This is a genomic window from Algibacter luteus (assembly GCF_900141715.1).
Taxonomy (GTDB): Bacteria; Bacteroidota; Bacteroidia; order Flavobacteriales; family Flavobacteriaceae; genus Arenitalea; species Arenitalea lutea.
In genome coordinates, this window is record NZ_FQYK01000002.1 from 1 (window position 1) to 52,904 (window position 52,904).

Consider the following 52,904-nt stretch of genomic DNA (forward strand, 5'->3'; position numbering starts at 1 on the left):
ACTATTTCTATTGCTCCTGGATTAATTGCTGCGTCCTCATCGTTACAATCATCATTAGTTAAACCAAACCCAACTCCTGGATCCGAGCAAAATAGAGTGCCAGCATCCGCAACATCACCATAACTATCACCATCTGCATCAGCATAATACGTTGTAAAAGTAATGTCATTATCTATAACCGCATCACAATCATTATCCTTACCATCACAAAGTTCTGGTGCTCCAGGATATACGGTGTTATCCGTGTCATCACAATCGGTACCATTACTAGAGTTATCTCCTCCTGACCAATTATCCATAGCATAACCTTCAACCATTATGCCTGGGTTTCCAGAAGTATTTGCGCCAGAAGGATTATTAATGGAGTGTGCCAAAGTACCATTTATAAAAACCTTGTAAGTCGTTCCAATAACTTCTCCTCGAATTACATCACCTTCTACTACAGGATAAGTAATAAGACCTTTACCAGTTCTTGTACCATTATTCACAACTAACAATTGTATATAACTGCCACTACACTGCCAGACTACACTCGATGTTGCATCACATCTAAGTGCTACACCAGACCAAGATACCCCTCCTCCGGAAAAAGTAGCTTCTGCCCATTGGTCGTCATCAAAAGTTCCATTACGGTAAGCTATAGCAAAGATTCCTTCACCTTTCTTAACTGTATTTGAAACTATTCCAGCAACGCCCCCACCAAATCCTATAGAATGTGTCCAGTCTGAACCTAAATCATTAGAATCTGCTCTATTAAAATTATCCGTAAAAAGATTGCCTGCACCGTTATTAAAACCATCACCGTCTAAATCATCATCCAATGTTAATGGATTACAATCGTCATCGATTCCATTGTATGGTACCTCCGTATTTCCTGGATAAACTAAAGGATTATTATCATCACAATCTGTATCGGAGTTTACTCCATCACCATCGGCATCTTCCGTGTCTAAAGTTAATGGATCACAGTCGTTATCAATACCATCGTATAAGACTTCGGTGTTGCCTGGATATGCTAATGGTTCGTTATCATCACAATCTGTATCGGAGTTCACACCATCACCATCGGCATCTTCTGTGTCTAAAGTTGCTGGGTTACAGTCATTATCAATCCCATCGTAAAGCACTTCGGTGTTTCCTGGGTAAGCTAAAGGCTCGAAATCATCACAATCACCTTGATTCTCTGTCCAGCCATCTCCATCATCATCGCTAGTTGGAGAACTATCTGAAGTCGCTGGATTACAATCATCATCAATATTATTACCTATAATTTCTGTTGCGCCTGGATTAACATTCCCATCCGTATCATCACAATCCGGAGTTGTAGGAGCTGAAGTTGTATATCCGCCAGGATTTTCACAAGCTATAATAGAGTTAACACTTCCGAAGAATGTATCACCATCACTGTCAACACCAATGTACCAAGTTTGACCAGGGAATTCATCAGCATCATTATCGTCACAATCAGTATTATCTGCTACATAGCCCACAGGTTGTGTTACAGCTTCTTGAGTAACAGAAGCATTTCCAAAATTATCACCATCAAAATCTTGATACCAAGTTTGAGAAACACTAGCCTTTTCAATAGTAAAAAAATCCCTAATATTTCCATTATAATCTAAAAATTTATGTGTAAGATTATCCCCATCAACTTCAAGAACACCAGACCCATAATAGGATTCAGAATAATACATGGCATTATGGTCTAAAGGTAAACCACTTATTATTTGTGATGCGGTAGAATTTACCACATATACGGTCCCTTTTCCAGCGTTAGGACCTGATGTTGGTTTACTATAGGCACCATCTGGGTTTGCTCCAGTTGTTTGTCCACTTCCACCACCATTAGCTCCCATTGTATGAGTTGATGAATCAAATGAAGCTGATTCTCCATAATGTCCACTAATAAAATAGGATCTCTCATAGGACTCAGTGTGACCTCCAATCACTAAATCTACTCCAAGAGACTCCATTAATGGGTTAAAGTTCTGTCTCATCTCTATTAATTCGATTTCAGCAGGGTTGCCTTTTTGATCAAAACCTTCGGATGGATGGTATCCCTTTGAGTAGGGCGGGTGATGCCAAATTGCTACAATCCATTTTTGTGTGGTGTTCAAAAGATCATTTTGAGCCCAATTGTACATTGTACTCCCAACCGACCTATCTTCATCAAAAGAATTCAAGACTATAAAATGTATATTTCCGTAATCAAAAGAATAATAGGATTCGGTATTTGATTGAAGTCCACCAGATTCTCCTAGAGTAGGAAAAGTGAAGATATCATAATATGGTCCTGTTTGAGTACCAAAGGGTACAGAATTACCTTCTAGATTACCTAAACAAGACCATCCGATAGTATTTTTAAGCTTCGAATCAAACATATCAAAATAATATTTTTGATAATCAACTTCAGAGTTCTTATACCCAGCGTTGTCTCCAGTTACTATCATGGCATCCGTAACATTGTTTCCAATATAAGAATAATATGCATCTCTAACGTCTACAGCTCTAGCTTTACCAAGGCCGCCATTACCAATATGTCCTAAAATCCAAAATGTGTAAGGGTCTGAGGCTCCAATCAGAGGATGCGTTTTAAAGTAAATATCTGAATTGCCACTTAATAATGACCCTCCAGTTCCAATTCTATAATAATATATTGTGCCAGGAGATAATCCAGTAATTTCTAATTCGTGATCAGTTTTTGGAGTGGATTCACTAAAGGTCGAACCATAACTAGTATTTGTACCATATTCTATTACCGAAGAAGTATTAGTATCCGTTCTCCATTTAACAACTACACTAGAAGTTGTCCCTTTTTGTAGATAAGGACCTCTAATTATTGTTTGGCTGAATACTGATATATTCAACAATATAGAACCACATAAAAGTATTAGCAATTTGTAATTTTCTTTCATTTCCCTTTGAAATTATATTGTTTTAAAATATTTTCTTTGACAACAATTCATGAATAAACATGCTCATAGAATAAAAGATTTCAATTCTAAAAGTTTGTATTCACTATTGTTATCAGCAATTCTTAGGGATAATTATGCTAATAATTTGTATTCTTTAATCTTTTATCTATGTGTTCAAGTTCAGAATAAAATTCCCTCATAAACTTAGAATTTTTAATTCTTAGAGGTAATTTTAAATAATGCTTTTTAGCGTTATTTAAAGATAATTCAGCTTCTAAATAGTTTTTATCAAAAAGATGTATTTCAGAGAGTTTTAAGTAAGCTCTTTCCTTTCTTGGACTAAATTCTATTACTTTTTTTTGATATTCAATAGCAAAAATATATTCCTCTTGATCAATAGCATTTGAAATAAGTGTCTGATAAATAACAATATTATCACCTAAATCCATAATACCTTTAATCAACATTTGTTTCGATTTTTGGATTCCAGTTTCGGTTCTTAAAGCATACCAAGCCTCTGATGCTTCGATATAATTTTCCGGTAAGGTTTTTCTTGAATTTGCGATAACTTTTTCAAAGGCTCTGGCCGATTTTTCGAATTCGCTTTTAGCAAAATATATTTTACCGACTAATTGTAATCCCTTTAAATGATTGGGCTGAATCTTTAAAAATTTTCTAACATGCTTTAAGCTTAAGTTAAACTTATTTAACTTGAAATAATTTCGAGCATATAAAAAGTATTGTTCATTATTATCAAAACCCAATCTATCCGATTTTTTAAGATCATCAATACTTTTTTTAAATTCGTTATGCTGATAATAAAGTTGACTGCGTTTATAATACAATAATGCACTATCTGGAGTTTTCTTAATTTCTTCTGATATAACAGATATCCGCTTATCCAAATCACCATGTGCATGGATACTGAACATTGAAGCAACTAGAAACACTATGAAAAATACTTTTTTGAACAAAACCCCTTTTTTTCTAATATAAATTTAGAAATATTATTGGTTAATACACATTTAATTTACATTAAAAATTTAGATTTTAGACGAATTACATAAATTAACTTTTATCTACATATTGTACTAAAAATGAGCATTGTAAAATCTAAAGTGTAAGTTATTATTTTCATAGTTTAAGATGATTTTTTGCTTAATTCTTTTGGTATCGAATTTTATTTAGGCTTCGATTTATTAAACATTATTCAACATCTTATTTATGTTAACATTGAGATAGAAAATGAACTCAAGTTGACTTATCTCCCCAAATACCCACCGTCAACCGGAATTATCGTTCCGGTAATATAATCACTAGCAGGTGATGCCAAAAATACTGTTAAACCTTTGAGGTCCTCACCTGTTCCCCATCTTTTCATTGGTACTCGAATAAACACTTCTTCAGTTCTTTTCTTATCATTAATTAAGGCTGTATTTAATTGCGTATCCATATATCCTGGTGCAATTCCGTTAACACAAATGCCTTTTGCCGCCCAATCATTAGACAACGCTTTAGTTAATTGGGCAACACCTCCTTTGGAAGCTGCATAAGCTGGAATTGTAATACCTCCTAAAAAACTCATTAACGAAGCTATATTAATAATTTTACCCCCTCCATTTTTCAACATGGTATTACCAGCATATTTACAATAATAAAAAGTGGCGTCTAAATTTATTGAAATAACCTTACTCCACTCCTCTTCTGGAAATTCTTCACTTGGGTAGCGTCTTTGAATTCCTGCAGAATTTATCAAAATATCAACCGTTCCTCCTAAAATATCCAAGGCTGCTTTGTATGATTCTTTAATTTGTTCAATTTGGCTCACATCTGCTTTTAAAGGGCTTACATCAAGTCCTTTTTTATTTAAATCTTTGCACATGTCAAATACGCGATCATCATAATCAATAACAACGGTTTGTGCTCCCGCTTCAGAAATAGCTTCTACCATAGCTATTCCAAGATCGCCAGCGCCTCCAACAACGATGGCTTTCTTACCCGTTAATTTAAACTGTTCTAAAATATTTTGCATTATATAGGTTTTTAATTATCAATCCTTTAACTTGTTTTTTTACAATAAAAGGATTCATTTCATTATTATTAATTTCATTTGTAATTAGAGGATTCTACTCGTAATTAAAAGTATAGTCGTCCGTATTCCAAGGCTTCAACCATTCAATAACCATGTCATTTCCATTAGGGTCAGTTATTTTTAAAATATTCTGAATATATTCAATAGTTTGGTTTATTTCAAAAATTGAATCGCCCGCTGTATATATTCTATATAAAACTTGTCGTTCTGTTCCTAAAAATTCTTCTTTAACCGTATCACCTTGTTTAAAACGCTCAACAACAAAATGCACATTTTTGTGAGCTTTCATTTCCTCTAAGCCTTCAATCGATTCAATTTTTCCACTTTTTAATAGTACCCATATTGAACAAGCAATTTTACCATTCAACATGTAGTCGTTTTTTTCTGAGAAATCTTCTTCTCCAAAAACACCAGTTAAAGCAAAGTTTATAAGCATTTTTCTATGATCAAAACCATTGATATGAGCTAGGTGAATATGTGGTGCTTCTCCCTGCAATCTAAAACCTGGGTCGTAACTATAAAATACATTGTCTTCTACAAAAAACTGTACATTTAGTACCCCAGTTTGAACATCTAAGTCTTTAAACATTGCGCACAATTTTGGATGTACCTCCTTTATAAATAGATCTGTATAAGTTGAGGGATATACCGTTCCAATTGCAATTGGACTTGAATTCCCTTGTAATCTTGTTAAATACCTATCGTAAGTTGCAGATAAATATGGAATACCATCTTTAAAAGTGTAATAAACAGCCATATCATCACAATGGCTATCCATATACTTCTCAACCATAACTACCCCTTTTTTTGAGTATTTAAATACGTTTTTAACAGTTGAAATATAATCATCTTCATCCCTACATATTTTCATACCAACACCTCCACCACTATCTACTGGTTTCACCATCATAGGTAGTTTTATATTTTCAGGTACTTTTACTTCCATATCTTTTGTTAAAAATATTCCTGGAATATCTTGTACCTTATGCTTAGCACAATATTTCTTGTAGCCGTCTTTACTGCAAAACGCTTCAATAGTTTTTTCATTGGCATAACAAGGAAAACTTAATTTTTCACAGATTTCTCGGTATGGTTTTACTAAAATATCTGCAACACCAACTAATACGCCATCTACGTTTCTATCTTTTGCTACTTTTACAATGCCATCAATATCAAAACCATCAATATCATATGTTTCCGATGCTCTTTTCTTCGCAGGTGTATTCGGTACTGGATCTATAACAATAGTATAAATTCCCATAGAATTAGCAATGTCTACTAATACAGCGGTTTCGGGATTTCCGCCTAATATTATAAGTTTTTTATTCATTTTACTTAAGTTAAATAAAGTTATTACTACCTAAATTTTAGTTATTCACTAGTTTCAACATATTTAAAATCTTCATTGAAACCTAAATAACTCAATAGGTTAGTTATATCTTCTTCGTTTGTATTTACTTTTACTATTTTCTTTTTATCTATTCCCATTAACCCTAACTCTGTTTTTATAGACGCATAAGTTGTTGGATTAATTGTTGCGATTATTAAATAATCGAACTCGGTGTTTGATATTGAACTTATAGGTTTAACGGAATTGCTTCCTATATTTAAATCATGATAATCAACATCAATCCATTTTATAACATGGAAAAAACTGGCTTTTACATTTGTTGATAGGATGTGTTGACCAAAAGAACCTGAACTATAGATTACAACTTTCGACCCTTTGTTTACCTTTAAAAATGGATTAAAATATACCGAACCTGCTATATCTTGAATTAATCCTCCAGATCTAACTAATATTTGAGAGTAGAGATAATACTTTATTTGTTTATTTAGATTATCTTCATCAAGTACATGCTCTAATTTTAATTTTAAAAAATTCATTAATAAACCTAATCTATAATACTCAGTTTTTGGGTTTTCGATTGATTTTACTATAGAATCATGCCTTTGCCTGTAATAATATAGCGGTATTCTACTAATAACAAGACTTTTTGACAACCCTAAATAAGCATAGGTTATTGCCGCATCTTCTCCCATGATAATTTCGTTGGGAACATCAAATAAAACTTGATTTAGCAATTCTCTTTTAAAGAGTTTATTCCAAACATAGGTTGATACACCATGTTCACAAAATTCACCGTTGTAAATGGCATTAGGGATTATTGAAGTTCTTAATTCTTCTTCATTATAAATGCCTGTATTTTTTGGTTTAATAGTTTCAATTTTTCCATCAAATTCTCTAAAATGACCAGTAACAACTAAATCAGATTCGTTGGCTTCCGCTAACTTAAACATGGTATCTAGATAAAATTTATCTACCCAGTCATCTCCATCAACGTAGGCAATATATTTTCCTTGGGCTTCTTTTAATCCTGCTTTTCTTGCGCTTAATAATCCGCCATTTTTTTTATGAATAACATGGATTCTAGAATCTTTTTTAGCATAATCATCACAAATTTTCGGGCAATTATCAGGGCTTCCATCATCAACTAAAATCAATTCAAAATTTAAAAAAGATTGATCTAGTAGACTTTCAATGCATTCGGGTAAGTACTTTTCAATTCGAAAAATTGGAACAATGACGCTAATATCTACCGTATTCATAAATTTAAATTTTATTTAATTCTATATAATATAACCCTCCGCCGTATTTATCGTTTGGTTGATCATCTTTAGCCGTTGTGACATATAAATTTGACTTATTATCAAAACAACATGAAGTAACATTTGTGCAAGGTAGATTTATTTTTTCAAGCAATTCTCCGCTATTGGGATTCCATTTTGATACACAACCGCCACCCCATTCAGCAATCCATAGCATGCTATCTTTACCCATACACATACCATCGGGACTTCCTTTTTCTTTAAATTCTATAACATGCGATTGAAACTCTACTTCACCTGTTTTTAAATTATAAGAATATTTAGCAACCTTATTTGTAGGTGTATCGATAAAATATAGTGTTTTGCCATCATGCGAAAATGCCAAACCATTTGAGATTGTTGTATTTTCAATTATAGTTTTACACTCTCCTTTAAAATACGAGTAAACATTACCTATATTATTTTTAACCTCTGGGTACCCCATAGTCCCTATGATAAATCTTCCCACAGGATCTATTATTCCATCATTATATCTTACGGAATCTTTAATATCCAATTGAAAAACGAAATGCTTTTTTAATGTGTTAAAATCTATTTCAAAAAAACCATCTTTAGAAGATACAATTATTTTTTTTCTTTCTTTAAAAAACACACAGCTAACTGGCGAATCTAATTTTACACTCAAAATTTCTTTGGTTGAAGGATTATAACAGTAAACCAAACAATCTAATATTGAAACAAAATATAGTAAGTTATTGTCTAAATCAAAAACAGGTCCTTCTAAGAGTTCTGAATTGGAATGAAAAATTAAATTTGGATTCATAAAATCATTAAATATATTCGCCTCCTGTTATTCGCATTAATGAGCCGGTCGTCATCGCAGAATCATCTGAAATAAAATGCATTACAGCTGGAACTGGGTCAAATCTATTCAACATGCGTCCCATCGGTAAAGCTTCTGCTGCTTCACGTTTTAATTCCTCTTCACTTATTCCTTCTTGTTCTCGTAATTTAAGTTCACCTTCTGTATTAGTCCAACCCATAACTACATAATTTGAGCGAATACCGTGTTGTGCATAATGATGCGCAATATGAGTAGACAACGTATATAAAGTGCTTTTAGTAAGCGCGTAGGCTGCTCTATCCTTCATACCGTAATCCATATGAGCAGATCCGAAAAATATAATAGAACCTGAATTATGCTCCATCATAGATTTTAATACATGTTTCAATAAAAAATATGGTGCCTTAAGATTTACGTTAAAAACACTATCAAAAGTATCCTCGTCTGTATCAACAATAGAAGCTATGGGTGTAATGCCTGAATACAATACTAGTGCATCAATTTTTTTGAATCGCTTAATGGTTTCTTTATAAAAATTCTCTATTTCGTCAATAGTATTTAAATCTATTTTATGAAAATAAAGTTTGTTTTCTGCCTGTAAAGAGTCTATAATTTTATTGCCCTCAGCAAGGTTTCTTCCGCAAAACGAAACATTATAACCTTTTTTTACGCAAGTCTTAAGTATTTCATTTCCTACTCCTTTAGTTCCTCCTAAAATCATTACTGTTTTCATCGCAATTATATTTATAAAGCATTAAACAAGCCATCATTCAAATCTAATTTATTTATACCTAGTATGTATGATTATTCTTTATAATGAAATAAAAATCGTTTAAATGGCAAACAATATAATTTTAAGTTCATACATTAAAGATTATATCGCTTTTCTATATAAATAAACAGTTGAAAAAAACGCTAATTTATTGCTTTAAACATTTAAGCCGAAACTTTGATTATATTTTAATTACTAACTAAAAGGACTATTATCGCTTATTAAAAAATGAATAAATCCTTAATCTGCTCCGATTAATTATTTACAATATAATTCTTGCAAATATATATGAACTAATAGTTTTAGCGGATAGGAAAGTAAACTTTAAAACTATATTTTTTTAGATATAGCCTAAACCCCTTTTAAAATATCAATTAATTACCTTTTAAATGAAAATTTATATTTTTAAACGATAATATTTAGTATTGCAATACTGAAAATGTACATTTGCTTCAATAAAGATTAAAAATTAAAATGTATAAAAATTTCATTAAAAGAATATTTGATATTATTGCATCATTAATTGGATTAATAATTTTATCTCCGCTAATCATACTTTTAATTATAGTTTTAACTATAAGTTTTAATGGCACGCCATTTTTTTTACATCCAAGACCAGGAAAGCATGGTGTAATTTTTAAGGTAATAAAATTTAAATCTATGAATGATAAAAAAGATGAGCATGGAGTTTTATTACCACATAATATGAGGGTTACTAAGACTGGAGATTTTATACGAAAGTTTTCTCTTGATGAATTGCCACAGCTTATTAATGTGTTAAAAGGCGATATGAGTTTGATTGGTCCTAGACCATTAGAAGTGAGATATTTGCCACTTTATAACGAATTTCAAAAACAAAGACATAATGTTAAGCCAGGTATTTCAGGATGGGCACAGGTGAATGGTCGAAATACGGTTTCTTGGGATGAGAAATTTGAAATGGATGTTTGGTATGTTAATAACATTTCATTTATAACCGACTTAAGAATTATACTTTTAACTATCAAAAAAGTACTTTTGAGAAAAGATATTAATGCCAGTGAAACCTTAAATATGGCTCCTTTTTTAGGCAATAATTAGTAATTTAAATGTGATTATTTTTTAAAAATTTAGGTAATTATTAAATAATCAAATGACAATCAATAATTGAATAAAGTATAGATATATTATATAAACTAAATTTTAACAGACAATCTGACTATTTTAAAAAATAATCAGATACATTTATAGCAAATCCCTCAAGAATTAAAATTAAGAGAATATTGATATTTACTCTTAAAACATTAAATTATATAAGATATTCATAGATAATAATAGTTTCTATTAGAATTGTTTTATTTACTAATGAATTAATAATTAATAGCAGATTAGTTTAGTGAAAATTGAAATTATAACCCAAAAACAAGAATGGGATGATTTTTTGAAGAGTGTAAATAATTATGATTTCTATCATACTTATGATTATCACCATATTTCAAAATCGAAATTTGATTCTCCTGTATTGATTAAATACACGAATAAAGATACGTACATTGGACTTCCTTTATTAATTAGGAAAATACCAAACTCTGAATATTTTGATGCCGTCTCTGTTTACGGCTACTCAGGACATATTGGAAGTAAATTACCTGATAATTTTGACACTACACATTACGAGGAAGTTTTACTTGATTTTTTTAAAACAAAAAAAATTGTGAGCGTTTTTATGAGATTGAACCCTTATATAAAATTTCAAAACATACTTTTTTCAAATTTAGGCGAATCTACGGCCTCAGAAACAACAACAGAATTTGGGGAATTGACATATTTGGGGAAAATTGTAAATATAAATTTATCACTACCCTTAGAAGAACAAAGAAAAAAATACAGTAGACGATTAAAAACTCATATTAATAAATCTAATAAGCTTTTAACCATTAAGGTTGCTGAAACTAAAGAAGAAATAGAGGCTTTTAAAGCTTTATATTATAATAACATGAAACGAATTAATGCTAAAAAACACTATTTCTTCAGCGACGAATATTTCAATAAACTCATTTCGACACAAGATTTTAAAACCGAAATCTTACTTGCTATCGAGAATAGCACCAGCAAAATAATCGCTGCAGGTATGTTTATAAAAACTAAAAAAATGGTACAGTATCACCTTGCTGGAGCTAATGAAGACTATTTAGATTTAAATCCTATAAAGTTTATTATTGATAAAATGAGAATCAAAGCAACTGAAGAAGGCTATAAAAATTTTAACTTAGGTGGTGGTTTAGGTGCGAATGAAAATGATTCGCTATTTAGATTTAAGTCACTATTTTCAGATGAATACCATCCATTTTTTGTGTGGAAACTCGTTGCTAACAATAGAGTTTACTATGAACTTTGTAAAAAGAACGAGGTCAATTATATGTCTTCATCTTTTTTTCCATTATATAGATATAAAGAACATCATAGTTAATATGTTGAATTAAATTTTTCTCTCTTGCGCCCAAATTTAAATAAAGATCTATATTCAAGTAAATTATTAAAAACTTGGTCTGAAAACTACGGTTTACTCCCTATCGAAAAATATTTTATAAAAAAGTATCTAGTAAATAAAGCGGCTAAAGTTATTGAAGCTGGTACTGGAGGTGGCAGAATAATTTTTGAAATCGAAAAAATGGGATATAAAGATTTATATGCCTTTGATTATGTTGACAAAATGATAGCCATCTGTAATGAAAAGAAATTTCATTCTAATTCTTCAATTCAATTTAACACAGCAGATGCAACAAACTTGGATGTTTATGAGGATAATCAATTTGATTACTTAGTTTATTTACAGCAAATTCTTTGTTTTTTAGATAAAGACACATTGCATTTAGGATTAAAAGAAGCACATAGAATTGGTAATGCAAATGCAGTTTATCTTTTTTCATTTTTAAATTGGAATTCTAAATGGTATAATCCTATACTAAGTGCTATTGTGAATTTTTCAAGGGTATTCAAAAATAATAAAGTTTCAAAAAACGAATTACCTTGGTTAAAAATAAACAATAAGTTTAATTGGCGATTCTTAAACAAAAACCAACCACTTAACTTATGGTTAAAAGAAAAAGAGATCGTGGAAATTCTTGAAAACAATGGTTTCTCTATAATCGAAATTAAAGCAAAAGTTAATGGTGATAATAAGGTTGGCCACATCCATATAGCGTGTAAGAAAACATAAAATTGAATTAATAAAGGTATTTTTAGCTGATAATGAATACAAAAAATAGCCCCTTCGCGAATAATTCTTTTCAATCAATTTGGAGTAAACATTTTATTCCAAATTCCAATATTCAAGCTTTCAAGTTTATTAAAGGAATCGCATTTTATAAACACAATTGGCTTCCCAATTATTTTAATGTCGGAAAAAATTTAACAAAAGGTAATAATTATTCATTAAACAATACTTCAGATTTCAAAAATAAAACCCTAATTATTTATGATGTTTTACCTCATTTAATGGATGAAATTACAGTTCCTAAAAACTTAGGTGTTTTAAAATCTTTACAGTATTCTGGCTTTTTAATCAATTTAGACCAATTTAAAAACATTGACGATTATCTATTAAAAACTTTTAGTAAAAATACGAGGATGAAACTTCGCAAGTTTAGTAATCGTTTAGAGCGTTGTTTCAATCTTTCATATAAAATGTTTTTAGGCGAAATAGACAAAACTGAATACAACCAATTGTTTGATGATTTCATAAAACTGTTGAAAAAAAGGTATTCAGACAAGCAAATTACTTATAATAATATGCTGCCTAATGAATGGAATTTTTATAAAGAAGTTGCTTATCCATTAATTTTAGAGAAGAAGGCTTCACTATTTGTAATCTACGACAATAACAAACCCATTGCTATTACATACAATTATCACACAGAAGATACTGTAATTGATGCTATTACTGTATTTGACATCGATTATTCAAAATTCAATCTTGGTTATGTTAACAATTTAAAATTGCTAGATTGGTGTTTTGAAAACAACATAAAAACATTAGATTTTTCAAAAGGATATTTTGATTATAAAAAAAGAATGTGTACAAAAGAATACGATTTTGAATATCATATAATTTATGATAAAACATCTTTAATTTCTAGTTTTAATGCACACTTGCATTATAAATTCTTTGAATTTAAGGCTTATTTAAGGAATAAAGGAATCAATTCGAGATTCCATAAACTTACTTATGTTTTTAAAAACGGAAAAAATTCAAAATCGAAAAAAAAGATTCAAATTAGTAAACTTGAAGAACTTCCTAGTCTGGACGAATTAATGTTAATTGAAATTCAAAATGATTTTAATTATAATTTTATAAAGAAAGATATCAATGACTTTCTTTATCTTGTAATTGAACCCCAAAATAAAATTGAAATCTATAAGTTCAAAAATCAAAATAATGTATATATTTTATCATGTAACTCTACATTTCAGCAAATAAAAATAGAATCGACTTAATTAACCTAAAACCAATATAGACGTACTTTTTATGAATAAAAAAATCATTATGCTTGTTGGCGATTGGAACTATCCCAAGATGGTTTATCAAAGTTTGGAGTCTGAATTTAATGTGGATAAAATAATTGTTGACAACGGAATAAGCACTTCAAAATTAATTAAACGAAGAATTAAAAAGTTAGGATTCATTCGGGTATTAGGACAATTATTATTTAGAGTTGTGGCGGTCTCATATATAAATGCTACTTCCAAAAAAAGAATTCAAGAAATACTAATTAAAAACAATATTAAAGAGGTAGATTTTGATCGAGAAAAAACCGTTGAAATCGCATCAATAAACTCCGATGAAGGACGCCAACTTCTAAAAAAATTAAATCCTGATATTGTTGTAATTGTAACAACCAGAATACTATCAAAAAAAACCTTAGAATGTGTTAATGCCAAATTTATTAACATTCATGCTGGTATAACTCCGCTATATAGAGGGCTGCATGGCGCATATTGGGCTTTAATTAATAATGATAAAGATAATTGTGGTGTTACTGTGCATTTAGTAGATGAAGGCATCGATACAGGAAATATATTGTATCAAGAAAACATAACAGATAGTATTACTCATAAGGATAATTTTATGACTTATACATTTCTACAATTAGCAAAAGCTTTACCATTACTAAAGAAATCTATTCGAGATATTCAATTAAAAAGTCTTAAAACTAAAGTTAATACCAAAGAGCAAATTAGTAATGACTTATACTACCACCCTACACTTTGGTTTTATTTATATAACAGATGGGTTCATGGAATAAAATAAAATTCCAAGTTTTAATATATTATTGATTTTCAATTTCCTTTTGAACTGTATTAAGCAAATCTCCCACATTTTCCATAGACATTAAGTCCATGAGTTTGAATTTGATATTGAAAGACTTTTCAATATCAGTCATAATAAGCATATGTGTTATAGACTCCCATCCATCTACATCCTCAGCTGTTGTAGTATTATTTAGCTCAAAATTATTATGCTCGAGCACTCTAACAAAAGACTTCTTTATTTTTGATAATAATTCTTCCTTATTCATTTTTTAATTTACTATTAGGTTCCTTAAGGTATTTCTATCAATTTTACCATTATTGTTATGTGGTAAACTATCAATAAAAAATACTTTTTTAGGTATCATATATTCTACTAGATTGAGTTTTAAATAGTCTAATAAATTATCGGTGTTAAATTTAGGACTTTCTATAACAAGAACAAGTTCTTCGCTATTATTTGAATTCTTTACATCTATAACAAGACTATTTTTAGATTTTGTTGATTCATGCTTTCTTACATGATATTCAATCTCTCCCAATTCAACACGATAACCTCCTATTTTTACTTGAAAATCTTTTCTTCCAACATACATATAATAACCATCATGATCTCGAATACATAAGTCACCAGTTTTATAAAATCGTTTTTCAGCACCCTTGTTAACTTTATGCATAAAAAATGCACTTGAATTTAAAGCATCATTTTTCCAATATCCAGCTGTTAATTGTTCTCCTGATAAGCACAACTCACCTTCAATATTATCACTTACTATATTGTTTTCAGAATCTAATAAGACACTTTCAACTTTATTAAATGGTTTTCCTATTGATAACACTCCTTTATGCGATTTCAGAGCTTCCAGTTCTAATTTATAATAATGGCTACACACTGTAAACTCTGTTGGTCCATAATGGTTTAATAACGTTGCATTAGGAACACATGCCCTCCATTCCTCTACCACATCTATATACAACTTTTCTCCACCAAATATTGAATAGCGAACGCAAGGAGCATGAATCTCAGCAAAATATGGTCTTAAGTAATAAATAATGGATGGCACCATTTTTAACACTGTCAATTTATGCGTTAATAATAGCTTTGAGATGTAGAAATATTTTATTGCACTAGAAGGAACTGTGTACAAACAGGCGCCAGCTAATAACGCTGGTAAAATTGCAGTTAATGATGCATCAAATGTTAAATCATACATTTGGAGGCATCTGTCATCGGCATTTAATTTGTATTCTTCGTCTTCGTCTAATGCTGTTACTAATGCATTTAAATTTTTAAAACTTATAGGAATTCCTTTAGGAACACCTGTACTGCCGCTAGTAAATAATACATAGGCATTATTTTTTTTATTAAATTTTATAGGTTCAAAAGGAGCACTTTTAAATTTATTATAAAAACTTGTATTTAAAACTTTAAAATCAGAATAGTCTGAGATTTCAGTTGAATCCAATACATGTTTTACATCAATTAATTTCAAAATTTCTACATTCCTAATTTTTGAAGCGTTAGGATTTATAGGAATATATGCTTTCCCTTCCATCCATAATGCGAATATAGATGCATATGTTTCTAAATCATTGTTAGTAACCAGACCAATGTGTTTTTCAGATGTATTTATATTCGAAACAATTTTATCTCGGATTTGAGAAATACTATTGAGTACATCTTGATACGTAAAAAAAACATCATTTATACAAAATGCATTCTTTTTGCGATGTTTTAGAAATGAATTGTGTAAACTATATAACAAATTCATACGCGTTTTTTAGATAAAGTTTCCATCTTGATCGTGAACCAAAGCTTCATTTAAATCAACTGATACATCGTTATGTTTTAATGAAATTAATTTTTTAACATCGGCATAAACTTTTGCGTATTTATTGATTATTTGTTCTCCTACCTTTTTGTTTTCACTTTGAAACACGATACATTTACTTCTTGCAATGTTTTCAATAAGGATTTTTAAACTATCATTAAAATAATCTTCCGAAGTATTAAAATACCTAAGTGTAAACCTATTACCCGATACTAACCCAGAAATAAATCCAACAATTTGATCATCTTTTTTAATAACCAGATTTACATTATATATTTTATTAGAAATACTTTCTAAAAGGCATTTATATTTAATTTTGTCTTTATCTTTTTTAATTTGGAGATATTGATTATTATCTATTTGCCAATTTATATAGTCTAAACTTTTAGGTACAATATCGTTTTCAGTATGCTTTTCAATAAATTTCCAAGTCTCATTATCAATACAATCCACACTTTCATAACTAATACCTTTACTTCTTTTCGAACTTTTACTTTTGTTTATTAAAGCAATGACTTTAGCAGATAATTCATCAATAAGTTTCAGGATTGGAGTAAACGTTTTTAAGCTATTTTTTTTCGAGATTAAAAGTTGATGATCTACACTAAAAAGTATGATATAACGCTTTCTAACTGAAAACTTTGTAAAAGGTTGCTTTTCATAATATGCACTTGTATTATCGCCTAAAAAGCGCACAACCACTTGATTATTACATGCGCTTAAAGACATGTTTTTTACATAAGCTGGTAATACTGAACCTTGATACTTCTCTAAAATCCACCATTTCTGGCTCCAATATATTTTTAACCAGTTTCCATCTTCGCCCTTTATAAAATCTGGCATAAGATATACAAACGCTATAATCGTATGATTTTCATAGCCTAATATAGCTAGAACATCTTGGTCTTCTGCTCTATTATTATCTAATAACCAATTGGCCTTATTTAATGAAAATGGCGCTTCGTAAGAATCATTCCAAAATTTATTAGCCACTACTGCTTCTTTCAAGCTTTGTTTCGTTAAGGTGATTACCTCTAAATTTTCCATCTAAAAATAAAATGAGTTAAATTCAAGTGTAAATTTAGATTATTAAAAATATTTTTAACTTAAAATTCAACATAGATTTGTGATAAGAATTCAATTTTGGTGTCTGAATTTGTTTAAAAAAGTAATTACATAACAGAACATATTGTGGCTTTTTTTCGATTTTTAAAAATAAAGAAAATAATAATTCTTTTTCGAAATTATAATATTGTAAATATATTTGCTAAAACACCGATGTGATAAAGTAACCAATCAAATATTTTAACCACCCAATTATTAAAAATTCTTTATTACACGCTTATTTTGAATATAAATAATAAAAATCATAAATCAACTAATGCTTCTTATTTAGTAATGAAAAGATTTTTAGATCTTATATTATCATGCATTGGGTTATTTTTTTTGATGCCTATATTCTTAATTGTTTTTCTTAGCCTTTTAATAATAAATAACGGTAAACCTTTTTTTCTGCAAGAACGCCCTGGTAAAAACGAACATATTTTTAAGATTATTAAATTTAAATCTATGAGCGACAAAAAGGATGAAAATGGAAAATTATTACCTAATGAACAACGGGTAACGAAATTTGGAAATTTCATAAGGAAATACTCATTGGATGAAATTCCTCAGTTATTTAATATAATTAAAGGAGATATGAGTTTAGTTGGACCTAGACCTTTAAGAGTTCATTATTTGCCGTATTATTCAAAAAAAGAATCTATTCGTCATAATGTAAGACCTGGAATTACTGGACTAGCACAGGTTTCTGGTAGAAATTCATTAAGCTGGAACGAAAAACTTGCACTTGATATTGAATATGTTGAAACCATGTCTTTCACAAAAGACCTCATAATTTTAATAAAAACAGTAAAAAAAGTATTAATTTCCAACAATATTGAACTCGATCCAGAAATGCCCGATTTGGATATTGAAAGAAAAACAGATTTACATGAAGTATAATATACTCTTTACATGTGCTGGAAGACGTAATTATCTAATTAATTATTTCAAAAAAGCATTGGATGGAAATGGTATTGTGATCGCTACGGATAATCTATTAAACGCCCCAGCACTTATTGAAGCCGATATTGCTTATAAAGTTTCAGACGTTTACGATGCTGATTATATACGCCAATTAAAAGAAATAATAATTAACCACCATGTTAAAGCAGTTATCTCTTTAAATGATTTTGAGCTACCAATATTAGCTAAACACAAAGCTGAATTAGAAAGTTTTGGGACTAAAATTATCGTTTCTAACGAAAAGGTAATTGACATCGCTTTTGATAAATGGAAAACATATCAATACCTCAAAGAAAATAACGTAAATACACCTGCGACTTTTAAAAGTTTAAACGAAGCTAAAAAAGCCATTGAAATGGGAGAATTAAAATTCCCAGTTGTAATCAAACCTCGCTTAGGAAGTGGCTCTAAAGGCATTTTATACCCAGAAACAATAGAAGAGCTAGAACTAGCTCATAGGCTTTTAGAAATTAATCTTGAAAGATCAAGTCATAAAAAAGATAGTAGTCAAGCGATTGAAATTGATATTTTGATTCAAGAAAAGCTCGACGGAAAAGAGTACGGTTTAGATATAATAAACAATTTTGAAGGTGAATATTTTGCCACCTTTACAAAAGAAAAAATTTATATGCGTGCTGGTGAAACTGACAAAGCACGATCAATTATTCATGAAGATTTTAACGTATTAGGAAAACAAATTGGAATTCTTCTTAAACACATTGGTAGTATTGACGTTGACGTAATCCTACAAAATAATAAATTATATATAATAGAGATTAACCCGAGGTTTGGAGGTGGTTACCCATTTTCACACGAAGCCGGAGCAGATATTGCATCGGTTTACATAGATTGGTTAAAAGGTTTTAACAATACCCAAGTTATGAAACATATTAATTACATTGAGAATATAACTTTTAGTAAATGTGATATGTTGCTCAAGGTATTTGATAAGAATAATATTTAACTAGAGTACTATCCCCTATTTTAAATAGAATTAAAAGAAAGAAAGTATATAAATAAATAAAAAGCCCTTAAAATAAGGGCTTTTTTAACTATATATGTTCAATTGTAATTTACATATCATTAAAAATAGAATGCATCAAACGTTTTTTATCGTTAATGCTTTCTTCAAGAGAAATCATAGTTTCTGTCCTATAAACCCCATCGATATCATCCAGTAAAAATATAACCTCTTTAGCATGCTCTGTACTTCTTGCACGAATTTTACAGAAAATATTAAATTTCCCAGTAGTTATGTGAGCTACAGTTACATATGGTATTTCATTTATGCGCTCTAATACAAATTTTGTTTGAGAGGTATTATTTAAATATACACCAACATAAGCAATAAAAGAATATCCTAGCTTCTTATAATCTAACATCAAAGACGAACCTTTAATAATTCCTCCTTCTTCCATTTTTTTAACACGTACATGAACTGTACCTGCCGATATTAATAACTTTTTTGCAATATCTGTAAACGGAATTCTTGTGTTATCTATTAACATGTCAAGAATTTGATGATCGATTTCGTCTAATTTTATTTTTCCCATAATAAAGTATTCTTAAATATTCGACAAAATTAATACATTTTCACTAAAATTAAGGCACATATTGTATATTTTATTTCGATAATAGCAATATTTTTTCATTATTCAATATTACGCAAACGTTTTCGTAGTCAATTTTCAATAATTCACCATTTGCATCTAACACCGCGTATCCATTAGCTTCAATCTCTCTGTGTCCGAAAAAATTATCTAATTTTTCAATTTTGACAATTTTTGGTAAAAATTCTACTTTATTATGATTTAGTACTTCTTGAAATTGTATTCCAACATCAACGACCTTATCATCTACCAAAGCATTTCTGATAATCACATCTAAAAAGCATTTATCATTTTCAGGAATTTTTAAATACAACTCGAAATTATCACCAGTTACATTATGGTTAGCGATATAGTTTAATGAGGTTATATATGAAGTATAGATAAGCTCTCTAGTAATTTCGCGTGCATAATCATCTTTATAATGTCCAGCTTCAAAAAGTATGGTTGGTACGTTTTTACTTTGAAAAGTATCGCCAACACAATTGATATTAAAAGCATCATCATAAACACCAACCTGATTAGGTATTAATTCTTGCAATGCTTTATTCATAACCCCAATTACCTCCATAGCTTTTTTTCGATTTGGTGTTATGGTGCAAGCTTCATCTTGTGCTGGAGATAAAAAAGACACTGTCGCCACATGATTTGTTGTTCCTGCACTAAAAATAGTACGTTGCCCGTGTAAATTATAACAAAAATCTGGTTTAAAAGAATTGAAAATATTTTGTAAAACAACACTTTCTGGCTGCGATAAATCTTGTGCGTCTCTATTCAAATCTACTTCATTTGCATTTATACGTGTATATGCAAGTGCGCCATCTGGGTTTAATATTGGAATTATATAAAGCATACATTTTTCTATAATAGATTCAAGTCCTGAAGTTCGATCTGAAAAGCTATTAAAAAGATCAAATAATGCTTTTGTCGTTGTAGATTCATTTCCATGCATTTGCGACCACATTAAAATTCTTGTTTTTCCACTACCAATTTTAACTCCGTAAATGGGATGATTTAAAACCGATTTTCCATTGATTTCTACTTGAAAAATATCAGGCAATTTTTCTAATAGCGGTTCAATGTGTGCATTGGTAATATAACGATGCGATAAACTCTTTTCTTTATGTTTTTCAAACAAGCTTTTAATGTCTTCTAATTGCATAGTAATAAATTAACAGAACAAATGTAAACATTTACTAATTTACATTTGTAAACATTAATTTTAAGGCATTTGTTTACAGATATCTACAAAACACGCAGAGAATCGGCTGCAAAATTTATATATTTTTATTGTTATTTATTATACTGTAATTAATGAATTATTTTTCAGCATTTTAAACTATTTTATATAAAGTATTATTTTAATAAACTAAGAGTGCAAAGTACAATATATTCTTGTTTTTAAAGTTATATTGTTACATTTGTAACTCAATTTAATATAATTTCATATTTACATTGATAAACACCGAAGATTTCATAAAAAGATTACAAAAAATCATTAATCACTACGGTGAATCTGCATCTTCTTTTGCTGAAAAAATAGGTGTGCAACGATCCAGTATTTCACACATTTTATCAGGAAGAAATAAACCGAGTTTGGATTTTATTTTGAAAATATTATCACACTACCCTGAAGTAGATTTATATTGGCTTTTTAATGGAAAAGGCAGCTTCCCTTCCAATATTGAAATTAAAGAACTAAAAGAAACAGATACACCGCCTGTGCGAACAGAAGTTAATTTGAATTCTGAAATTGATAAAAACAAATCCATTGAGCGAATTGTTATTTTTTATTCTGACGGAAGTTTTAAAAACTTTGAGAATTAATAATAGACTTTAGTAATTTTGCAATTAAAATAACTTTATGCGATATCTATATCTTTTAAGTTTATTGAGTTTTTTTAGTTGTTACGAGGCTTCTAGAAACTGCAATGACTATAAAACTGGTACATTTCGGTTTGACTACGTAGTGAATAACGAGCCAAAAACAGGCACATTCACGAGAACGGATGAATACAGTATTAATTTTTACGACGGAAAGACAGATAGCTCGAAAGTAAAATGGATAAATGATTGTGAGTTTGTACTTTATAAAATAAGCCCAAAGTCTATTTCTGAGAAAGACCCAATTCACATGAAAATTCTAACAACAACTGATAGTTCTTATACGTTTGAATACTCAAAAGCCTCTTTTAATCAAGGCGAAAACAAACGAAAAGAAAAAGGTGTTGCTATAAAAATAGACTAATCAAAAGGGTATAAAAAGGACTCTACAAGATTGAATTTTAAACTTTTATCGTTAGTGATCTCATAAGTTAAAAGAATTTCACCCCAAAATTCACCATCCGAAAAATCGGCAATAATCCATTTATGATTAAGCATTTTTACCGTATTAATAAGCATTTTTCTGCCTTCACTAGAGCCATAAGGAATTAACGGATGCTCACCTTTCACTTCGTTCAACTTATAAAGTTCATCTTTAATAAAGGGAATTAGTTCATCTATTTTATATCCGTCGTCTTCAAAATAACTAATAGCATCTTCATTTCTATACAAATTAAAATGAGACACTTCCAAAATTTCATCTTTCAACGCTGTAATAGAATCATTATAAGTCTCAACTTGAGATTTACTGCTATCTAACTTTTTGTTTAAATCTTCAATAATACGTTTAGCGCTTACATACTGAAATAATACGAGAAGTGCTGTAAACACAAACAAATACATAAAAATTCTTTGCTTCATTGTAATAATTTATTAAACTGTTATTTTAAGGCCATCATAAGCCAAAAACACGTGTTCTGGCAATGATTCTTCAACTTCTTTATGGAACCCTAGCAAATGGCTTATATGCGTTAAATAGGCCGTTTCTGGATTCACTTTTTCAATAAACTCTAAGGCTTCTTCCAGATTAAAATGTGATTGATGTGGCTTAATGCGCAACGCATTAATGACCAGAACTTTTACATTTTTAATTTTTTCAATTTCCTTATCAGAAACTGTTTTCATATCTGTTAAATACGCAAAATCATTAAACTTAAATCCAAATACCTGCAAATTAAAATGCTTTCCCTTAATTGGAACAACCTCTAAATTTTTCAGTTTAAACGGTTTGTTTTTAATTCTATGTGTTATGACTTCCGGTGCTCCTGGATATCTATTTTCTTTTGCAAAAAAATAATCAAACCGTCTTTTTATAGATTTTAAAACGCGCTTGTGTGCGTACAGCGGAATGTTCCCTTGCCTGAAATAAAACGGCCTAATATCATCTAAACCCAAAACATGATCGGAATGTTCATGCGTAAACACAATGCCGTCAATTCTTTTTACACCTGCCCTAAGCATCTGGTAACGGAAATCTGGTCCACAATCAACAACATACGTAAAAGCGTCCCATTCTACTAAAACTGAAACCCTTAAACGTTTATCTTTTGGGTCGTTACTCAAACAAACTGGATGATCACTTCCTATAATTGGAATACCTTGAGATGTACCTGTACCGAGAAAAGTTATTTTCAAAAATCTAATGTTTACACAAAAATAAGTTTATTTTTTTTGTTTGCTTCACATATTTGGTACCTTTGTGAAACAAGACGTAACCTATTATACACTATGGAGATTACCATTAAAGGGGATAAAGAATTTGATGACATCCCATCGCTAAAATCAAAAGCACTTCGTATAAATTTAAATGAAAACATTTACGGAACCTTTGCTGAAATAGGTGCTGGTCAAGAAACTTGTCGTCATTTTTTTAGAGCTGGAGGCGCCTCTGGAACCATAGCTAAAGCTATGTCTGCATACGATAAAGATTTTAGTGATGCGATTTACGGTGCTGAAGCTGATGGTAGATATGTTACTGAAGCGCGTTTAAGAAAAATGCTCATCCATGAGATGGACTTGATGGAAAACAGGCTTACTCGCGAAAAAAATCCCAACAAAATATTCTTTACATATGCCAATACGGTTGCAACTATCGATTTTGCTAAACAATTTAAAGGCCATGGTTGGGTAGGAATAAAATATCAAGTGGAAGCTGGTGCTGATTATAATGAAATCATTCTTCATATTCGTTTTAAAGAAACCGACGCTAGATTGCAACAAGAAACACTAGGTATTTTAGGTACAAACTTAATTTACGGGGCGTTTTACAAGTATAACGAACCAAAAAAACTACTTCGTTATTTATATGACCATTTAGATAAAGATCAAATAGAAATTGATACGATTAATTTCTCGGGTCCGGTATTTAAAAACATTGATAACCGTTTGATGAGTTTGCAGTTGGTTAAAAACGGAATGACCGATGCCGTAATGTTTGGTCCAGACGGTACAAACGTATTACCTGCAAGGATATTTTATAAGAAAAATATATTAGCGCTTCGTGGTAGTTTCAGACCAGTTACCAAAGTAAACATGGAAATGTATGAGAAATCATATCAAATGTTTATCAAAGAAAATAAGGTTGATGAAAAGAAAACTGTCGTTGTTTTTGAGATTACACTGTCCAACTTAAGAGCTGAAGGTGAAATTGATGAACAAGATTTTATTGATCGTGCAGACTTACTATGTTCTTTAGGGCAATCGGTAATGATATCTAACTTTCAAGAATATTTTAAAGTTGTTGAATATTTCTCAAATTACACCAAAGCCAGAATGGGATTAGCCATGGGCGTTAGTAATTTAGTTGATATTTTTGATGAGAAATATTACCGCCATTTAAGTGGTGGAATACTGGAGGCTTTTGGAAAATTATTCTTTAAAGACCTGAAAGTTTACCTATACCCAATGCTAGATCCAAAAACTGGAGAATTAATTACTAGTGAAAACCTAAAGGTTTATCCGCGTATGAAAGAATTATATAAATTCTTTAAATACAACGGTAAAGTTATAGATATTACGGATTATGACGAAAGTATCATGAATATATTTTCTAGAGAAATATTACGCTTAATTACCCAAGGTGAAACAGGTTGGGAAGATATGGTACCTGACGGAACAGCTGAATTAATAAAAGATTATAGATTGTTTGGCTACACCAGAAAACCACTTACTTTAAGCAGAAAGCGAAAATAATTTAAAATTAATGCTCACAAAAAAAGCCGATTGTAAGTCAATCGGCTTTTTTTATTTTATTGTTTTCTACTCTAATATTTGAGCAGCATGATCTTTAGTTTTTACTTTATCAATAACACGATCTACAATACCTTTTTCATTAATAATAAAAGTTTTTCTGTGAATACCATCATACTCTCTTCCCATAAACTTTTTAGGTCCCCAAACACCAAATGCGTTGATAACCGTTTTATCTTCATCTGCTAATAAAGGAAATGGAAATTCGTATTTATTTTTAAAATTAGCTTGTCTTTTGGCTGAATCGGCACTTACGCCCAACAACTCAAAACCTTCTTCTTGTAACGCCTTATAATTATCTCTTAAATTACACGCCTCCACCGTACAACCAGGAGTACTAGCCTTAGGATAAAAGAAAACTACTAATTTTTTTCCTTTATAATCACTTAATGAAATGGTATTCCCTTGTTCATCTTTTGCAGTAAAATTAGGAACCGCATCACCTTGTTTTAATGTTTTCATAGTCTTAACTTTGATTTTTAACAAAAGTACAATTTATGACTAAAAAAGAACAGGTTAACTTCGTAATTAATACACTCTACAAACTTTATCCTGAAACACCCATTCCTTTAGACCATAAAGACCCCTATACACTGCTTATTGCCGTTTTAATGTCTGCACAAAGTACCGATGTTAGAGTCAATAAAATTACCCCCTTATTATTTGAAAAGGCAGACAACCCTTATGATATGGTGAAACTTACCGTTGAAGAAATTAGAGATATAATCAAACCGGTAGGATTATCGCCAATGAAAAGTAAAGGTATTCATGGCTTATCGGAAATTTTAATAGAAAAACACAACGGAGAAGTACCTCAAAGTTTCGAGGCACTAGAAGAACTCCCTGCAGTTGGACATAAAACTGCAAGTGTAGTAATGTCTCAAGCTTTTGGGGTTCCCGCTTTTCCTGTTGACACGCACATTCACAGACTTATGTATCGATGGAATTTAAGTAGCGGTAAGAACGTAGTTCAAACTGAAAAAGACGCTAAACGCCTGTTTCCAAAAGAACTATGGAATGATTTACACCTTCAAATTATTTGGTATGGTAGAGAGTATTCACCTGCAAGAGGTTGGGATTTAGAAAAAGATATTATCACTAAAACTATTGGAAGAAAATCTGTTATCAACGAATACTATAGAAACAAAAAGTCCTGATTTTAATAAAATCAGGACTTTTAATACTTAGTTCAGAAGCGCTTCAAACTTCATTTTATTACAATTTATAACACTTAAAGCCTTAGAATAATTTAGAAGAAAATTAACCGTCTCTTCTCGCGGTTCAAGATTTTTATTTTTTTTAATAAAATCTTCAGAGTAAATTTTTGCCATTTTTTCTATTTAAGGGTTAATTCAAATAGTAAACGAAACAAAAATTAGATTATTGTATTAGTTCGTTAAAACAATATTATGTTTATCAATTATTTTTCTCAAATTAATGAGTGCGTAACGCATTCTTCCTAGAGCAGTGTTAATACTTACACCCGTTCTTTCAGATATTTCTTTAAAGCTCATATCCTTGTAAATACGCATTAAAAGTACTTCTTTTTGGTCGTCTGGCAACTCATCAACCAATCGTCGCACATCAAATTCAACTTGTTCTTTTATCAAGGCTTTTTCAGCATTTAAACTACTATCACTTAAAACTGAAAAAATACTAAACTCACCTGCATTATCAAATTTTGGCATTCTGTTATTTTTTCTAAAATAGTCAATCACCAAATTATGCGAAATACGCATTACCCAAGGCAAAAACTTACCTTCTTCATTGTAATTTCCGCGTTTAAGCGTTCGTATTACTTTTATAAAAGCATCTTGGAAAATGTCTTCTGCAACATCTCTATCGTATACTTTTGAATAAATAAAACTGTAAATCTTTTGTTTGTGCCTTTTAATTAAGATTTCTAAAGCACCTTCGTTTCCTTTAATGTATTCACTAACTAGGATAGCATCGGTAATAAGTTCTTTCTGCATAATATTTACTTTTAATGCACGAAGTGGCCTTCGTTGCTTGGGGTTATTAAGTTTAAAAGTAATTTTTTATGCTATAGATGCTCGTTTTTAAATTGTTATGAATTCCAAATATAACAACAATCATTCCTAAAAAGCAACAATTAGCACCTTTTTTTAACAATATATTCGATAAACGGTTATTTTTTATGCTCGCATACTTGTCTTATCTTTGCGGAATTATTCCCATAAAATCTATGAAAACTGCGCTTTCTGAAGTAAATCCTAAAGAAAACATCATCATAAAAGGTGCAAAATTGCACAACCTTAAAAATATCGATGTAGTAATACCCAGAAACAAATTAGTAGTTATTACAGGCTTATCGGGCTCAGGGAAATCAAGTTTAGCTTTTGATACGCTTTACGCGGAAGGACAAAGACGCTACGTAGAAAGTTTATCAAGTTATGCCAGACAGTTTTTAGGGCGCTTAAACAAACCGAAAGTAGATTATATTAAAGGCATTGCTCCCGCTATTGCCATAGAACAGAAAGTGAATTCTACCAATCCACGTTCAACGGTTGGTACAACTACAGAAATTTACGATTACTTAAAATTACTTTTCGCTAGAATAGGCAGAACTTACTCCCCTGTATCTGGTTTGGAAGTAAAAAAAGACACGGTAACAGATGTTTTAAATTACTTAAAAACATTTCCTGAAGGCGAAAAACTGTTACTACTTGCTCCTATTTATTTAGAAGAAGGCAGAACAATTGAAGACAAAATCAACACGCTGCAACAGCAAGGTTACGCAAGAATTAAAGTTAATAATAACGTTTTAAGAATAGACGAAGCTCCGAAAATATCTAAAAAAGATAAGGTTTTACTAGTTGTTGATAGAGTTATCACCAAAGACGAAGAAGATTTTTATAACAGACTCGCAGATGCCATTCAAACTACTTTTTTTGAAGGCAAAGGCGAATGCATCATTGAAACTTTAAGCGACAACAAGCAACGACCATTTAGCAATAAGTTTGAATTGGATGACATAAGCTTCTTAGAACCTAATGTGCATTTATTCAGCTTTAATAATCCTTACGGCGCATGCCCTAAATGCGAAGGTTATGGTGATATTATTGGAATTGATGACGATTTAGTAATCCCAAACACCGGATTATCGGTATATGAGAGCGCCATTTTTCCATGGCGAGGTGAAAGCATGAGTTATTATAAAGACCAATTGGTGAATAACTCGCATAAATTCGATTTTCCAATTCATAAACCATATTTTGAATTAACAGACGCTCAAAAACAACTTGTTTGGACAGGTAATAAATATTTTGAAGGATTAAATTCTTTCTTTGCCGAATTAGAATCTAAAGCATACAAAATTCAAAACCGTGTGATGCTATCGCGTTACCGCGGAAAAACAAAATGTAAAGCTTGTAATGGTAAGCGATTAAGACCCGAGGCTAACTATGTAAAAATTGCTGGAGCTACAATTACAGATTTGGTTGAAATGCCATTAAATAAACTAACCAACTTTTTTAAGCAACTCGAATTAAACGATTATGATACTCAAATTGCTAGTCGTTTATTAAAGGAAATCAATAATCGATTGTCGTTTTTAGCTAATGTTGGTTTAGATTATTTAACACTTAATAGAAAATCAAATACGTTATCTGGCGGTGAAAGTCAACGGATCAATCTTGCAACCTCGCTAGGAAGCAGCTTAGTCGGTTCTATGTATATTTTAGATGAACCTAGTATAGGCTTGCATCCAAAAGATACCGAACGACTCATTTCAGTTTTAAAATCATTACGAGATCTAGGAAACACCGTAATTGTTGTTGAGCACGACGAAGATATAATGAAAGCTGCCGATGCAATAATTGACATAGGTCCCGAAGCAGGAACTTTTGGCGGTTCGGTAGTTGCAGAAGGCACATTTCTAGATATTTTAGCTTCACAATCATTAACAGCAAAATATTTAAATGGTGAGTTAGAAATTGAAGTCCCAAAAACCCGAAGAACTTCAAAATATCACGTAGATGTAATTGGTGCTCGCGAAAACAACCTAAAAAACATCAATGTTACCTTCCCATTGGGTATGCTCACTGTAGTTACAGGGGTTTCTGGAAGCGGAAAAAGTACATTGGTTAAAAAAATACTATTTCCAGCAATTCAAAAAAAACTCACCGATTTTAGTGATAAAGCAGGACAGTTTACAACCTTAGAAGGCAATTTTAGCAACATCAACCATATCGAATTTGTAGACCAAAATCCAATTGGCAGGTCTTCAAGATCTAATCCAGTAACCTACATAAAGGCTTACGACGATATTCGAGCCCTTTTTTCAAAACAAAAGCTAAGCGTTATAAGAAACTACCAAGCAAAACATTTTTCTTTTAATGTAGATGGCGGACGCTGTGAGACTTGTAAAGGCGAAGGTGAAGTAACCATTGAAATGCAATTTATGGCCGATGTGCATCTAGAATGCGAAACCTGTAAAGGCAAACGCTTTAAAAAAGAAGTTCTAGAAGTCACGTTTGCCGATAAAAATATAGATAACATTCTAAATCTTACTATCGACGATGCTGTTGCTTTCTTCGAAGCCACAGCACAAACTAAAATTAAAAACAAATTACAACCACTGCAAGATGTCGGTTTAGGCTATGTCACTTTGGGCCAGAGCTCTTCTACCCTCTCAGGCGGTGAAGCGCAGCGTATCAAACTCGCTTCTTTTTTAGGAAAAGGAAACAATAAAGAAAAAGCACTTTTTATTTTCGACGAGCCCACAACAGGCCTACATTTTCACGATATTCAAAAACTATTAAAATCCTTCAACGCGTTAATTGCCAAAGGGCACTCCATAATTGTAGTCGAGCATAATATCGATTTAATAAAGTGTGCAGACTATATTATCGATTTAGGTCCTAAAGGCGGTGAAAACGGCGGGCACCTTGTAGCTTCTGGCACTCCCGAAGAGATCATTAAAATAAAAACATCTGAAACTGGTAAGTATTTAAAAGATAAACTGTAAAAGCATTATTATTTCTTGGACATCTGACTGATTGCAGGCAGGTTACCGCAAGGGTCGGGCTTTACATTCCAAGTCCTCAGTCGTGCCTCCCTGCGGGCTTTTATTCATGGATTTCTATTTTAAATTAATGAATTCTTGAACATAAATGTTTCATTACAATCCCTAACGCGAATCAAAATTCTATTTAGAATTGATTCTTTAGTCGTTTCAATAAAACAAAAAGGCAAACATTCCTAAAACCGCAGCTGTTAATGGCGCCACAAATATTAAAAACAAAATTGAAGTAACACTTGCCTTTACCAAGGTTTTAAACCTGCTTTGATTATAAAAACGTCTTAAGGCCAAGTACAAATAAACAAAAGTAGAAAAGGCTAATAACCAATCCAACCAATCTGGAATATCAAAAATAAAATTGATTCCAATAATGATACTAAATACCGTAAACAAAAAAGAGAAGTAGTAAAAACTAAATACTAAATGATGCGCGTACAACCCATGTTTCCTGTAAAATAGCTTTAAAAACAACGCGAAAATGGGTAGTAAAAAAAACATAGCAATAGGTATCGCATCATAAAATGCTTGTAAAATACTGCCGCCACTTCTGGATTTATAAAACTTTAAGGCCTGTTTATAAATACGTTTTTTAATGTAACCAGCATCCTGCTCCATTCCCATAGCCCTATAAATTTGAGCCTCTGGTGCATCTACTTCAATCAGAGAATCTACCTTCTTTTCATCAAAATCAAATGTAACCGTACGTTTTTGGTCATCGACTTCTTCTATAAACAAAGAATCTATTTTTTCTTTAGAATATTCATCAATAAAAACGTTGTCGTTTAACGATTTAAGAAGTTTTGCTCTAGTAATTGAATCTTGTAAATTATTAACTGTTTCCTGAACCAATTTTAAAGAATCTAAAATGCCCTCATCTTTAAACTTATTAAAAGCATTGTCCTTTTTAAGTGTTTTTGCTAGACTATCGTTCAAACTTTGCACTTGGCTACGTTGAATAAACGAAAACAAGAAGAAAAACACTATGGCAATAAACAAATACATTTGCGCCGGATGCAAATACAACAACCGCTTGCCTTCAATAAATTTTGATGCTAAATATCCAGGTTTAAACAATAAGGGTAAGAAACTCTTAAAAAACCGCGCATCAAAGGAAAAATAATTACTAATCGTATTATAAAACAGCACCTTTACAGTAAGCTCGTCTTTAGCTTGCTGCCCGCAATGCGGACAAAATTTAAAACCTTCATTAAACTGTTGTTCGCAATTTTTGCAAGTTTCTTTTTTGGTTTTCATTATAAATGATTGGTTTCTATAAAAGTAACAAAAATTTTGCCTCACCTAATATCCTATGTATACCAAATAGTATCCTTATTATTTTCATAATTATCACAATCAGCAAATCCATACAACATTTTAATTTATAACACAAACCTAAGTAGCTTATAAACAATCGCTTACATTTTTGGCACGCAAATTGAAAACCATTAAGCAATAGCGTAAGCCGAAAAGCTAAAGAGTAGGCAGAATGAAAATCCTAAGATTATGAAAAGATTATTACTAGTATGTGCAAGTTTGTTGATAGGATTAACAACTGCATCAGCATCAGAACTAAACAACCAGAAACCAAAAATAAAGTTAGAGAAAAAGAAAAACTACCGTTTTGCAGAACCAATTTCGTTTATTGAACGCGGTATAGAGTTTTTAATATTCCCTGATGGCAGTTTCGATTTTAACACAAATATTTACGACGATTATGATGATGATATTTTACATAGAAACAATTCTAGAAGAAGCAACATTAATACCTCACAAAGAGGTCCGAATGTATCGGTAGCTTTTACAGTATCCTCAAAAAATAATCGCGGTGTACTTATTTCAAGAGACCGTTTTGGTAAAGTAAGACGCATTGGTAATGTGTATTTAAATTATAACCGAAGAGGAAATATTACTCGTGTTGGCTCTGTTTTTATCAATTATAGCAGAGGTAAACATGCTACAGTAAATCAAATTGGTGGTTTAAGAGTACAATATAACCGTTGGGGAGAAATTGTACACACCAGAGGATTTGTGAACAGAAACAACCGTGTGTCTCATTGCGATGTGGTTAATTATCAAGATTTAGATAGACACCATAATGATTATGACGACAGCTACTACTATTACAAAAAAAATGGTAAGGTTAACAAACTAAAAAAGAAGAGAAAATAATTTTTTGAGATTAGTTATTAGTTAAAAGTGAAAACCTCGAAGTTGTAAAGACTTCGAGGTTTTTTTAATTCCTTTAATTTAAAAATTGAATATCCCACCATCAACGTAACTATTTGTAATTAATAATTGTCGTTTATAATCATATATAAATAGACAAAAAGAAACAACCAATAATTTTCTTAGTGTTTATAAGGCTTCAACACATAATGTATTTTTTTGGCACGCTGTTTGTAATTACTAAAACGTAACCCATAAAATTTACAATTATGAAAAAGTTTATATTCTTATTAGCAGGATTAATCCTAACAGGATTTACTGTTAACGCAACCACAACCAACACAACTGAAGCCAATGCCAATGCAACATATTATGGAGGTTATGGAAACTCTTTCATATTTGTAGAAAATGGCATCGAATTCTCTGTATTTAGAGATGGTCAATTTGATTTTAACATCTTAAGAAACAATTCACGTTTCGGTGTAAATGTTAATACAAGAAATGTTAATATTAGTTTCAATTCTGGTTACGATTATAATGCTTACGTACAATATGATGAGTTTGGTGCAATAATTCAAATTGAAAATACACCTATTTTTTATGATTATTACGGACGTGTTTCTCAAGTTGGAAATGTAAATATTTACTATAACAATTTTGGTTATGTAAACCGAATTGGTGGATTATATGTTCACTACAGAAATAACGTATTTACGCATTATACTGGATTTATAAACATTTACAACAGAGCCTACGTTTACAGACCTTGGCACCGTTACTACAGTATTCCTGCATACGATTATTGTGTAGTATATAACAGGCCTTACAGACAATTTTACAACCCTGTTCGTTATACATATAGAAGACCTTTTTATAACAATTACAGACCTAGAACTGCAATTGCAACAAGAAGAGGACACGAGATTAAGCGAAACAGAAATTATGCTACTGTAAATCGAAGCCAAAGAAATGTTACTCAAGTTAACAGAAACGCAAACTCTAGAAGAAGTGTTGCTCAAAACAACAATTCGACAAGACGAAATAACTCTATTAATAATAACTCAAGAAAATCTAATTCGTCTGCAGTTAATAGAAATATTAATAGAAGCGAAACTACGAGAAGAACAACTTCTAATAACAACAATAGAGTTACAAGAGAGAACAATAATAGAACTGTGAATAGACAAACAACGTCTACAAACAATACTAGAACAACAAGAAATAACGTTAATAGAAATAATAAAAATACGAGCACAAGAGCAAATGAGGTAAGACGTGAACAAAAAACTAGAACAGTTCAAAAACCAAAAAGCACAAATACTCGTAAATATAATAGTAACAATACAAGAAGCACTAGAAATACTCAAATTGCGCAGCGTACGGTGAATAAGCCAAGAACAACCACGCAAAAACGTACAACAACAAGAGCTACGCAAGCAAAAAGTAATTCTAGAAACAATACAAGATCGACAACTTCAAACAGAAGACGATCATAAAAATTTTGGTTGGTTAGTTTGGAAAGCCCTACGAGTAGTTCGCCTCAAAGCAACATCGTGGGGTTTTCTCTTTTATTAATTCAGGAATTTTAAATACTTCTTCATCACCAAAGAAATATCCTCTGAAAAATTGTATTTATAAATTACAACAAGATACAGTATTGAAACTAATGCCGATTTTAATGCTATGTTCAATATAGGATGAAAAGGAAATTCCCAAAAATAAAACAACAATACACTCACTACCAATAATAACCCAATTTTAAAAGTATAACGTGTAAAAGGATACATTTTAAACTTTCTGTAAACAAAAATCAACTTTACAGTATTATAGACAAAAACTGCAATAAACGTAGCAATACCGGCTCCATTTATTCCATAAATTGGTATAAACAGTATATTTAAAAGAATCATTAAAACCACAAGTATCACTCCTAAAACAAGAACAACTCTATAATAATCACTATTAAACAAAATAGCATTATTACTTCCTAATGCATTATCATAAAGCTTTATGGAGCTAATCATAAATACAACTAACAATCCTCCACTAAACTCTTCAGGGATAATGTGATACAATTGATTGATGTTTAAAACAATCAACAAAAAAATAAACCCGCTGATAATAAATAGATTAAGCGAACTACGTTTATACAAATCTTCTAAAGCGTCAAAATCTTTTTCATTTAAATATTTTGCTGATAAAGGCAATAATATTTGATGCATTGAGCGCTGAGGCACCGCAATTACAGTAGCTATAAATATGGCTACATTGTAATAAGCAATCTCTTTAATATCAATATAATGCCCGAGCATTACCTTGTCTACATCTAACAAAATAGTGGCAATTGAACCCGCAATGATTATTAAAAAAGAGTATTTTAAAATACTTGACAAATTAGGAACACGTTTGAAAATAATTTTAGGCAGTTTAATGCTAAAGGCATAAAATGTCATTACCAGCATTCTCAACACATAAACCAAAACCAATCCTGCCATAAATTGCTCCAAATCTATTACTTTAATATGCAATAAAAACAGCAGAACCATAGCGCCAACTCTATGAAACACTTCTTTCATAAAATTACCAAACACCGTCTGCATCTGTACTTTAGCCCAAGCAAAAAACACTTCGAAATAAGCCAAAGCAATGGCTACGATTAAAGTATGCCACAAATAGTCTTTTATAATTTCGTTTTTGTTTGAAAGAAAGCTTGCAATGGTTTCATAACCCAAATATGTTATAAGCGTTATGGGAACTATAATACAAAGAGGCAACACCAGCATGAGTGTCAAAAAGCTATTTAGCGAAACTCTTGTTTTAAAAGTTGAATAAAATTTAACTAAGGTATTGTGCATCCCAAATGCCATAAAAGGCATCACTACGTAGGCCAAAGACAGCATGTAACCTACCATACCGTAATACTCATCACTTAAAAATTCGGTATAAAGAAATAAGGTATTAATAGCTCCAATAAAAAAGCCTAAATAGGTGGAAATGATGTTTTTAAAGGACTGTGATGCAACGATTCCCATTATAGTAAATTAGCTAGCGATTTTGTAAGTGCCTTTCTGTGATACTTTTGCAAACCAATGGGGTGAGTCTGCAACGTATTATTTTGATAAGCTTTATAATGGTCTAAGATAATTCTTTTTAATGATTCGTAATCTTTATAGTTAAAGTAGTTTCCTGTATTGGTTTCTTTAATAATTTTTTCTACATCAGAATCTTTAGGACCAATGGCAACAATAGGTCTATTTGATACCATATACTCAAAAAGTTTACCAGGAATAATGCACTTGGTGTCTTCAGAATCTATTTCAATAAGCAATAAAATTTGTGATTTATTTTGATATGTAATAGCTTCTTTATGTGAAACATAACCTACTCTATTTATATAATCACTTAAGTTATAAGTTTTTATTGAATTTAAAACACTTACACTAACTGAACCTACTAAATTGAGTTGAAAATCATTCGAAAAACTTTCGTTTTCATGGATTAATTCACTTAAAACTTGCCATAAAATTTCAGGATTTCGTTTAGATAATAACGACCCAATATGCGACATACTGAATTTTGAATCCATTTGAATATTTACAGCTTCTTGATTATCATATCCATTAGTGATAACTTCAATAGGCTTCTTTGTAATGGCCTGAAACTCTTTTTTCGTTTCCCAACTTGTTACAATAATTTGATCGGACGAATTTAATACTTGCTTTTCTAATGATTTGTGCTTCCTTTTTGAAGCTGGAGTTAATTTAAGTTGTTTATGATACCCAATAGTGGTCCACGGGTCTCTAAAATCTGCAAACCACTTTACGTCTAGTTTTTGCTTTAAATGAAGCCCAATTAAATGCACGCTATGTGGCGGACCAGTAGTAATAATCGTTTCTATACCTTCCTTTTCTATATAGTCTAAAAGAAAAGACACCGAAGGGGTTACCCAGCCAATTCTCGCATCAGGAATAAAAAAATTTCCTCGAATAAAAAGCATTGCTCTCTCCATAAAAGATTGTTCCTTTTTATCAGAAATAATTCCTTTACTAATTGTTTTTGAAGATTTATTTGAAAAGAAACTAGCCCATTTATAAGGCTCACTAATGGGATGACTAATCAGAGTAACATCTTTTGAAACTTCAGAAACTAAACTTTCATCTATAATTGGATAATTTGCGTTTTCCGGAATAAAAACAATTGGATTTACGCTAAATTCTGGCAAATACTTCACAAATTTAAGCCAACGCTGTACTCCGGGACCTCCAGCTGGTGGCCAATAATACGTGATTATAAGAACTTTTTTAGACACCTTTTGTTTTCTTAAACTCATAAAACAATCCAGCTAATAATAACACACCAAGCATAATAGAACTCGCTAAAGCAATACTACTTCCGGTTTTAACCACTTCTGGGTCAAATTTAAACTCTATGGTGTGGTTGCCTGCGGGAATTGGCATACCGCGTAAAATGTAATTTACGCGCATGTGGCTTGTTTCTTTACCATCAATATAAGTTTTCCAACCCTTAGGATAGTAAATCTCTGAAAACACCGCAAACCCATCATTTTTATTAGTTGACTGATACTTTAAATAATTTGGAGCATGCTTAATTAAACGAATAACAGCCAATGAATCTATATCGTACTTATTCTTAAGATTTTGAAAAGATGATAAGGCTTCATGATTTGTATATACCGCCTTCGCTTTTGTATCTAATTCCCCTAAAATAGTAATTTCACTATTTGCGGATTCTACTTTTTCTAAATCATTCACAAACCAAGCATTGCCATTAACTTGATCATTCATATAAGGAAAGGCATCTCCATTTTCATCTTGAGCCACAATGTACTTTGTATTTAACATATTAAATACATTGATATTATTTTGTGCTATATGAAAATCGAATACTTCACGGTAGCGTCTTAACTCCGCAGCATTATAGCCATTTAATGAATTGTGAAAATAAGAAGGTTTCGATGGTCCTGAAACCATATCAAAAACCCTAAAATGCGTCGTGTCTTTTAAAATATACTTATCTATCTCTGTTTCTTGAAAAGGCTTACTCATCTTCACGCCTGCAACAAAATTTTCATTATTTACATAGCGCCTATCAACACCAACCAAATCAAAAAGTATTAATACCCCTAAAGCTACTACTACCCATTGCTCCTTTAATTTTTCCTTTAAAAAGCAGTAAATAATTCCAGCAGAAAGTAACACTAAAACCAGTGTTCGAATCGCGTCTTGGGCAAATATTGATTTTCTATCTGTTTTTAAGGCATCCACAAAATCTTGTCCGTAATTCTGACGGTAAAGTCCGTCGTTAATTCCAACAAAATCAAACAAAGAGGACTTAAACAATATGAAAATTAGAGTTAAACCACCCGTTATTATTACAGATAGCTTTAGCGCTTTCAATTTATCTTCTTTCTTGTTAAAATCATTAAAGAGTTTAACTAAACCAAAAACAGCTAAAGCAGGAATACATAGCTCTAAGATCACTTGAATAGAACTTACTGCTCTAAACTTGTTGTAAAGAGGTATATGATCAATAAAAATATCTGTAAGAAACCCTAAATTCTTTCCATAAGATAATAATAGAGAAAACAGCGTTCCACCAACTAGCCACCACTTCAATCTTCCCTTTACTAAAAACAAAGCGAATACAAATAAGAACAATATTACTGCACCGACATACGCTGGAGCTTCAACAATAGGCTGTTTCCCCCAATACATAGGCGCACGCTTAGCCTCTTGTGCTGCTTGTGTGGTCGTGGCTCCTAGTTTTCTATAAGCTTCGTAAGTTGCCGAATCTCGTCCAACATCTTCGCTATTACCACCTCCCATGAAACGCGGAATAAACAAATTAAACGTTTCAACAATGCCATAACTAAATTGCGTTATATAATCTCTATCTAAACCAGAAGTTTCCTCTTTTGGTGTACCATCTGAGTTTATGGTCAATTCACTTTTACTTCGCTTACTTTCCTTGACATATTCCTGTGTCGCTAAAAAATTTGTAGCGTTTAATGCGATTGATAAAACAACTGCGGCAATTAAAATTCCAATAGACTTGAAATAATGAGAAAGCATATGTTTTCTAAAAGCGTCAACCAAATACGCGATACCTAAAACTATCACTAAAAACATGAGGTAGTAGGTCATTTGAAAATGATTTGCTACTAATTCTAAGCCCATAGCAATGGTAGTGAGCAAAAACCCGAGAACATATCGTTTTTGAAACACAAGTAAAATTCCGCTTAAAACTAATGGCATATAAGCTATGGCATGCGCTTTACTATTATGCCCTACACCTAAAATAATGATTAAATAGGTAGAAAAACCAAACGCCAATGCGCCTAGAACTGCGAGTTTATAATCGACCTTTAACACGATTAAAAACACATAAAAACTTAACAGGTATAGAAATAAATAATCTGCTGGTCGTGGCAAAAAACGTAATGCCAAATCAAGCTTTTTTATATAATTATGCGGATACCTTGCGCCTAACTGATACGTTGGCATTCCTCCAAAAGCAGCATTCGTCCAATAGGTTTCGGCTCCAGTTTCCGCTTTAAAATCAGTTTGTTGCTTACTCATACCAATATACTGCACTATATCATTCTGATAAATGGCTTTTCCTTGTAAAACAGGACTGAAATAAGCTAATGAAATTATAATAAAACCTAGTAAAACGAATACGTGAGGTAAATACTTTTTAGTTGATAACTGCATGGATATGTTTTAAAAAACAACGATGGTTAAATTAAGTATATTTTTTGAGAATTTACAATAGGGTGCCACAAGACATTAATCTGGCATTTAACTCATAATGAACAATAGAAAAAACCTATTCAATTTCTTCGTAATCCACATATTCTCCAACGTCTTTATTTGAAGTTTTTGTTTTAGGAATCTTGTCAATTATAACTTCACCTTCTTTTTTAGGAGCTTCTTTTCTTTGTGTTTTTTGAAAATCACCAAATTGTTCGCCAAATTGTTTTTCCATTTTCTTAGAAGCATATTTTACCAAAAAAGGGGCAAAAATTCTTGAAAGTACTTTTATTCCGTAGTAAACTAATACAATTATAAGTATGGTTCTTAATAAACCCATTTTAAGCTTTTAATTTATAATACATAACAAAAATACAATTCTATCTCTTTAAAAAACGTTCAAGAATGATAAAAAAAGTATAAAATATCTATATTTGAAAAAGCCTTTAATACCTTTTTACAAAAAAGCTAGTTAAACTTATGATTATGAGCCCAATTAAATCTATCCTATTGCTGTTGTTTTGCTTAACAGTAACACAAGCCTTTTGCCAATATACCGATGTTATTAATTCCAATAGACCAGGCGTATCTAGAAGCGCATTTTCTGTTGGAACCAATGTGGCACAATTTGAGTTCGGACCCTATATGTTAAAAGAAGAAAGAACACCAGCTGCGGCTTACGAAGTTTCTGGTTTTGGAATTGATTTTGCTGCGAGATACGGACTATTGTTTGAAGAATTAGAATTAAACATTGAAGGAACTTACCAAAACGATACTAAAACATTCATGTCTAATTTTTCGGAAGACGACAGAAGAGCAAATTTTAAATTTCTTGCAGTAGGAGCCAAATATCTTATTTTTGATCCTTATAAAAATGCCGAGGAAGATAAACCGAACCTGTATAGCTGGAAAGCAAACCGTCAATTTAAATGGAAATCGTTAATTCCTGCTGTTTCAGTATACTTAGGCGCAAATTACGACACAAAACCTAATCCATATACCTTTACAGGAATTGAAGGTTTTAGCCCGAAAGTGATGATTGCTACGCAGAACAACTTTTCTGGTGGATGGGTTTTAGTAATGAATTTAATTAAAGACCGCATAGGTACAGACCAATCCGATTTTCAATATATACTAACACTAACACATTCTTTCAGTCCAAAATGGGTAATTTTTGGCGAAACACAAGGTATAAAAAGTGATTTTTATGCCGATAATCTTTTTAGATTTGGCGGTGCTTATTTGTGGGGTAAAGATTTTCAATTGGATACAGCATTAACCTTTAACACAAAAGACACACCTTCTGTGTTTGCTGTAAATTTCGGAGCTTCTTATCGATTAGATTTCCACAGGGACAAAGAAATTGACAACGGAACCTCAGCCGAAAACGAAGGCATAAGAAGATCAAACAGAAGTGGAAAAAATAAGAAAAGAAAAAAATCTGATGCAAGTGATTCAGATTCAAAGACAAACAAACGAAAAAAGAAAGAAATAGACTTTGACTAATCATCAAACAGCAATTCGTATCATAACACTATGATTACACTTAAAGAAGTAAAATCTAAAAAAGAGCTTAAAGCTTTTGTAAAATTTCCTTTTAAGCTTTATAAAGACTCGAAATATTGGGTGCCTCCAATTATCAGTCAGGAAATAAAAACATTTAGCAAAAAAGAAAACCCAGTTTTTAATGATGCGGAAGCGAGATTATTTCTAGCTTATAAGAATAATGAAATTGTTGGCAGAATAGCAGCCATAGTAAATTGGCTTGAAATTAAGAAGCAGAATCAAAAAAAAATGCGTTTTGGCTGGTTTGATTTTATTGATGACCTAGAAGTTTCGAAAGCCCTTTTAGATGAAGTTGAAAAAATTGGAAAAGAATACCGACTTGAATACACAGAAGGTCCTGTTGGGTTTTCTAACTTAGACAAAGTTGGCGTAGTAACTGAAGGATATGATTCCATAGCACCTATGGTAACTTGGTATAACTACGAATACTACATAAAACATTACGAAGCCGCCAATTACAAAGTTGAAAAGTCCTATTCTGAAAGTAGATTTCCATTTAAAAATGTAAAACCAGAGTTTTTTAAAAAAGCTCAGGAACTTATTAAAAGGCGTTACCAATTAACACCTTTAAAACTTACCAAGACAGAGGAAGTTATGCCTTATGCCGACAAGATGTTTGACTTGTTTAATGAGAGTTATGCATCTTTATCTTCGTTTGTAGCCATAAATGATATTCAAAAAGAATACTTTAAAAAGAAATTTATAAGTTTTATAAATCCAGAATACATTAAGTTTATTGTGGATAAAGATGACAACATGATAGGTTTCGCTATTGTTATGCCTTCATTTGCCGAAGCCTTACAAAAAGCTAAAGGCAAATTGTTTCCATTTGGTTTTAAACACATTTTAAAAGCTAAAAAAAACAGTAAGGATGTTATTTTTTATCTCATTGGAATTCATCCAGAATACCAAAACAAAGGTGTACATGCTGTTATTTTTAACGAATATTACGAAACATTTAAAGCAAAAGGCATCGAAACCTGTTTTAGAACACCAGAATTAGAAGATAACGAAGCCATTCATAAAATATGGAAACACTTTGATCCTGAAGTTTACCGTCGCAGAAAAACATTCAAAAAAGATTTAGCTTAATAATAAAAACAAAAAAATCCAATTCAAATGAATCGGATTTTTTATACCATATAATGAATTCCTCTACTCGCCCATTGCCGCCATTAATGCTGCAGACAAACGCTTATAAGTTCCGTTTTCTAAACGATCTCTAATCGCATCAAAAGCATCTAATGTTTCTGTTACATCTTGTAACGTATGTGTTGCTGTTGGTATTAATCTAAGTAAAATTAACCCTTTAGGTATAACAGGATAAACTACTATAGAACAGAAGATTCCGTAATTTTCACGAAGATCTCTTACTAAAGCCATAGCTTCAGGAATACTACCTTTTAAATATACTGGCGTAACACAACTTTGTGTGGTTCCAATATCGAAACCACGATCTTTCAAACCAGATTGTAATGCGTTTACATTCTCCCATAATTTTGCTTTTAATTCTGGCATAGTCCTAAGCATATCTAATCGCTTTAATGCACCAACAACTAATTGCATCTGCAATGATTTTGCAAACATTTGAGAACGTAAATTATATTTTAAATAATCAATAATTTCTTGATCGCCAGCAATAAAAGCTCCTGTACTTGCTAATGATTTAGCAAATGTTGCAAAATACACATCAATATCATCTTGCACGCCTTGCTCTTCTCCTGCTCCAGCGCCTGTTGCTCCTAGCGTACCAAAACCGTGTGCATCATCAACAAATAATCTGAAATTAAATTTCTTTTTAAGTGCTACTATTTCTTTTAATCGACCTTGCTCACCACGCATTCCAAAAACTCCTTCAGAGATAACCAAAATACCTCCGCCTGTTTGTTCTGCCATTTTTGTAGCTCGCTCTAAGTTTTTCTCTAAACTTTCAACATCATTATGCTTATAGGTAAATCGTTTACCCATATGTAATCGTACTCCATCTATTATACAAGCATGTGCATCGACATCGTAAACTATAATATCATCTTTAGCAACCAAAGCGTCTATTGTAGATACCATACCTTGATAACCAAAATTTAAAAGATAAGCCGCTTCTTTATTCACAAAAGACGCCAACTCGTTTTGAAGCTTTTCGTGTAAATCTGTATGACCAGACATCATTCTTGCTCCCATGGGATATGCAGAGCCATATTGCGCAGCTGCTTCAGCATCTACTTTACGAACTTCTGGATGATTTGCTAATCCTAAATAATCATTAATACTCCATGTAATAACATCTTTCCCTTGAAATTTCATGCGATTTGAAATTTCTCCTTCTAATTTAGGAAACACAAAGTAACCTTCAGCCTGAGACGCCCACTTTCCTAATGGTCCTTTGTCTTTATAAATTTTTTCGAATAAATCTTTCATTTAGTAAATCTTATTGCTATTAAAATTAAGACATAACTACAACTAGATAATTGCTTTTTAATTGGGATATAAACACTTTAGTATTTAAAAATTCAAGAAGCCTTAGTCCTTAGTTAGTTGTTGCAAAATTAATTATTTATCTGCTTTGAACATAATTTTTAATGCTCAATTATTAACAAAATATAAAAAGAGACTATTATTACCTTTCAAGTAAAAAATAGTCTCTTTTTTTTTAATTTTTGTAATCTATTTTATGTACTGAATATTTTGAGCTGCGGCTTCATTGACACTATCAAAGAAACCTTGTTCATTCATCCATTTATCGCTATAAACCTTACTCATGTATCTTGCACCATGGTCTGGAAATATTACGACTACGTTATCTCCTTTTTTAAATCGTCCCTCTTCACCCAATTGCAATAAGGCCTGAGTTACGGCACCGGAAGTATAACCAACAAACATTCCTTCAGTTTTTGCAATTAATCTCGCGGTGTGAGCACTATCTTCATCTGTTACTTTTACAAACTCATCAATAACATCAAAATCTGTAGCTGTAGGAATTAAGTTTTTACCTAAACCTTCTATTCGGTATGGATAAATTTCTTTTTCATCAAACTCTCTAGTTTCATGATATTTCTTGATAACAGAACCAAATGCATCAACACCAATGACTTGAATATCTGGGTTTTGCTCTTTTAAATATTTTGCTGTACCAGAAATAGTTCCACCTGTTCCGCTACAAGCTAGTAAATGTGTTATTTTACCTTCAGTTTGCTCCCAAATTTCAGGACCTGTAGATTTATAATGTGCATCAATATTTAATTGATTGAAATATTGATTGATGTAAACCGATCCTTTGATTTCGCTATGTAAACGTTTTGCAACCTCGTAATAAGAACGCGGATCGTCTGCACTAACGTGTGCTGGACATACATAAACCTTGGCTCCCATCGTTTTTAACATGTCTATCTTGTCTGGCGACGATTTAGAACTTACAGCCAATACACAGTCATAACCTTTTATGATACTTACCATAGCAATACTAAAACCAGTATTACCTGAGGTAGTTTCAATAATAGTGTCACCTGGAGAAAGGATACCTTTCTTTTCGGCTTCTTCAATGATGTAAAGTGCTATTCTGTCTTTAGATGAGTGTCCAGGGTTAAAAGATTCTACTTTCGCGTAAAAGTTTCCTTTAAACTTGGAAGCTATTTTATTAAGTTTAACAAGCGGAGTATTGCCTACTAAATCTAATACATTATCAAATACTTGATTTCTGTTTTTCATATAAGCTCTTTAAAACTGCCGTGTTTTTTAAATACACAAACACAGTTTAAACCGAACAAAAATAAAACTTTTTTTTTTATTAGCCATGAATTCCTTCTAAATCTAATAAAAAAGCATATTCTAAAGCGACCTCTTTTAAACTTTCAAAACGACCTGAAGCCCCGCCATGACCAGATTCCATATCGGTATGCAGGAGTAATTTATTGGAATCTGTTTTTAAGTCTCTAAGTTTAGCTACCCACTTTGCCGGTTCCCAATATTGCACCTGTGAGTCATGTAAACCTGTGGTAACAAGCATATTTGGGTATGCTTTAGTTTTAACATTGTCGTATGGCGAATAAGATTTCATGTAATTATAGTAATCTAAATCATTAGGATTCCCCCATTCATCATACTCGCCAGTAGTTAGCGGGATAGTATCATCAAGCATTGTGGTAACAACATCTACAAAAGGAACTGCTGCCAAAACACCGTTGTACAAATCTGACTCCATATTTATAATGGCACCCATTAACAAACCACCTGCAGACCCTCCGTATGCATATAAATGCTTGTTAGAGGTGTATTTTTCCTGAATCAAAAATTTTGAACAATCAATAAAATCGGTAAATGTATTAAGTTTGGTAAGTAATTTTCCTTTTTCGTACCAGTCTCGTCCTAAATATTCACCTCCTCGAATATGTGAAATGGCATAAATAAAGCCCCTATCCAACAGACTTAATCGAATGGTTGAAAAAGAAGGGTCAATAGTTGAACCATAAGATCCGTAAGCGTATTGAAGCAGTGGGTTTTTACCATCCAGTTTTATACCCTTTTTATAAACCAAGGATATTGGAATTTTCACGCCATCTCTTGCAGTAGCCCATATTCGTTTAGATTCGTAATTATCTTTATTAAAAGTACCACCTAAAACCTCTTGCTCTTTTTTTATTTGACTTTCTTTTGTTTTAAAATTATAATCGATTACAGAACTTGGAGATGTTAAGGAGTTAAAACCGTAACGCAGCAAATTACTTTCAAATTCAGGGTTATTACCAATATATGTTGTATACGTTTCAGAATTAAAAGGCAAATAGTAATCTTCCTCTCCATTCCAACTCATTATCCTTAATTTATTAAGCCCGTTTTCACGTTCGTTTACAACCAAGTAGTCTTTAAAAATTTCAATATCTTCAATTAAAACATTATTTCTATGTGGAATAACATCCTGCCAATGTTCTTTTTCGGTTGCTTTTTCGCTTGTTTTACATACTTTAAAATTTGTTGATTTATCAATATTACTTATGATATAAAAACTATCTTGATAATGCGCAATACTATACTCTAAATTTTTTGTTCTTTTTTGAATTACTTTAAACTCATTATCGGGAGTATTAGCATCTAAAAAACGATATTCTGAAGAAAGTGTACTTGAAGACCCAATTATAATGTATTTCTTTGATTTTGATTTATATACAAACGTATTAAAGGATTCTTCTACTTCATGATATACCTCTGTATCGGATTTACTATCAGAAAATAATTTATGTTTGAATATTTTATGAGCACGCAACGTTACTGGGTCTTTCATGGCATAAAACAATGTTCTGTTATCATTTGCCCAAGTTGCACTTCCTGTGGTATTTAAGATTTTATCAGGATATATCTCGCCAGTAACTAAATTTTTTATCTGTATAGTATATTGTCGCCTGCTAACAGTATCGGTTGAAAATGCGACTAACGTGTTATCTGGACTTATAGAAATTCCGCCTAAATTAAAATAAGCATGGTCTTTTGCCATCTCATTACAATCAAACAAAAGTTCTTCTTCTGCATCTAAACTTTCTTTCTTTCGCACGTAAATAGGATAGTCATTACCCTTTTTATATTTCGTTAAATACCAATAACCATTTAATTTATAAGGCACCGATGTGTCATCTTCCTTAATTCTAGACTTCATTTCTTCAAATAAAGTTTTCTGAAATGCTTCGGTATGACGCATCATGTGTTTGGTATATGCATTTTCAGCATTCAAATAATCGATAACGTCTGGGGCTTCTCTATTATTTAGCCAATAATAATTATCAATCCTAGTATCTCCATGAACTGTTAATTCTGTAGGTGTTTTTTTGGCTTTCGGAGCTTGCATAATTATCATCAATTAAGTTGATTAATATTCTTAAAAATTTAAGCCCTCAAAAATAGAAAAATTAAATAGTTTTGTATTCTAAATAATCAATTTAAAAATTATGTTTGGAGATATGATGAATATGATGGGAAAACTTAAAGAAACCCAAAAGAAAGTTGAAGAAACTAAAAAGCGTTTAGATACGGTTTTAATTGATGAATCAAGTCATGATAATAAGTTAAAAATTACGTTAACTGCAAACAGAACTATAAAATCTATAGAGATTGATGACGAATTACTTCAAGACAAAGAGCAATTAGAAGATTATTTAATTCTTACCTTAAATAAAGCCTTAGAAAAAGCAACTAAGGTTAATGAAGCTGAATTAGCAGCGGCAGCTAAGGAAGGATTACCTAATATTCCTGGAATGGACATGTTTAAATAAAAACAAAGCCTTCTTGAAGTTTTTTTAATTTTTACTCCGTTTTGAGTGTAATTATTCAAACCAAAGCACTTCTTTATGATAATTACATGATTATCTAACCTTTAAAGTGCATTCTTATAATTTTATTATTTCATTAATCACTTATGAAATGTAAAAATTATCGACAAAATGTAATCTAAATTTCACAAAACTGATAGTTTGGTATTTTGTCTAAAAATCTAATATCAGCTTTACCCTTCCGCTATATTTGTTTCTGTAAATTGTAAAAACTAATATTATAATATGAAAAATTTAACCAAACTTTTTTTATTGGCAATACTTGTTGTATTTGCTTCGTGTCAAAATGAGACACTAACCGAGGGAGCTTCTTCAATAGTTGAAGACGAACTAGCTATGGAAGACGAAATTTTAGTTTCAGATGGTGAAGAAGATACATCTTTTGTATTAGACAGCAACAGTGAAATTATGCCTACTAGAGAATTGAGCTTTTCTCTTTCAAGTAACTCAACACAAGAAGGTACGCCAATACCATCTTCTTGTACTCCTGATTTAGAAGCATTAGAGTTAAGCTTACCTGAAAGTGTAAGCCTTGAAACCACATTAAATCCTGCTGCTGATGCATATTTCAATTTTAACATTTTAGATACAGACTTAGCAGCTACAGACCTTAAAGGATGGTGTATAGATGTTGATGGATATTTAGAAGGTAATGAAGGTCCTTATGATTTTAATGTATATTCAAGTTATGAAGATTTAAGTGGTTTAACAACTGCTACAGGTACTCCAATAGTTGGAAGTGTAGATAATTTCGATGCAGTAAACTGGCTTATGAACCAAGATTTTATAGGTAAAGTAAGCCCAATATCTGGAGAAACTTATACTTATGGAATGATACAATGGGCAATTTGGGAACTTTTAGATGAAAGAAATTGTGTAAATTGTTTTTATTTAACGGGTGATGTTAAAGATGGATGGAAACAAAATAGAGCAGCTTTAGAAGCTGTGGCTATGGAGTTAGTTGATGCTGCTTTAGCTAATGGTGAAGGTTTTGTACCAGGATGTGGTGAGAAAGCTGCTATAATTTATGTTGCAAAAGATACCAATTCTAGTAGTCAATTAATTCAATCAATAATCGGTATGGTTGATGTTCCTGAAAAAGAAGAACCATGTAGTGATTGTGAAGGAAAAGTTACTAAATTAGAATTAGAATTCGATTGGAGATGTGATAAATACATTAAAATTTACCAAAGAAAAGAAAACACATGTTATGGTGTAAAAATCTTTAGCCAAACGGTAAAAGCTGGTGAGACTTTCACAATTGAAGGCGCTAACCATGATGGTACTTTTGGTAGATATGCTTACATCTATATTAACGGATGTTACTATACTAAAATTAAAACAAACTGTGATATTAATATAGGACCCGGATATACTAAAGGTGTATTTAATGTTATTAGTGGTGAAAGCAGCAACGGAGGCGAACTTTGTGAGTATGTTAAGCCAGATTACAATAAATGTTACAGACACTGGAGTTGTAAATACTATAGTTCATGCAGATATAGTTACAGTGGACACTAATTATAAAATATTAGTATAATTTTTTAAAAAGAGGTATTTTTTAAAATGCCTCTTTTTTTATTTACAATAGTTAAAAAATTAAATACTTGTATACTTACAAACTTTTTAGTTGTTTTAACAATTCTTCATGCTTTAATTCTGTATAATCCAGATGTGTTACCATTCTTAACTTCCTACCTCCCATACTTATTATATAAATATTGTTATCTGCTAGTTTTTTTAAAAATAAGGCCTCATCAACATCGTCATTAAGCTCAAAAATTACAATATTAGTTTCAACTAACTCAACTGATTTAATAAAGGTTAATTCACATAAAGATTCCTCAATTTCTTTTGCCCTTTTATGATCATCTTTTAACCTTTCAATATTATTATCTAATGCATATAATCCAGCGGCAGCTATATAACCAGCTTGCCTCATATTACCACCGAAAATTTTTCTTATTCTTAGAGCGCCATTCATAATTTCAGAATTTCCAACCAATAAAGAACCAACAGGGCATCCTAAACCTTTACTTAAACAGACCGATATGGTATCAAAAACTTTTCCGTACTGTTCAGCGGATTGATTTTTAGCAACCAACGCATTCCATAATCGGGCGCCATCCAAATGAAACCTTAAATTATTTTCATCACAAACTTTCTTAATTTTTAAGATTTCATCAAAATTCCAGCAAGCACCTCCTCCTTTATTAGTAGTGTTTTCAATTTCAACTAAACTGGTTTTACTATAATAATATGCGCTTGGGTTTATCGCTTCAATAACCTGATTTGAATCAAACATTCCTCTATTTCCATCAATTAATTTACATGAAATGCCACTATTAAAAGAGGCTCCTCCAGATTCATAATTGTAAATATGGGCATATTTATCGCAAATAACCTGATCTCCGGGATTGGTGTGAAGTTTTAATGCCGTTTGATTTGCCATGGTGCCACTTGGAAAAAATAAAGCCTTCTCTTTCCCAAACATTTTTGCTATTTTATCTTCTAGTATATTGACTGTTTCATCTTCTCTAAAAACATCATCGCCTACTTTAGCTTTCATCATCGCATTCAACATACCTTGTGTCGGTTTTGTTACGGTATCACTTCTTAAATCTATTATCATATTAAAAAATATTAATTAAAGGAATAAAGTGCTTAATAAAAATGAAGCATGACCTTTTAAATCCCAAAAAATTTTATTGAAACATTATAAAGAATCAAAACTCTAAAAACTATGGATTATATTTATTTATGGTTAGCTTCATTTTTCCAGATGACAATTGAGGTATTTCATTAACATATTCAATTCTAACGATAGCGTCCTCTCCTAAATACTTTTTTAACATATTAATTAATTTTTCTTCTTGTTTAAACTTACCTTCTATGTTAATTTTAACAAGATATACTTTTTCACCTTCTTGAATTAATTGAGATTGTTTAAATTCAGGAAAATATTCTAACTCGTAAACTACGGTCGTCATAATATTACCTCTAGTATCATAGATGGTATCCATTCTCCTGCCTTCTACTTTAAAAAAAGAAGGAGCACCATTAAAATAATTACGATCAATATTAATTACTGCTAAATCACCAGTATCATATCTTATAATAGGCATGCTATAATTAAATAAGTCGGTTACCACGACTCTTCCTAAAGTGCCATGACTTACTGGTTCATTTTTTTCTAGGTCTAATATTTCAATAAAAAAACTTGCCCAATTTATATGAAAATTACTGCCTTCATTTTTCATTTGTTGTGATAAAATACCATTTTCCATATTCGAATAACGAGACAAAATATCAAAATCAAAATATTTCTTTACCGCATTTTTGGTAGGTTCCCCTAAAGGTTCGGCATTAGCTATCATAGAACTAATATTAGCTTTTATAGGTCCAGAATTTATAGAGTCTAAATATTTGCAAATTTCTCTGAAAGAAGATGTATAACCTATAAAAGCTTTAGTCGAATTCCCTGTTGTTATATTATGTATTAATTTTCGTATACTTTCCTTATCTAAATTTTTAACATTAACAGTCTTAACATTTTGAAGAAAAGATGCTAAAACACTTTTGTTAAGAATGCCTCCCCAAGCTCTAAAATAAAATAGTTTCTGACCAATTTTATACCCAGCTTTTTCTCCAAAATATAATGTGTCTGCTGTATTTCTTTGTTTTTTATTTATATCTTGATAAACTAACAGCGGTGTGCCTGTTGACCCGCTCGTGCTTACTTCGAAATTTGGCTTGTTTTTATAGCTTACGGAAATAAAATTTTCCAAATTCTCTCTTAATATAAGTTTATTAACAATTGGGAATTCAGAGAGACATGTAAAACCTTTATAGGCTTCATAAAATGGCACAGTGTCCACAGCATGTTCAAGAAGTTTTATTTGATAGTTACTTCTTCTTTTTTTTGATTCATCAGTATCAAAATTCTCTAAAATAAACTTTATATCGTTAAAGTGATTTTTTACTTTACCCCCTTTCAAAAAATCAATAAACCAGAATGAATAATACCTTGCTTTTTCTAATAATTTAATCATACACAAATTAACAAAAAAAAATACCTCGTAGTTTTTATAACCTAAAACTAATTGCATCAAATTAAAATTATTATTATTTTTAATATCTCTGATTGAACAATAAAGCAACCGATTAAACTAAATAAAAAATAGCTTTTAACCCTTAATTATTTGTATCTCATCTAATAATCGTTATATTTTTTCAATTTAACGAACTAATTATTTTCATATAAAAGCATTTAATACTTTTGCGTTATTACTGTGATTACATGAAGTCCACTTTCTAATTAATTCTCTCATTAGTGTGACTGCTCATGAAATTAATTTACTTATCAAATATGCTATTAATAAACTCAATTCAATTATGAAAACAAAAATTTTTACGCTTTTAGGGATAGTTTTTCTATTCTTTTCATGCCAAAATGAATTACTTGATTTACAAGAAGATTCACTGCAGTCATTTTCAATGTCCTCTCAACTTACGGCAAGTTGCGAACCAGACTTTGAATCTCTACATGCTAGTTTACCAAATTCAGTAAGTATTCAAACTACTGCAAACCCTGGTGATGATGCATATTTTGATTTTGATATTTTAAATACAGACCTAGCAGCTACAGGGCTTCAAGGTTGGTGTGGAGATGTTGATGGATATCTAGAAGTTGAAGGGCCTTATGAATTTAATGTGTATTCAAGTTATGAAGATTTTCCAACTGAAGAATTTGAAAATCCACAAAATTTCCCTCTTGTAAACTGGATTCTTAACCAAGATTTTATTGGCAAAGTAAGTTCAATATCAGGAGAAACTTATACTTACGGAATGGTTCAATGGGCTATTTGGGAACTTTTAGATGATAACAATTGTGTTAATTGTTTTTATTTAACAGGAGATGTTAAGGATGGTTGGAAACAAAATAGGGCTGCCTTAGAAGCAGTAGCTATGGAAATTGTTGATGCTGCTGTTGCAGAAGGGCAAAATTTCAAACCTGAATGTGGCCAACAAGTAGCACTTATGTTTATTGCTAATGAACGTAACCAACTTAATCAAATAATTCAATCTATAATATATACAGTAGACGTTCCTGAAAAAGTAATGGAGGAATGTTTTGAATGTGAAGGAAAAGTAACCGAGTTAGAACTACAATTTAATGGTGACCAAGAAGCTACCATTAGAGTGGAAACTAAAAAAGAAGGTGAAGAAGGTAGTAAAATTGTTTTTGAGGACAATGTAGCTCCTGGTGAAACTTTTAGTTTTGTTGGTAACGACAAAAAAGGAACATTAGGAACTGAAATTAAAATTTATGTAAATGATATTGAAAATACTAAAATCCATACAAGTTGTTCTGAACCTATTGGTCCTGGATTAATTAGTGGAGATTTTGAAGTTATTAGTGGATCAAGTAGAGAGGGCGGTGAATTATGCCCGGTAGAAACGCCTCCAGGTGGCGGAGATGATTGTAATGAATGTGATGGTAAAATCACAAGATTAGATCTTCAATATAATGGTGCTGGTTCTGCCTATATAGAAATAGTTCAAAAGAAAGATGGTTTAGTTGCATTCTCTGGAAATGTTAACGCAGGTGAAACATTTACCTTTTCTGGGAAAGATGATAAAGGAACTTTAGGTACAGAAATTATTATTTCTGTGAACGGTTCAGTTGCACAAAAAATTCATACAAGTTGTTCTGTAGAAATTGGTCCTGGATCTATATTCGGAGATTTCTCTGTTATTGGTGGCGCTAGTCGTAATGGTGGCGAATTATGCCCAGTTGAAACGCCTCCTGGTGGCGGAGATGATTGTAATGAATGTGATGGTAAAATCACCAGATTAGATCTTCAATATAATGGTGCTGGT

The 52,904-nt window shown here is 31.2% G+C and carries 45 protein-coding genes; 19 read left to right on the forward strand and 26 right to left on the reverse strand.

Features of this window, described 5'->3' with window-relative positions:
* From BUA46_RS03535 to BUA46_RS03565, 7 genes are all read right to left on the reverse strand, one after another.
* On the reverse strand, nucleotides 1–2,915 hold a 2,915-nt coding region (locus BUA46_RS03535), incomplete at its 3' end, for a MopE-related protein (protein ID WP_178313104.1).
* 137 nt (nucleotides 2,916–3,052) lie between these two features.
* On the reverse strand, nucleotides 3,053–3,889 hold the full coding sequence (locus BUA46_RS03540; RefSeq protein ID WP_143148065.1) for a tetratricopeptide repeat protein: 837 nt from the start codon (nucleotides 3,887–3,889) through the stop codon (nucleotides 3,053–3,055).
* Between the two features lie 287 nt (nucleotides 3,890–4,176).
* A complete protein-coding gene (locus BUA46_RS03545; RefSeq protein WP_019388714.1) occupies nucleotides 4,177–4,947 on the reverse strand; it encodes an SDR family oxidoreductase in 771 nt (256 codons plus the stop codon).
* 94 nt (nucleotides 4,948–5,041) lie between these two features.
* Complete coding sequence (locus BUA46_RS03550) at nucleotides 5,042–6,337, reverse strand: ATP-binding protein (protein ID WP_019388715.1); 1,296 nt, start codon at nucleotides 6,335–6,337, stop codon at nucleotides 5,042–5,044.
* Between the two features lie 41 nt (nucleotides 6,338–6,378).
* Nucleotides 6,379–7,617: a glycosyltransferase family 2 protein gene (locus BUA46_RS03555; RefSeq protein ID WP_019388716.1), complete on the reverse strand. Its 1,239-nt coding sequence runs from the start codon at nucleotides 7,615–7,617 to the stop codon at nucleotides 6,379–6,381.
* A gap of 4 nt (nucleotides 7,618–7,621) precedes the next feature.
* On the reverse strand, nucleotides 7,622–8,440 hold the full coding sequence (locus tag BUA46_RS03560) for an SMP-30/gluconolactonase/LRE family protein (RefSeq protein WP_019388717.1): 819 nt from the start codon (nucleotides 8,438–8,440) through the stop codon (nucleotides 7,622–7,624).
* Between the two features lie 7 nt (nucleotides 8,441–8,447).
* The gene (locus tag BUA46_RS03565) at nucleotides 8,448–9,194 is read right to left on the reverse strand and encodes an SDR family NAD(P)-dependent oxidoreductase (protein ID WP_026010150.1); all 747 of its coding nucleotides are present in this window, start codon (nucleotides 9,192–9,194) and stop codon (nucleotides 8,448–8,450) included.
* A gap of 513 nt (nucleotides 9,195–9,707) precedes the next feature.
* On the opposite strand from BUA46_RS03565, the gene BUA46_RS03570 reads away from it, so the two are divergent.
* From BUA46_RS03570 to BUA46_RS03590, 5 genes are all read left to right on the forward strand, one after another.
* Nucleotides 9,708–10,313, forward strand: a complete 606-nt coding sequence (locus BUA46_RS03570; RefSeq protein ID WP_019388719.1) for a sugar transferase — start codon at nucleotides 9,708–9,710, stop codon at nucleotides 10,311–10,313.
* Nucleotides 10,314–10,608: 295 nt separating this feature from the next.
* Nucleotides 10,609–11,682, forward strand: a complete 1,074-nt coding sequence (locus BUA46_RS03575; RefSeq protein WP_019388720.1) for a peptidoglycan bridge formation glycyltransferase FemA/FemB family protein — start codon at nucleotides 10,609–10,611, stop codon at nucleotides 11,680–11,682.
* Nucleotides 11,683–11,706: 24 nt separating this feature from the next.
* Nucleotides 11,707–12,432, forward strand: a complete 726-nt coding sequence (locus BUA46_RS03580) for a class I SAM-dependent methyltransferase (protein WP_019388721.1) — start codon at nucleotides 11,707–11,709, stop codon at nucleotides 12,430–12,432.
* Nucleotides 12,433–12,464: 32 nt separating this feature from the next.
* Nucleotides 12,465–13,709: a GNAT family N-acetyltransferase gene (locus tag BUA46_RS03585; RefSeq protein WP_019388722.1), complete on the forward strand. Its 1,245-nt coding sequence runs from the start codon at nucleotides 12,465–12,467 to the stop codon at nucleotides 13,707–13,709.
* A 31-nt stretch (nucleotides 13,710–13,740) separates the two neighbouring features.
* Nucleotides 13,741–14,523, forward strand: coding sequence for a formyl transferase (locus BUA46_RS03590; RefSeq protein WP_019388723.1), 783 nt, complete (start codon nucleotides 13,741–13,743; stop codon nucleotides 14,521–14,523).
* A 19-nt stretch (nucleotides 14,524–14,542) separates the two neighbouring features.
* On the opposite strand, the gene BUA46_RS03595 is transcribed toward BUA46_RS03590, so the two are convergent.
* From BUA46_RS03595 to BUA46_RS03605, 3 genes are read right to left on the reverse strand one after another with little or no spacing between them, the layout of a single operon-like run.
* Nucleotides 14,543–14,791: an acyl carrier protein gene (locus BUA46_RS03595; protein ID WP_019388724.1), complete on the reverse strand. Its 249-nt coding sequence runs from the start codon at nucleotides 14,789–14,791 to the stop codon at nucleotides 14,543–14,545.
* A gap of 3 nt (nucleotides 14,792–14,794) precedes the next feature.
* Nucleotides 14,795–16,294, reverse strand: coding sequence for an AMP-binding protein (locus tag BUA46_RS03600; protein WP_019388725.1), 1,500 nt, complete (start codon nucleotides 16,292–16,294; stop codon nucleotides 14,795–14,797).
* 9 nt (nucleotides 16,295–16,303) lie between these two features.
* Nucleotides 16,304–17,401 (reverse strand): hypothetical protein, encoded by a 1,098-nt coding sequence (locus BUA46_RS03605; protein ID WP_019388726.1) that lies wholly within the window; start codon nucleotides 17,399–17,401, stop codon nucleotides 16,304–16,306.
* A 351-nt stretch (nucleotides 17,402–17,752) separates the two neighbouring features.
* Here BUA46_RS03605 and BUA46_RS03610 point away from each other — a divergent pair, with 351 nt between their 5' ends.
* A complete protein-coding gene (locus BUA46_RS03610) occupies nucleotides 17,753–18,358 on the forward strand; it encodes a sugar transferase (protein ID WP_035106636.1) in 606 nt (201 codons plus the stop codon).
* Nucleotides 18,348–19,385 carry an ATP-grasp domain-containing protein gene (locus tag BUA46_RS03615; RefSeq protein WP_019388728.1) on the forward strand — a complete coding sequence of 346 codons (1,038 nt, stop codon included), beginning with the start codon at nucleotides 18,348–18,350 and terminating at the stop codon, nucleotides 19,383–19,385. The genes BUA46_RS03610 and BUA46_RS03615 overlap by 11 nt, the downstream gene beginning before the upstream one ends.
* 109 nt (nucleotides 19,386–19,494) lie before the next feature.
* Here the strand turns inward: BUA46_RS03615 and BUA46_RS03620 are convergent, their stop codons facing one another.
* Nucleotides 19,495–19,974 carry an Lrp/AsnC family transcriptional regulator gene (locus tag BUA46_RS03620; RefSeq protein WP_019388729.1) on the reverse strand — a complete coding sequence of 160 codons (480 nt, stop codon included), beginning with the start codon at nucleotides 19,972–19,974 and terminating at the stop codon, nucleotides 19,495–19,497.
* Between the two features lie 70 nt (nucleotides 19,975–20,044).
* Nucleotides 20,045–21,190, reverse strand: coding sequence for a M14 family zinc carboxypeptidase (locus BUA46_RS03625; protein ID WP_019388730.1), 1,146 nt, complete (start codon nucleotides 21,188–21,190; stop codon nucleotides 20,045–20,047).
* Between the two features lie 293 nt (nucleotides 21,191–21,483).
* On the opposite strand from BUA46_RS03625, the gene BUA46_RS03630 reads away from it, so the two are divergent.
* Both BUA46_RS03630 and BUA46_RS03635 read left to right on the forward strand, forming a co-directional pair.
* Nucleotides 21,484–21,855: a helix-turn-helix domain-containing protein gene (locus BUA46_RS03630; protein ID WP_019388731.1), complete on the forward strand. Its 372-nt coding sequence runs from the start codon at nucleotides 21,484–21,486 to the stop codon at nucleotides 21,853–21,855.
* A 37-nt stretch (nucleotides 21,856–21,892) separates the two neighbouring features.
* A complete protein-coding gene (locus BUA46_RS03635; RefSeq protein ID WP_019388732.1) occupies nucleotides 21,893–22,276 on the forward strand; it encodes a hypothetical protein in 384 nt (127 codons plus the stop codon).
* On the opposite strand, the gene BUA46_RS03640 is transcribed toward BUA46_RS03635, so the two are convergent.
* Both BUA46_RS03640 and BUA46_RS03645 read right to left on the reverse strand, forming a co-directional pair.
* A complete protein-coding gene (locus BUA46_RS03640) occupies nucleotides 22,273–22,773 on the reverse strand; it encodes a hypothetical protein (RefSeq protein ID WP_019388733.1) in 501 nt (166 codons plus the stop codon). The genes BUA46_RS03635 and BUA46_RS03640 overlap by 4 nt on opposite strands.
* A 12-nt stretch (nucleotides 22,774–22,785) precedes the next feature.
* Nucleotides 22,786–23,547 carry an MBL fold metallo-hydrolase gene (locus BUA46_RS03645; protein ID WP_019388734.1) on the reverse strand — a complete coding sequence of 254 codons (762 nt, stop codon included), beginning with the start codon at nucleotides 23,545–23,547 and terminating at the stop codon, nucleotides 22,786–22,788.
* Nucleotides 23,548–23,640: 93 nt separating this feature from the next.
* Between BUA46_RS03645 and BUA46_RS03650 the strand changes: the two genes are divergently transcribed.
* Nucleotides 23,641–25,104, forward strand: coding sequence for a hypothetical protein (locus BUA46_RS03650; protein ID WP_019388735.1), 1,464 nt, complete (start codon nucleotides 23,641–23,643; stop codon nucleotides 25,102–25,104).
* 66 nt (nucleotides 25,105–25,170) lie between these two features.
* Here BUA46_RS03650 and bcp read toward each other — a convergent pair whose 3' ends face one another.
* Nucleotides 25,171–25,623 (reverse strand): thioredoxin-dependent thiol peroxidase, encoded by a 453-nt coding sequence (gene bcp, locus BUA46_RS03655; RefSeq protein ID WP_019388736.1) that lies wholly within the window; start codon nucleotides 25,621–25,623, stop codon nucleotides 25,171–25,173.
* 35 nt (nucleotides 25,624–25,658) lie between these two features.
* On the opposite strand from bcp, the gene BUA46_RS03660 reads away from it, so the two are divergent.
* Nucleotides 25,659–26,318, forward strand: coding sequence for an endonuclease III domain-containing protein (locus BUA46_RS03660; protein WP_019388737.1), 660 nt, complete (start codon nucleotides 25,659–25,661; stop codon nucleotides 26,316–26,318).
* A gap of 231 nt (nucleotides 26,319–26,549) precedes the next feature.
* Here the strand turns inward: BUA46_RS03660 and BUA46_RS03665 are convergent, their stop codons facing one another.
* The gene (locus BUA46_RS03665) at nucleotides 26,550–27,134 is read right to left on the reverse strand and encodes an RNA polymerase sigma factor (RefSeq protein ID WP_019388739.1); all 585 of its coding nucleotides are present in this window, start codon (nucleotides 27,132–27,134) and stop codon (nucleotides 26,550–26,552) included.
* A gap of 233 nt (nucleotides 27,135–27,367) precedes the next feature.
* On the opposite strand from BUA46_RS03665, the gene uvrA reads away from it, so the two are divergent.
* Nucleotides 27,368–30,151 carry an excinuclease ABC subunit UvrA gene (gene uvrA / locus BUA46_RS03670; protein ID WP_019388740.1) on the forward strand — a complete coding sequence of 928 codons (2,784 nt, stop codon included), beginning with the start codon at nucleotides 27,368–27,370 and terminating at the stop codon, nucleotides 30,149–30,151.
* 207 nt (nucleotides 30,152–30,358) lie between these two features.
* Here uvrA and BUA46_RS03675 read toward each other — a convergent pair whose 3' ends face one another.
* Nucleotides 30,359–31,459 carry a DUF3667 domain-containing protein gene (locus tag BUA46_RS03675; protein ID WP_019388741.1) on the reverse strand — a complete coding sequence of 367 codons (1,101 nt, stop codon included), beginning with the start codon at nucleotides 31,457–31,459 and terminating at the stop codon, nucleotides 30,359–30,361.
* A gap of 249 nt (nucleotides 31,460–31,708) precedes the next feature.
* Here BUA46_RS03675 and BUA46_RS03680 point away from each other — a divergent pair, with 249 nt between their 5' ends.
* Nucleotides 31,709–32,374 carry a hypothetical protein gene (locus BUA46_RS03680; RefSeq protein WP_143148067.1) on the forward strand — a complete coding sequence of 222 codons (666 nt, stop codon included), beginning with the start codon at nucleotides 31,709–31,711 and terminating at the stop codon, nucleotides 32,372–32,374.
* A gap of 266 nt (nucleotides 32,375–32,640) precedes the next feature.
* Entirely contained in the window at nucleotides 32,641–33,867 is a 1,227-nt protein-coding gene (locus tag BUA46_RS03685; protein WP_019388743.1) for a hypothetical protein, read from the forward strand.
* A 75-nt stretch (nucleotides 33,868–33,942) separates the two neighbouring features.
* Here BUA46_RS03685 and BUA46_RS03690 read toward each other — a convergent pair whose 3' ends face one another.
* The 4 genes from BUA46_RS03690 to BUA46_RS03705 all read right to left on the reverse strand — a co-directional run bounded on the left by BUA46_RS03690 (nucleotide 33,943) and on the right by BUA46_RS03705 (nucleotide 39,484).
* Nucleotides 33,943–35,403, reverse strand: a complete 1,461-nt coding sequence (locus tag BUA46_RS03690) for an oligosaccharide flippase family protein (protein WP_019388744.1) — start codon at nucleotides 35,401–35,403, stop codon at nucleotides 33,943–33,945.
* Nucleotides 35,403–36,701 (reverse strand): glycosyltransferase, encoded by a 1,299-nt coding sequence (locus BUA46_RS03695; RefSeq protein WP_019388745.1) that lies wholly within the window; start codon nucleotides 36,699–36,701, stop codon nucleotides 35,403–35,405. Before BUA46_RS03695 ends, BUA46_RS03690 begins: the two co-directional genes overlap by 1 nt.
* Nucleotides 36,673–39,105: a YfhO family protein gene (locus tag BUA46_RS03700; RefSeq protein ID WP_019388746.1), complete on the reverse strand. Its 2,433-nt coding sequence runs from the start codon at nucleotides 39,103–39,105 to the stop codon at nucleotides 36,673–36,675. Before BUA46_RS03700 ends, BUA46_RS03695 begins: the two co-directional genes overlap by 29 nt.
* A gap of 115 nt (nucleotides 39,106–39,220) precedes the next feature.
* Nucleotides 39,221–39,484, reverse strand: coding sequence for a DUF4834 family protein (locus BUA46_RS03705; RefSeq protein ID WP_019388747.1), 264 nt, complete (start codon nucleotides 39,482–39,484; stop codon nucleotides 39,221–39,223).
* A gap of 146 nt (nucleotides 39,485–39,630) precedes the next feature.
* Between BUA46_RS03705 and BUA46_RS03710 the strand changes: the two genes are divergently transcribed.
* Both BUA46_RS03710 and BUA46_RS03715 read left to right on the forward strand, forming a co-directional pair.
* A complete protein-coding gene (locus tag BUA46_RS03710) occupies nucleotides 39,631–40,650 on the forward strand; it encodes a transporter (RefSeq protein ID WP_019388748.1) in 1,020 nt (339 codons plus the stop codon).
* A 30-nt stretch (nucleotides 40,651–40,680) separates the two neighbouring features.
* Nucleotides 40,681–41,802, forward strand: coding sequence for a hypothetical protein (locus BUA46_RS03715; RefSeq protein WP_019388749.1), 1,122 nt, complete (start codon nucleotides 40,681–40,683; stop codon nucleotides 41,800–41,802).
* Between the two features lie 63 nt (nucleotides 41,803–41,865).
* On the opposite strand, the gene capB is transcribed toward BUA46_RS03715, so the two are convergent.
* The 3 genes from capB to BUA46_RS03730 all read right to left on the reverse strand — a co-directional run bounded on the left by capB (nucleotide 41,866) and on the right by BUA46_RS03730 (nucleotide 46,549).
* On the reverse strand, nucleotides 41,866–43,125 hold the full coding sequence (gene capB, locus BUA46_RS03720) for a cysteate-C-fatty acyltransferase (protein ID WP_019388750.1): 1,260 nt from the start codon (nucleotides 43,123–43,125) through the stop codon (nucleotides 41,866–41,868).
* A gap of 246 nt (nucleotides 43,126–43,371) precedes the next feature.
* Nucleotides 43,372–44,412 carry a cysteate synthase gene (capA, locus tag BUA46_RS03725; protein ID WP_019388751.1) on the reverse strand — a complete coding sequence of 347 codons (1,041 nt, stop codon included), beginning with the start codon at nucleotides 44,410–44,412 and terminating at the stop codon, nucleotides 43,372–43,374.
* Nucleotides 44,413–44,491: 79 nt separating this feature from the next.
* Nucleotides 44,492–46,549 carry a S9 family peptidase gene (locus tag BUA46_RS03730; protein WP_019388752.1) on the reverse strand — a complete coding sequence of 686 codons (2,058 nt, stop codon included), beginning with the start codon at nucleotides 46,547–46,549 and terminating at the stop codon, nucleotides 44,492–44,494.
* A gap of 91 nt (nucleotides 46,550–46,640) precedes the next feature.
* On the opposite strand from BUA46_RS03730, the gene BUA46_RS03735 reads away from it, so the two are divergent.
* Together BUA46_RS03735 and BUA46_RS03740 are read left to right on the forward strand one after the other, a co-directional pair.
* Nucleotides 46,641–46,964, forward strand: a complete 324-nt coding sequence (locus BUA46_RS03735) for a YbaB/EbfC family nucleoid-associated protein (RefSeq protein WP_019388753.1) — start codon at nucleotides 46,641–46,643, stop codon at nucleotides 46,962–46,964.
* A 282-nt stretch (nucleotides 46,965–47,246) separates the two neighbouring features.
* Complete coding sequence (locus BUA46_RS03740) at nucleotides 47,247–48,542, forward strand: hypothetical protein (RefSeq protein ID WP_019388754.1); 1,296 nt, start codon at nucleotides 47,247–47,249, stop codon at nucleotides 48,540–48,542.
* 94 nt (nucleotides 48,543–48,636) lie between these two features.
* Here the strand turns inward: BUA46_RS03740 and BUA46_RS03745 are convergent, their stop codons facing one another.
* Both BUA46_RS03745 and BUA46_RS03750 read right to left on the reverse strand, forming a co-directional pair.
* Nucleotides 48,637–49,653 (reverse strand): threonine aldolase family protein, encoded by a 1,017-nt coding sequence (locus BUA46_RS03745; protein ID WP_019388755.1) that lies wholly within the window; start codon nucleotides 49,651–49,653, stop codon nucleotides 48,637–48,639.
* Between the two features lie 109 nt (nucleotides 49,654–49,762).
* On the reverse strand, nucleotides 49,763–51,073 hold the full coding sequence (locus tag BUA46_RS03750; protein WP_143148069.1) for a phenylacetate--CoA ligase family protein: 1,311 nt from the start codon (nucleotides 51,071–51,073) through the stop codon (nucleotides 49,763–49,765).
* 343 nt (nucleotides 51,074–51,416) lie between these two features.
* Between BUA46_RS03750 and BUA46_RS15075 the strand changes: the two genes are divergently transcribed.
* On the forward strand, nucleotides 51,417–52,904 hold a 1,488-nt coding region (locus BUA46_RS15075), incomplete at its 3' end, for a thioester domain-containing protein (RefSeq protein WP_218587869.1).

Coding starts and splice junctions, on each gene's coding strand:
- BUA46_RS03560 (WP_019388717.1), bottom strand. CDS start 8,440: ATGAATCCAAATTTAATTTTTCATTCCAATTCAGAACTCTTAGAAGGA.
- BUA46_RS03650 (WP_019388735.1), top strand. CDS start 23,641: ATGGAGATTACCATTAAAGGGGATAAAGAATTTGATGACATCCCATCG.
- BUA46_RS03680 (WP_143148067.1), top strand. CDS start 31,709: ATGAAAAGATTATTACTAGTATGTGCAAGTTTGTTGATAGGATTAACA.
- BUA46_RS03615 (WP_019388728.1), top strand. CDS start 18,348: ATGAAGTATAATATACTCTTTACATGTGCTGGAAGACGTAATTATCTA.
- BUA46_RS03620 (WP_019388729.1), bottom strand. CDS start 19,974: ATGGGAAAAATAAAATTAGACGAAATCGATCATCAAATTCTTGACATG.
- BUA46_RS03590 (WP_019388723.1), top strand. CDS start 13,741: ATGAATAAAAAAATCATTATGCTTGTTGGCGATTGGAACTATCCCAAG.
- BUA46_RS03555 (WP_019388716.1), bottom strand. CDS start 7,617: ATGAATACGGTAGATATTAGCGTCATTGTTCCAATTTTTCGAATTGAA.
- BUA46_RS03550 (WP_019388715.1), bottom strand. CDS start 6,337: ATGAATAAAAAACTTATAATATTAGGCGGAAATCCCGAAACCGCTGTA.
- BUA46_RS03750 (WP_143148069.1), bottom strand. CDS start 51,073: ATGATTAAATTATTAGAAAAAGCAAGGTATTATTCATTCTGGTTTATT.
- BUA46_RS03600 (WP_019388725.1), bottom strand. CDS start 16,294: ATGAATTTGTTATATAGTTTACACAATTCATTTCTAAAACATCGCAAA.
- BUA46_RS03730 (WP_019388752.1), bottom strand. CDS start 46,549: ATGATAATTATGCAAGCTCCGAAAGCCAAAAAAACACCTACAGAATTA.
- BUA46_RS03745 (WP_019388755.1), bottom strand. CDS start 49,653: ATGATAATAGATTTAAGAAGTGATACCGTAACAAAACCGACACAAGGT.
- BUA46_RS03570 (WP_019388719.1), top strand. CDS start 9,708: ATGTATAAAAATTTCATTAAAAGAATATTTGATATTATTGCATCATTA.
- BUA46_RS03740 (WP_019388754.1), top strand. CDS start 47,247: ATGAAAAATTTAACCAAACTTTTTTTATTGGCAATACTTGTTGTATTT.
- BUA46_RS03710 (WP_019388748.1), top strand. CDS start 39,631: ATGAGCCCAATTAAATCTATCCTATTGCTGTTGTTTTGCTTAACAGTA.
- BUA46_RS03585 (WP_019388722.1), top strand. CDS start 12,465: ATGAATACAAAAAATAGCCCCTTCGCGAATAATTCTTTTCAATCAATT.
- BUA46_RS03690 (WP_019388744.1), bottom strand. CDS start 35,403: ATGGGAATCGTTGCATCACAGTCCTTTAAAAACATCATTTCCACCTAT.
- BUA46_RS03610 (WP_035106636.1), top strand. CDS start 17,753: ATGAAAAGATTTTTAGATCTTATATTATCATGCATTGGGTTATTTTTT.
- BUA46_RS03675 (WP_019388741.1), bottom strand. CDS start 31,459: ATGAAAACCAAAAAAGAAACTTGCAAAAATTGCGAACAACAGTTTAAT.
- capA (WP_019388751.1), bottom strand. CDS start 44,412: ATGAAAAACAGAAATCAAGTATTTGATAATGTATTAGATTTAGTAGGC.
- BUA46_RS03565 (WP_026010150.1), bottom strand. CDS start 9,194: ATGAAAACAGTAATGATTTTAGGAGGAACTAAAGGAGTAGGAAATGAA.
- BUA46_RS03640 (WP_019388733.1), bottom strand. CDS start 22,773: ATGAAGCAAAGAATTTTTATGTATTTGTTTGTGTTTACAGCACTTCTC.
- BUA46_RS03635 (WP_019388732.1), top strand. CDS start 21,893: ATGCGATATCTATATCTTTTAAGTTTATTGAGTTTTTTTAGTTGTTAC.
- BUA46_RS03625 (WP_019388730.1), bottom strand. CDS start 21,190: ATGCAATTAGAAGACATTAAAAGCTTGTTTGAAAAACATAAAGAAAAG.
- BUA46_RS03605 (WP_019388726.1), bottom strand. CDS start 17,401: ATGGAAAATTTAGAGGTAATCACCTTAACGAAACAAAGCTTGAAAGAA.
- BUA46_RS03715 (WP_019388749.1), top strand. CDS start 40,681: ATGATTACACTTAAAGAAGTAAAATCTAAAAAAGAGCTTAAAGCTTTT.
- BUA46_RS03660 (WP_019388737.1), top strand. CDS start 25,659: ATGACTAAAAAAGAACAGGTTAACTTCGTAATTAATACACTCTACAAA.
- uvrA (WP_019388740.1), top strand. CDS start 27,368: ATGAAAACTGCGCTTTCTGAAGTAAATCCTAAAGAAAACATCATCATA.
- BUA46_RS03595 (WP_019388724.1), bottom strand. CDS start 14,791: ATGAATAAGGAAGAATTATTATCAAAAATAAAGAAGTCTTTTGTTAGA.
- BUA46_RS03705 (WP_019388747.1), bottom strand. CDS start 39,484: ATGGGTTTATTAAGAACCATACTTATAATTGTATTAGTTTACTACGGA.
- BUA46_RS03665 (WP_019388739.1), bottom strand. CDS start 27,134: ATGCAGAAAGAACTTATTACCGATGCTATCCTAGTTAGTGAATACATT.
- capB (WP_019388750.1), bottom strand. CDS start 43,125: ATGAAAGATTTATTCGAAAAAATTTATAAAGACAAAGGACCATTAGGA.
- BUA46_RS03735 (WP_019388753.1), top strand. CDS start 46,641: ATGTTTGGAGATATGATGAATATGATGGGAAAACTTAAAGAAACCCAA.
- BUA46_RS03545 (WP_019388714.1), bottom strand. CDS start 4,947: ATGCAAAATATTTTAGAACAGTTTAAATTAACGGGTAAGAAAGCCATC.
- BUA46_RS03700 (WP_019388746.1), bottom strand. CDS start 39,105: ATGCAGTTATCAACTAAAAAGTATTTACCTCACGTATTCGTTTTACTA.
- BUA46_RS03695 (WP_019388745.1), bottom strand. CDS start 36,701: ATGAGTTTAAGAAAACAAAAGGTGTCTAAAAAAGTTCTTATAATCACG.
- bcp (WP_019388736.1), bottom strand. CDS start 25,623: ATGAAAACATTAAAACAAGGTGATGCGGTTCCTAATTTTACTGCAAAA.
- BUA46_RS03685 (WP_019388743.1), top strand. CDS start 32,641: ATGAAAAAGTTTATATTCTTATTAGCAGGATTAATCCTAACAGGATTT.